Source organism: Chryseobacterium tagetis (assembly GCF_016735585.2).
In the GTDB taxonomy this organism is placed as follows: Bacteria; Bacteroidota; Bacteroidia; order Flavobacteriales; family Weeksellaceae; genus Chryseobacterium; species Chryseobacterium tagetis.
Map to the genome: position 1 here is coordinate 173015 of NZ_JAERSE020000005.1, position 57671 is coordinate 230685.

Sequence of the window (57671 nt, forward strand, 5' to 3'; positions counted from 1 at the left end):
CCAACGTAGGAAAATCCACACTTTTTAATCGTTTACTGGAAAGAAGAGAAGCTATCGTAGATTCTACTGCCGGTGTTACCAGAGACCGTCATTACGGGAAATCTGACTGGAATGGAGTAGACTTTACTGTAATTGATACGGGAGGATACGATGTAAATAATGATGATGTTTTCCAGGGAGAAATTTCTAAGCAGGTTCAGTTGGCGATTGATGAAGCTACATCTATCATTTTTATGTTAAATGTGGAGGAAGGTCTTACTGATACGGATTTCGAAATCCACGAGATGTTAAGAAGATCAAACAAACCAACTTACATTGTTATCAATAAAGTGGATTCTGCTAAAGAAGAAATTGATGCTACAGAATTTTACCAGTTAGGAATCGACAAGTATTATACTATTTCTTCTGCAACAGGTTCTGGAACAGGTGAGATTTTGGATGATATTGTAAGAGATTTCCCGACTACAGATTATAAAGATCCTTTTGAAGGATTGCCAAAAATTACAATTGCAGGTCGTCCCAATGTAGGAAAGTCTACACTTACAAACGCTTTGCTTGATACTGAGAGAAATATCGTTACAGATGTTGCGGGAACGACAAGAGACAGTATTCAGACGCTTTATAATAAATTCGGACACGAGTTTGTATTGGTAGATACTGCGGGAATGAGAAGAAAATCTAAAGTAAATGAAGATTTGGAATTCTATTCTGTAATGCGTTCTATCCGTTCTATCGAATATTCTGATGTGGTGATCATCATGGTAGATGCAACACAGGGATGGGAATCTCAGGATATGAACATCTTCGGATTGGCTCAGAAAAACAGAAAAGGAATCGTGATCTTGGTGAACAAGTGGGATTTGATCGAAGACAAGGAAACCAACACAATACGTGATTTCGAAAAATCAATTAAAGATAAAATAGGGCAATTCCAGGATATTCCAATTTTATTCGTTTCGGCATTGACAAAACAGAGAATTTTAAAAGCTGTTGATATGGCAATGCAGGTTTACGAAGACCGTAAAAAGAAGATCAAAACTTCAAAATTAAATGAAGTGATGCTTCCGATTTTCGAGGGAACTCCGCCACCGGCAAATAAAGGAAAATACATCAAGATCAAATATTGTGTACAGCTTCCAACGCCGTCGCCACAGTTCGTGTTCTTTTGTAATTTACCACAATATGTAAAAGAACCTTATAAGAGATTTACTGAAAACCAGCTGAGAAAAGAGTTCGGATTTACCGGAGTTCCGATCGAAGTGTATTTCAGACAAAAATAAAATCATTCATGGAAGTTTGGGTAGCATACAGTTTCCTGAATAAAAATAATTCTGAAAAAGTAGAAGAATTATTTTCAAAGCTTCCTGAAAACCTTGTGAAATCTGTCATTCAGTATCAGGATAACGACAGAAAATCAAGAATGATTTCAAAATTATTATTAGAAATTCTGGTTAGGAAAATGAATCCTGACCAGAATTTTTTTTGGAATTTATATCAGAAAGATTCTTTTTCCAGACCCTATTTTAAAGATGTGGAAATGAATTTCAGCACTTCCCATCATGAAGGTTTTTCCGTTGTTTGTGCAACAAGAAAAGCTAAATGTGGAATTGATTCTGAATTAATAAAACCTTTACATATTGAGGTATACAATGATTTTCTGCATCCGGAGGAAAAACAGTTTATTAATCAGCAAATCAATCCACAAACTTCTTTTTATGAAATCTGGACTAAAAAAGAGGCTGTTTTAAAAGCATCAGGTTTAGGAATTTCTCAGGAGCTACAATCATTTGATGTACATGGCGATATAATTCAGATTAACGGTGAAAAATATAGTACTGAAGAACTAAATCTGTCAGAAAATTCGATAACTTATATTGCTACGGATCAGAAAATAACGCAATTAAATTTAGAGGAGATTGTTTTTTAATTATATCCATTTTTCATAAACAATTCTCACCGGTCTGTATCCTTGCCTGTCAAGCCAGCTTTGCATCGTATGATTGTTGCAGAGTGTATAGCGGTAAATTTTTCTGATGTTGTAGTCTTTGTAAGTTTCCTCAAAAGCTTGATTAAGTGCTGTGTAAATCCCATGTTTCCTGAATTCTTTTTTTACATATCCTTCGGAAACGTACAGATCATCAGCATCGCCAAGTTCAAAATTACTGTCGTCTTTTTCATCAATATATCCGAAAATAAAGCCAATAGCTTTTCTGTCTACTTCAGCAATCAGGAAAGTTCCGTCGTTTTCCTCTTCACAATCAGATAGGAAACGCAGATAATTTTCGCGGATTAAACTCCAGTCAGCGGTTTTTTCATTCATTTCTTTTTCTGAAATATGAAGTTCTCCCACCAGTTCATCTGCAATGCTGAGGTTTTCTGAGATTTTTATTTTTCGAATCGTATAATTCATGATATATATTTTAAAACTGAATTAAAGCAATGATTATTTTCCTCTCACCGGACTTCCATACCATGAAGTTTCATCAGATAAAATTTCTCCTTTCATAATAAGTGAAAGAGCATCCACATTTACATGATCTCCAATTTCAGTATCATACAAAATAATGGTTCTTGAATTGATAGTTGTCTGTTTCCCGATTTTCACGCTTCCGATTTTCATAATCCGGTCTTCGAAAAGATGGGTTTGAGGTCCGCAGTCTTCATTGAGCATAGCTTCATCACCAATGGTTACCATATCATATTCTGTAATGTCTGTGGTATTTAACCAAACTTTCTTACCGATTTTCACGCCTAAAAATCTCATAAAGAAAGGAAGCCACATTGTTCCTCTCAAAAAATCAAGGAAAAACTGAACGGGAAGTGCTTCGTAAAGCGTGGTGATTCCTTCACTGAGCCATACTTTTACACTGTACATTGGCATTTCTGTTTTTTTATACTTTCCAACAAAAATCCATTTTAGTAAAACGGTAAAGAAAAAAGAGGGAAGTGCTACAATTACTAAGTAATAGAAGGGTGAAAATAATAAAAGATGATGAATTTTACCTTCCATATATTTGCTGGTGTACGCGATATAAAGGACGCTACAGATAATTACAACGGTTTGTGGAAGAATAATTCTAATTCCTTCTACCAAACCTCTTGCAATTTTTAGCCTTAAAGGAGGATTAAAAGTAAGGCTGTCTTTAAAAACATCAGATTTTTGTCTTGTCGGAAGACCAATTGGTGGAGAACCAAACCAGTCTTTCTCCGTTGAATTTTCAAGTTGCTCCTCAGTTGGAGCTTTACTCAAAACGCCAATCAGCATATTATCTCCAAGTTCATATCCTTGAGGAATCAAACCGCTGTTTCCTACGAAGCTGTTGTTTCCGATTTTGGTTTTAGCCAGAATCAATTTTTCGTTTCTTACATCGTGCTCTCCCAAAATTACAGCATCGGCAATAAATGAACCTTCGCCAATTTCTAATAAATGATGTGAAACATCACTCGCCGTGGAAATTTCTGAATTCTTACCTACCTTAGCGCCCATCATTCTGTAAAATTTACTGATATAAATTGAAGCAAAAAGCGGATGAACAACAATCAATGACAAATTGAAAATCTGATCTTTCATCCATTTTCGGTAGTAGGTGAAACTGTAAACAGGATAAATGCCGGGTTTCATTTTGTATTGTAAGATTCTGGAGATCATACTTACAATTAAAATAAACAGTAAAATATACACTGTAGAAAGTATCGGAGCCTGCCATAAATAAGAGAAACTGTAATCCGCAGCACGCTCATCCAGATAATATAAAGTATATAAAGTCGGAGCCAACGGCAAGACAATCAGTAACGGAAAAAAGAAAAGAGAACATAGGTAAATGAATGCAAATCTGTTTCTTTTTGAAGCAGAACTTAATGTTGGTGTTTCTAGTTCCTTGCCTTCCTTTATTCTGAGTTTTTCGGCAGGACTTCCGTTCCATATTTCTCCGTAGCCGATTCTTTCACCTTCATTAAGACAGCTTAGATCCTGTAATTCTCCGAATTCTTCAATAACTGTATTACCACATACAATTGCCGAAGAACCTAAATAAGCATGCGCTTTGATGTGAACTTTTCTGATTTTCAAAAATCCGTTTTCTACTGAAGCATTATCTATACTACAGCCTGAACTTGTGTTCACATTTTCATCAATGGTGACCAAATCTTCTGCGGCAATAGGTAACAAGCTCAGTTGTGCGCTCGGATGAACTTTTACACCCAATAATTTCAGATATTTCGGATATAAAGGTGTTTCTACGATAAATTCAGAAGGCATCAGTCTTTTAACGGTTTTCCATAGCCACCATCTGAAATAATACCAACCCCAAAGCGGATAATCTCCTTCTTTAATTTTTCCGATAACCAGCCATTTTGTTAATAAAATAATGATTGAATATACAGGTGGAATCAGAGTATATAAAAGAATGGCACTCAGCAATGCGAAAGAAGTTCCGTAACCGTTATCCTGAAAATAATAATAACTTAAATAAGGAAAGAAAATCTGTAAGCTTAATAAGGAAAAAACAACTAATAAACTCACGGTCTGAGCTGCATTACACAAATAATACTGTAAAGTGGAAACCCTTTGAAAAGGTTCCTGCTCTTTTGTTTGTTCCTGTTTATTCTTTAAACATTCTGCATAGGAGGCAATCGGGCGGTTTTCATAAATGTCTTTCAGGGAAGCATAAGGAATTCCTGCTTTTTGTCTTAAATGGGAAACTAAAGTTGCCGCTAACAAAGAATGTCCCCCAAGATCTGTGAAAAAATCCTGATTCAGATGAATCTCTTTACCCGGAAAAACCCACTGCAAAACTTGTAAAAGTTTGTCTTCTACAGAAGCATTCTTATCAATTGTAATCTCCTCACTGCTTTCATGAGCTGTAAAACTTTCAGGAATAGGAAGTCTTTTTCTATCGATCTTTCCGCTCGGCATTCTCGGCATTTCCTTCATTTTAACAATCGAAATCGGAACCATATAAGGCGCTAAAAATTTTGCCAGCTCTTTTCTCATTTCGTTTTCATCGAAAGCCTCTTCATCATTCATTACAGTATAGCCAACCAATTGTCCTTGCTCGTTAGAATCCTCCTTTACAGCGACTGCTGCAGAAGAAACGTGTGCAAGTTGATTCAGTCTGGATTCAATTTCGCCCAATTCAATTCTGTAACCGCGAAGTTTGATCTGATCATCAATTCTCCCTTGAAAATCAATAAAACCATTCTCCCGGATGACAACAGCATCGCCTGTTTTATAGATTGTATCTCCAGGAAGATCCTCAAAAGGATTGTGAAGGAATTTCTGTTCAGTAAGCTCCGGAAGATTGAAATATCCTTTGCTTACTCCCGGTCCGGAAATGATCATTTCGCCTCGTTCACCCCGCGGAACGATATTCATATTCTCATCAACTACAGCAAGATGATAATTAGGCAGAGGTCCGCCGATGGTCAGTTCTTCCTGACGGTTTAGAATCGCCATATTTGAAGAAACCGTGGTTTCAGTCGGCCCATAACTATTGATGAAAATTCTGTAAGGTTGTGCCCATTTTTCCTGAACCTGCTTTGTACAGGCTTCTCCGCCCGTATTGATCAGCCGAATAGAAGGAACTTCGTCAATAATCGCCAAAATACTTGGAACAGCATGCAGAATCGTGATTTTATTCTTAGTTAAAACATCACTCAGTTCATCAATAGCCTTCACAGTCAATGCATCAGAAATCCAAATAGTTGCTCCGGAAAAAAGACTGATCCAGACTTCTTCGCACCACATATCAAAAGAAACCGAAAACCCCTGATAAACAATATCGGTGTCTTGTATTTGAAGAAAATCTTCTTCGGATCTAATTAAATGACAGATATTTCGGTGGGAAATAGGAATTCCTTTAGGATTTCCAGTGCTTCCGGATGTAAATAAAACATAGGCCCAGTTGTCAGGCGAAATTTTTATTGATAGCGCATCGACTGTATTTTCAGGTTGAGGTGAAATTGATAAAGGCTCACAATGAATATGCGCATCGGTATCCGAAAAATAAGTCTTAACATTAATATCTGTAAAAACTTTTTTTATTCTGTCTTCAGGCATTTCTCTGTCAAGCGGGACATAGCTTGCTCCGGCTTTCAGGATTCCAAGAATAGCAACAGGAAGCTCAATGCTTCTGGGATACCATATTCCTACGCAATCCCCCGGTTTTACACCTTCATTTTGGAGTTGTGCAGCAATGGCATTGCTCCAGCTATCTAATTCCTGATAGGTAAGTTTTTTTTCTCCGAAAATGAATGCTGTTTTATCTTTGTGTCTGTTGAAAGTAGGTGTTAGAAGTTCGGGAAGCGTTTCATCTTTAATAAATTCAGGCGCTATTTTGCCCATAATAAGGCTTTTCATCTTTGCTTAAATATTTTGTTTTTGTGGTTGTAGAGTTTCTATAAATATAATTTATTTCTCATTATTTTCAATATCAAATTTGTAATTTTGCAGCGATTTAACGTAATTATTTCCCTTAAAATAAAATTAAATATTCATGCTTACTATTTTATCACACAACTTTTCTTTGGTGAATTCCTGGATCAATGAACTTAGAAATGTAGAAATCCAGCACGATCGAATGAGATTCCGTAGAAATATGGAGAGAATCGGGGAAATAGCAGCATTTGAGATCAGTAAAGGTTTAGAACAGAAAGAAGTTGAAATTCAGACTCCTTTAGATACGATTACAGTAAAAGAAATTGCAGTTCAGCCGGTTATTACAACGATTCTGAGAGCTGGAGTTCCTTTATTTGAGGGAATTTTAAATTATTTTGACAAAGCCGATTGCGGATTCGTGGCTGCCTATAGAAAACACGATGCCAATGACTATTTTTCTATTAAACAGGATTATTTAACTTGTCCAAACATTGAAGGAAGACCATTGATCGTTGGAGATCCCATGTTGGCAACCGGAGCTTCTTTAATTGAAGCAATCAAAGATTTGTTGACTAACGGAAATCCTAGTCAGCTTCATATTGTTGCAGCCATTGCTTCAAGACAAGGGGTTGAAACAATAGAAAAAGCATATCCTAATGCCAAAATATGGGTAGGAGCAATTGATGAGGAATTAACATCGAAAGGCTACATCACACCGGGATTGGGAGATGCAGGAGATTTAAGCTACGGAGAAAAACTTCAGAGATAATTTTTATTAAAGATTTAACACTCTGTGTTCTTATTTAAGTGAAACGCCTTTGCAAAATTAAAAATCAACATTTTATTAATAAAAAATCTTTGCTTTTTTGCGTTAAAAAAATTAAGAGAGATTCCAAAAATCTTTCATCAGATTCAATAATAATTTTGGTCGTACTTTATCCATAGGATGCTTTGTGTCGGGAAGTACGGCCAATTTTGCGTTCGGAAGACTTCTGTATACTTTCATACTTTCTTCAAGGGTTACCATATTATCTTTGTCTCCAACCATGATCTGGACAGGAATGTTGATAGTAGATAAATTATTTTTCAAAGGTGGGTTTTTACCTAAAGAAATCATCATATCTGCAATTGCAGGAAGTAAATGTTTCCATTTTGCACCATGTTGCTTTTCCAGTAATTCTGCATATTTTGGAACTTTTTCTGCAATCACATCAGGATTAAGCATTTTACTTTCTTTCAGAGCCTGTTCCTCTGTCCAGTCAAATTTTGTTCCCAGTGTCATAATGGAATCTAGACTTGAAGGGTTTTCTAAAGCATAACAAAGCGCAACATAACCTCCCATACTGTGTCCGAAAATTGAAACATTGTTCAGTTTCTCTTTTTCAATAAACTCTTTTAGTTCCTGAGAGTATTGTTCAGTAGTAATCCCGTTTTTCGGAATCTCTGTATTTCCATGTCCTGAAAACAAAGGCGTATGAATGGTAAAATATTTTGAAAGCTCTTCTTTAAAAGGATCAAAAACTTCGCTGTGACCTAAAGCTCCATGTAATAAAATAAGATTGGGCATTATCATTAGTTTGACGGAAAATTATGAAAAAGATTTCAATAAATATAATTGAAAAGTTTCCAGTCAAGAATATTAGAGTCGTCACTTCGAGTAGATTTTGAAAAAATCGTATCGAGAAGTTATTTCTAAATAAAAATCGTCTTAACTCCAATCGATAAAACAATTCAAAACCCGAATCCGGCATCTCGAAACCCGTATCCCGAAACTCAAAACATCAAACATCAATCGCCATCACTAAAACACTTACTTTGTTATCTCCTGCGTTTAAAATTTCCCAGGCAATAGTCGATAAAGTATTTCCGGTGGTAAAAACATCATCGATCAGTAAAATATGCTTTCCTGAAATATGTTGGCTAATAGAAAAAGTATTTTCTGTTGCCAAACGGTGTTGCTTGTCTTTCAAAGCCTGCGCTTTCGAATAATGATTTCTTTTAATTAGATCATGACTGAAAGGAATATTGTAAAACTTTGATAATGTTTCGGTAAATAAATGCAACTGATTGTAACCTCTTTCTTTCAATTTTTTTGGATGTAATGGAACGGAAACGAATAAATCGGGTTTTTCGTTTTTAAAATCTAATCGTTCACTTGTCCAGTTGGCAATAATTTTTCCAGCTTTTTCCCGGCTTTTATATTTCAGTTCATGAACAATTTTCCGGCTTAAATTTTCTTTTTCGAACTGCATTAAAGCAAAAGCGTTTTTAACAGGAAAAAGCAATTTGCATTTTTCTTTGATATAATTGTTTTCGAGATAATTAGAATGAGTAAACTTGATCTGTTCGAAACAGAGATTGCAAACAAGTAAATTGCCGTCGATAATCCGGTTGCAGTGTATGCAACGATTTGGAAATAAAATATCTAAAATCATTTGTGTGTTTTGAAAGACTAAAATATAAATTTTAAACAAAACACAGAAACGAAAAAACTACAAAATATCTTTCCTTACTCTTTCAATAGAATTTTTCATACTGGAATTGAAGTGTTCCTTTTCCAAACGGGTTGGAGGAGCCTGTCTTACTTCACAATCGGCAATGCTGCATGATTCACAGGTAACTCCTACATTGATTGTTTTTAAAGCGGAAGACTTAATGAAATTGATTTTCTTAATCGTTTGAGAATTCAGTAAAATCCCTAAACAGTAACTTCTGTTGCTTCCGTCAGAAAACGGGTTTTTTTGGGAAGTAGAAATTACAAGATAGCTGAAACCCTGATCTTTGTAATGCGAAATCTGAGCATCGGTCAATGTTTCATTTTCCTTTAAAAGATGCAGATTTTTTACTGCGATCCACCTTCTGCAATAATGTTCGTTGGTTGCGTTAGCATGTGGTGCTTGTTGATGATTCAAATGCAGTTCCTTTAAAATCTGAATTTTATCAGAATCTTTCTTTTTAACCAAGCATAAATAAAACAGATCCTTAATTCCCAATTCAGAAGAAAGAATGTTTGTTAATCGATAATAAAAAGTTTCAGGAGAGTTGGTGAAACTTTCAATTAGATTTTCAAAACTTTTAGGTTTCCAGTTATTTTCTAAGAAAAATTCAGAAGTCTTCTCAATGGTTTTTTCTTTTGAGATCAGTAAAGCTCCTGCGAAATAAGAAGCATAAAAATTATTCAGAATTTCTTCAAAACTTCCAAAATCCAGCCATGAATACGTATTCGGACGATTTTTCAGTTCCAAAACATTAAAACCGATTTCCTTAGCAAGAATAAAGGTTTTCTGATCCGGTTCTAATTTTCTGTTCAAAAGCAATAATTTTTTCTCAGGAACAAACAAAGAACGAAGTTTATCTAAAGTTTCATATTGCTCAAAATCTTCTGATTGAATTCTGTAATTGAATTTCTCAGTCAAAATATCTTCTAAAATATCTGACTGTAAATTCTTACTGATCTCCAATTGATTTTCTTCTGCAAACAGCACAACTTTTTCCTCAATTTCCGGAAAATAATTGTCATATAATTCCTGGAAAGATCGCATGACGGCAAAATAAAAACGTTCCTTTCCTAAATTATAATTCTGTGAAATCTCAATTAAAGCATTGATAAAAGCAGTTACCTTCTTAGGAGCATCGCTAATGATGCTGATAAGATTATTTTTATTGATCCCAAAAAGGTCAAGCGGAATTTCTTTAAAAAAATCTGACTGTAGAATTTCATTAAACGGAGCTAAACTTTTGTCCAGTTTTGTAGAAACCAGATCATCAAAAGTACAGTTCAGCGCTTCCGAAAGTTGAATAATCTTATCATGTTTCGGATATTTTTTTCCGTTCTCGATTTCATTAAGATACGACTTGGACAATCCGGTTTTCACGGCAAGGTCTTGCAAAGACCAGTTTTTCTTTTGTCTCTGCTGTTTTAGTTTCAGTCCGAAAACCGTTTTAATAAAGTCGCTGTCAGAATTCATAATTCAAATATAAGAGTTAGAAGCGATTTTTCGCATAATAATTTTTTAAATAAAATTAGCGAACGTTCGCTAATTGTGAAAATTTTTATTTATGTTTGTACTATCAAATCACAAAATCAACAAGTTATGGAAACCAAAACTCAATTAAAAATAAAGCCACAGCAGCGGTTTGAAGAAATTTTCACCAATGATTTAATCGATTTTTTGGTAGAGCTTCATCAAAACTTTAATCCCAAAAGACTAGAACTTTTAGAAGAAAGAAAAAAAACTCAGCAGGAATTTGATCAGGGAATTCTTCCGAAATTTTTATCGGAAACTGAAGAAATCAGAAATGGAAGCTGGATTTGTGCTCCGCTTCCTGAAGATTTACTGGACAGGAGAGTGGAAATTACTGGACCTGTTGATAGAAAAATGATTATTAATGCGCTCAATTCAGAGGCTTCAACCTTTATGGCGGATTTTGAAGACAGTAATTCTCCAACCTGGAAAAATTGTATGGAAGGACAGATGAATCTTTCAGATGCCATCAACAGAAAAATTGATTTTACAAATGAGCAGGGAAAATCGTATGAGCTGAATAAAAAAACGGCGGTTTTACTGGTTCGTCCGCGAGGATTGCATTTAAATGAAAAACATATCGAGATCAATGAAGAACAAACTTCAGCTTCGTTGATTGATTTTGGAATCTACTTTTTTAGAAACGCAAAGAACTTGTTGGAAAATGGAAGTGGCCCTTATTTCTATCTTCCAAAATTAGAACACTATAAAGAAGCCCGTTGGTGGAATGAGGTCTTTGTTTTTTCTCAAAATTACTTGGGAATTCCACAGGGGACCATTAAAGCAACAGTATTAATTGAAACCATCACAGCTTCATTTCAGATCGATGAAATTTTATTTGAATTAAAAGAACATAGTTCAGGTTTGAATTGCGGACGTTGGGATTACATTTTTTCATACATTAAAAAATTCAGAAACCTTCCCGGGTTTATTGTTCCGGACAGAGATCAGGTAACGATGACTTCTCCTTTTATGAGCGCCTATTCAAAAAGAGTGATTGAAGTCTGTCATAAAAGAAATGTTCATGCAATCGGCGGAATGGCGGCTCAAATTCCGATTAAAAATGACTACGAAGCCAACAGCATTGCTTTCGGAAAAGTAAGAAGTGATAAAGAAAGGGAAGCAAAAAATGGTCACGACGGAACCTGGGTGGCACATCCTGCTTTGGTTTCTGTCGCCAAGAGTATTTTCGATCAGGTGATGCCTTCTCAGAATCAGATTGATAAAAAGTTTGATTATCAGATTACAGAAAATGAATTGCTTGAAGTTCCAAAAGGAGAAATTACAGAAAAAGGAGTTCGTAAAAATATCAATGTCGGAATCCTTTATATCGAATCCTGGTTGATGGGAATTGGTGCTGCAGCAATTTATAATTTAATGGAAGATGCGGCAACAGCGGAAATATCAAGAACTCAGGTTTGGCAATGGCTGAAAAATGAGGCAGTGCTAAGCGATGACAGAACTTTAACAAGAGAAATGATTCTTCAATGGGAATTTGAAGAACTGGAACGTATTGAGAAATATGTCGGTTCAGAACGATTTAAAAATGGGAAATTCAGTTTGGCAAAAGAACTTTTTAATGAGCTGATCTTCTGTGAAAACTTTACAGAATTTCTGACTCTGAAAGCATATCCTTTTATATAGGTTGATAAGACGAGATATTTTCCCACCGTCAGTTCGAGTAAAAATTATTTATAAGAATAATTTTTACTCGAACTGACGAAGCGAAGTAAAACTCGAATCTCATATCTCGAAACAGGAACCCCGAACCCCGAACCTCAAAATCATAAACTTTAAATCCAAAATAAAATGAAAACAAAACAAGAACAAATCCAGGAAATAGAAAAAGACTGGCTTGAAAACCAACGTTGGAAAGGTGTAAAAAGACCTTATACAGCAGAAGAAGTGCTGAAACTTCGTGGCTCTTATAAATTAGATTATACGATTGCGACGGAAATGTCAAAGAAATTCTGGAACAAATTGAATACTCAGGATTTTGTTGCAGGATTAGGTGCTTTAACTGGAAATCAGGCGGTGCAGGAAGTAGATGCAGGATTGGAGGCTATTTATCTTTCAGGATGGCAGGTTGCCGCAGATGCCAATCTTTCAGGAGAAATGTATCCTGATCAGTCGTTATATCCTGCGAACTCCGTGCCTTCTGTGGTGAAAAAAATAAATAATGCTTTGATAAGGGCAGATCAGGTTCAATCCGTAAATGGTGGTAGTGAAAAAGAATATCTGGTTCCGATCATTGCGGATGCAGAAGCAGGATTTGGAGGGAATTTGAATGCTTATGAACTGATGAAACAAATGATTGAAGCCGGAGCGGCTGCGGTACATTTTGAAGATCAATTATCATCGGCGAAAAAATGCGGTCATTTGGGAGGAAAAGTGTTGGTTCCGACTCAGGAAGCAATCAATAAATTAATTTCAGCCCGTTTGGCAGCAGATGTTTTAGGGGTTCCGACTTTAATTATTGCAAGAACGGATGCGGATGCAGCAGATCTGTTAACCTCAGATATTGATGACAGAGATAAAAAATTTGTAACAGGTGAGAGAACTTCCGAAGGATTTTATGTAGTAAAAAATGGAGTAGAGCAGGGAATCGACAGAGGGTTGTCTTACGCTCCGTATGCAGATTTGATCTGGATGGAAACTTCAAACCCCGATTTAGAACAGGCGAAAAGATTTGCAGAAGGAATTCATGCAAAATTCCCGGATAAAATGTTGGCATATAATTGTTCTCCATCATTTAACTGGGCAGCAAGACTAAGTGTTGATGAAATGCTTAATTTCAGAGAGGAGCTGGCAAAAATGGGCTATAAGTTCCAGTTTATCACATTGGCAGGTTTCCATGCGTTGAATACAGCCATGTTTGAATTGGCTTTAGCATACAAAGAAAAAGGAATGGCTGGATATTCCGAATTGCAGGAGCGTGAATTTGCATTGCAAAAACGAGGGTTCAGAGCCGTGAAACATCAGTCTTTTGTAGGGACAGGATATTTCGATGAGGTTCAGAATATTGTAACCAATGGCGCTTCGGCGACAGTGGCGATGAAAGATTCTACAGAGACGGCGCAATTTCATTAAAAAGTCCCGATTTAAATCCATTTTATGGTCAAGACCTTCTCTGTTTTGGGAAGGTTTTGCTTTTTAAGTCCTATTTTTGAATAAATATTTGAAGAAGATGAGTTTGATTTTTGAAAAACAAATACAGGTTACTGAGCAGCATATTGATGGGAATAACCACGTAAACAATGTTCAGTATGTACATTGGGTGGAAGAAATTGCCGGAGAACATTGGGATTTTGTGAAGCATAAAACCGAGTTTTCAGAATTTGTGTGGATGCTTCTTGATCATCATATTCAGTATAAAAAACAGGTGTATCTCAATGATATTATTACGATAAAAACCTATCCGAAAGCGCCTGAAGGAATCCGACAGCCGAGAAAAGTTGAATTTTACTGTAACAATCAGTTAGTGGTGGATTCAAGTACACTTTGGGTGTTGGTGGATGTGGAAACACAGAGAATTAAAAGATTGGAAAGCGATTGGCTGGATAAACTTTAAGAACTATTCTTTCGTAGATGATAAGGTAAATTCAAAACCCAAATTCCTTATCTTTGCAACATGATACGTATTACAAAAATTTTTACATTCGAAACAGCGCATGTGCTGTACAATTACGACGGAAAATGTAAAAATATGCACGGACATTCTTACAAGCTGTTTGTAACAGTGAAAGGAAAGCCGATTAATGATATTGAAAACCCGAAAAACGGGATGGTGGTAGACTTTGGCGATATTAAAACCATTGTAAAATCTGAAATTGTGGATGTTTGGGATCATGCAGTGATGATCAATGCACTTTCACCTCATAAAGAACTGGGAGAAGGTCTGGAAAATCAGGGACATAAAGTGATTTATTGTACGTTTCAGCCGACCTGCGAAAATATGTTATACGCTATTGCAGCAAAAATAAAGTCAAGACTTCCCGAAGGAATTTCTTTGGCCTATCTTAAACTTCACGAAACGGAAAACTCTTACGGAGAGTGGTTTGCAGAAGATAATCAATAATCTAAAACTAAAACGGTGTTAAAAACGACCATCAATTTAGAACCTGGAAAAAAAGTATATTTCGCTTCAGATCAGCATTTTGGTGCGCCCAATCCTAAGGACAGCAAAGTGCGTGAAGAGCGATTTATTCGTTGGATGGATGAGATTAAACATGATGCTCAGGTGTTGTTTTTAATGGGAGATCTTTTCGATTTCTGGCACGAATGGAAGCATGTAATTCCAAAAGGTTACGTGCGTGTTTTAGGAAAAATAGCAGAACTCAAAGATCGTGGAATTCACATTTATTTCTTTGTAGGTAATCACGATCTGTGGATGAAAGATTATCTGGAAGAAGAAATAGGATGCACGGTTTTTTATAAAAAACAATACTTTGAAATGGGCGGAAAGCAGTTTCTTTTAGCCCACGGAGATGGTTTGGGACCGGGAGATAAAGGATATAAAAGAATGAAAAAAGTCTTTACAAATCCAGTGGCTCAGTGGTTTTTTAAATGGCTTCATCCCGATATTGCAATGAAAATCGCATTGTATATGTCACAGAAAAATAAAATGATCTCAGGAGATGAAGACAAAGAATTTTTAGGAGAAGACAAAGAGTTTTTGATTATCTATTCTAAAAAGAAACTCGAAACCGAAAATATAGATTACTTCATTTACGGTCACCGTCACCTTCCTATGGTTTTGGATCTGCAGGGGAAAGCGAAGTATATTAATCTCGGAGACTGGATTTCGTATTTCACTTATGGTGTTTTTGAAAAAGACTTTGAACTAAAAACATTTGAGAAGTAAACAAAAAAAATTACCCCATATTGAGGTAATCTTCGGATCGAAAATTAATTCTATCCTGTTTTTAATCCATATTCCGGTGAATTAATTGCAAGAATTTTACCAAAACTTGCTTTTAATATTAAGAAATAATTAAAATTGGTTATTTATTAGATAAGTGTCTCGTTTTGAGTTAATAATAAATTGAAAAAAATTGAGTACAATATTTGACATACAGACAGAACAAGACTTTTTGGCTGAATCATTGAAGGTTTTCCGCTACCAATATGAAAATATAGAGGTGTACAGAAATTTTGTCAGCTATCTCAAGATAATACCTGATGAGGTGACAACGCTGGAGAAAATTCCGTTTCTTCCCATAGAAATGTTTAAAAATCATAAAGTTATTGATAGAAATGTAACGGCTGATCTTTTTTTTCAGAGCTCCGGAACCACTCAGATGAATTTATCAAAACATTTCATTGCCGACGAAAATATATATCAGGAAAGTATTTATAAAAGCTTCGAACAGTTTATCGGAAAACCCGAAGATTTCATATTTTTAGGATTGCTGCCAAGTTACCTTGAAAGACAAAACTCATCATTGATTTATATGGTAGATTATCTGATGAAAAAATCTGCCAAACCCGAAAACGGCTATTTCCTTTACAACCATTCAGATTTATTTGAATTATTAAATACTATACAAGATAAAAAAGTGATTCTTTTCGGGGTTTCCTTTGCTTTATTGGATTTCCTTGATTATTGTCATTCCGAACGAAGTGAAGAATCTCTGAATTTTCTTGAAAATCTCATTGTCATTGAAACCGGCGGAATGAAAGGACGAAAAGAAGAAATGACAAAAGATGAACTGCTTGAAATTTTAAAAAATGGTTTCAAAACAGATAAGATCTACTCGGAATATTCTATGACTGAACTTCTTTCTCAGGCATATTCATTAGGTAATAACGAATATGATTGCCCCAATTGGATGAAAGTGATGATTAGAAATGCTGAAGATCCCTTCGCTTATGAAAAAGAAGGAAGAACAGGAGCTATTAATATCATTGATCTGGCAAATATTCATTCGTGTTCATTCATAGCCACTCAGGATTTAGGAAAAATAGTTGGGAGTAAATTTCAGGTCTTAGGAAGAATCGATCATTCAGATATTCGGGGATGCAGCCTTCTTGTTTCTTAAATAGTAAAGTATAAAAAATAAAAATCCTGTTAGTTAATAACAGGATTTTTTATGTGTTGAGAAGTTGTTGTTTAATGGGCAAGTTCCTCTTCCTGATTTCTCTGAAGCAAGAATTTGTAGATCAATCCGCCAACAATACCACCTAAAATAGGAGCAACCCAGAATAACCACAACTGGGATAATGCATGACCTCCTACGAAAACAGCCTGAGAAAGGGATCTTGCAGGATTTACTGAAGTGTTGGTAATAGGAATTGAAATCAAATGAATTAAAGTAAGAGCCAGACCAATTGCAATACCTGCAAATTTTCCGTTGGCATACTTATCCGTTGCTCCCATAATGATGATAAGGAAAAACGCCGTTAAGATAAACTCTGCAAGAAAAGCAGCTCCCATAGAATAACCTTTCCCAAAATAGACGGCATCCCCGTAAAAATTGGTGGCAAAAGCTCCGGGACCGGAAAAATCGGGTTCACCTGAGCCGCTTAAAATAGTGTATAATGCTCCTGCTGCAACGATAGCGCCTAAACACTGTGCAACAACGTAAGAAATAAGATCTTTGGCAGGAAATCTTCCGCCGGCTAAAAGACCAAATGAAACAGCAGGATTAAAATGTCCTCCCGAAATATGACCGACAGCATAAGCCATCGTAAGTACAGTAAGCCCGAATGCTAAAGCCACCCCTACGAGAAGGATGCCCATTTGACCGGTAGAAGCCGGAGCAATCTGAGAAGCGAAAATTGCACTTCCACAACCTCCGAAAACAAGCCAGAACGTGCCGAAAAATTCAGCGAAAAGTTTTTTTATCATATGATTATTTTGTAAGTTATCTCAAATTTATAATTAAAATATTGAATTTTAAGATAATTTTTAAAAATATTTATAGGTAATTTCATGTAATGTTTTTAATTTAATAAAATTATTAGAAAGAGTAACAAAACAACGATAGCACGGTATTTGAAGGGTATGGAATAAGGTAATTTTCGATTATAAATTCAAAAATCATTTTAATGAAAAAGTATATAGGTCTGTTCTTTTTATCTTTTAGTTTTTGTATTTATTCTGCTCAGGTTGCAAGAAAAGCTTTCCCATGCTACGATCTGAGTCAGGTGATGAGAGTAGAACCTACACCTCTATATAAACCTCATCTGGATGCTTCCAAAAGTTTCGGGATAAAGCTTCTTGAAGATTCTAAAGCTGTTCAGAAGTATATCAATAACGGGAAATTTCATAAAATAAAAAAATCAGGAAAAGGCTATCACGTACAAAAATTAGATTACAGCAGGGCCTGGATGGTTTCAAAAGGAAAATCAATGCTGGAAAAAATAGGAGCGCGCTTTAGCAAAGAAACAAAAGGACACACATTTACAGTTTCATCAATTACCAGAACGCTGGAAGATCAATGCCGTCTAAGAAGGGTGAATTCTAATGCCGCATTGGGCATCAGTTCTCATAACTACGGAAACTCTTTTGATATTTCTTACGTAAGGTTTAATAATGTACTCAGATACAATCCTAAAATGGAGCTGGCTTTAGAGAAAATATTAAAATATTACTATGATTTAGGAAAAATCTATTACATTAAAGAAAGGCAACAAAGCTGTTTTCATGTTACCGTAAAAAACTATTGATATTTAAAGGAATTATCAAGAAATTTTTCTTTTCATTAAATTCATTTCTTTTTCCGTATTTTTGCACCCTGAAAATTCATTATTCACTATTAATCATTATTTAACATGCTTTCGGTTCAAGGTCTAGGATTACATCATTCAGGAACATATTTGTTTCAAAACGTGAATTTCACGATTAAAAAGGATGATAAAATTGGTTTGGTTGGTAAAAATGGAGCGGGGAAATCCACTTTATTGAAAATGCTTTCCGGGGAAATTACTTTCTACGAAGGAAACGTGGTTCCGGAAGGAAACATCACGATCGGTTTCCTGAAACAGGATCTTGATTTCGTAAAAGGGAGAACGGTTTGGGACGAAACCATGCAGGCTTTTGAGCAGATCAATGCCTGGAAAAATGAGCTTGAAGATGTAAATCATCAGATGACAACAAGAACCGACTATGAAAGCGATTCTTATACGGATCTGATTAATAAAATGACCGAACTGAATGATCTTTTAATGAACCACGATGCCTACAATCTTGAAGGTGACATGGAAAAAGTATTGTTTGGTCTTGGTTTTAAAGCCGATGATTTCCAGAAAATCACCGATGAATTTTCAGGAGGCTGGAGAATGAGAATCGAATTGGCCAAACTGCTTCTTCAGAAGAATGACATCATGCTTCTCGATGAGCCTACCAACCACTTGGATATGGAATCAATTATGTGGCTGGAAAACTTCCTGAAAGACTATCCTGGAGCGATTGTTTTGGTAAGTCACGATAAGCAGTTCATGACTGCTGTTTGCAACAGAACATTTGATGTGAACAACAGAAAAGTTGATGATTATAAAGCAGATTATTCCAAATATCTGATCATGCGTGAAGACCGCCGTGAAAAACTGATTCAGGCTAAAAAGAATCAGGATGCGGAGATCAAGCAAATGGAAGACAATATTAATAAGTTCCGTGCAAGTGCTACCAAAGCATCTTTTGCGCAGTCGCTTATTAAAAAATTAGATAAAATAGAACGTATTGAAGTGGATAACGAAGACGTTTCAAAATTCAATATTCGTTTCGTTCAGTCACAGGTTCCCGGAAAAATTATTTTCGAAGCGGAAAACTTAGGAAAAGCTTACGGCGAAAAACAAATCTTTGATGATGTAGACTTTATCGTTCAGAGAGGAGACAGAATTGCGCTTCTGGGACAGAACGGTCAGGGAAAAACAACGTTGGCAAAAATTCTTGCTGGAGATATCAAAGATCACTCAGGTTCCTGGAATCTTGGGCATAATGTGAATATCGGTTACTTCGCCCAAAATCAGGAAGAAGTTCTTACTCCGAATAAAACAGTTCAGGAAGAAGCGGAAGACGCAGCAACAGAAGAAACAAGACCTAGAGTTCGTGATTTGTTAGGATCTTTCCTTTTCCAGGGAGAAGCGGTGAACAAAAAAACAAAAGTACTTTCCGGAGGGGAGAGAAACCGTTTGGCGCTTTGTAAACTGCTTTTACGTCCGTTCAATACGTTGATCATGGATGAGCCTACGAACCACTTGGATATTCAGTCTAAGGAGATTATCAAATTAGCACTTCAGAAGTTTGAAGGAACATTGATCGTAATTTCGCACGACAGGGAATTCTTACAGGGGCTTTGTGATAAGATCTATGAATTCCGTGACGGAAAAATGAAAGAATTCTTAGGAGATATCAATGAATATCTTGAATTCAGACAAAAAGAATCGATCAGAGAAATTTCTGCAGAAAAAGCAAAACTTCACAGTGAAGCACCGAAAGTTGAGGAGAAAAAGGTGGAAGAAAAACCGGTAGTCAACACTCAGTCGAATGTGATCCTAAGCAAAGAGCAGAAGAACATTCAGAATAAAATTAAGAAAGTAGAAGAAAAAATTAGCGAACTGGAAACCAAAGTAGAAGAATTCGAAACTTCTTTTACCAACGAGAACCCATCTGACGAGACTTTAGAAAAATACAATAAAACTAAAGAAGAATTGGAACTTGCTCTGCAGGAATGGGAATATTTGGGAACTCAGCTGGATTAATTTTATAGTAAAAAATAACCGTCCAATATGTCATTCCGTAGGAATCTAGGTTCAGTCAAAGACTTGTTTACTTTGCTGAGATTCCTCCGGAATGACAAACGGATGTAAAATATAAGCTGTTTATTGTTCCTGTTTTATTTTTTTAATCATAAAACTGTAACAAAACCGCAATCATTTCTACCTATCTGTTATAGTGATTAAAATATTTTAATAAAACTTTAATCCCAAAGCTTAAATTATTTTTATAATTTTGACGAATGATTTTTAAAGAAAGCAGAAATCTGAAGAATTTTATTTCCAAACTCTTGTTTGGGATCTATTTTCTTGCGCTGTTTTCTCAAAACTTTCACAGTCACAGTTCTGAAGAGGTTTTTAAAAATTTCAGCTTTAAAAAATCAGAAAATACCGTTACCAAAAACATAGCAAAAGAAAAAGCAGCCGACTGTTTGGCCTGTCATTTCCTGGCTACAGGACATACCTTAGTGCCGGAAGAATTCAGTTTTTCTTTTGAAAACTATACACACGAAGTAGAGCAGATTCTTACTGTTCAGGAAAAAATATGGTCCCAGACTAAATTTACCTTTCAGCTTCGCGGTCCCCCCGCAATTTCATAATTCATAGATTCTTTTATTGGCTTTAATTAGGTTTAAGGTTCAATCGTATGGGCGTAATGTATAAAATCTGATATTCGGATTTTAACGGGAAAATTCCTGCACATTATTACTTTTTACATTGTTCGTTAAATACAAACTAATCAGTCAGTATTTTAAATTTTTTTTCGAAAAATGTACTTTATAACAAGTACGCAATCAATCTATTTAACAATGAAATTGATATATAGCTTTATGCTGATCCTTTGTGGATTTGCATTGACAAACGCACAGCAGACTTACGCAGTACAGGGGACTGTTCAGGATTTTCATGATAAAACAATGCTGGAAAATGCAGTCGTGAAAATAGGAGACTTTTCTGCAAAAACCGATAAAACCGGTAAGTTTTCATTTAATAAAATTCCTGCAGGAAAATATATACTCATTGCTAAACATCCTGATTGTAATGATTATACTGAAAATGTAGGAGTTACTCAGGATTTGCATTTAACAATTACTCTTGAACACCATATTCAGGATATTGAAACGGTGACCATTCATGGAAGCCATAAAAGTAATGGTTCTTTGGTGGTGAAGACGCTCGATAAATCTGAAATAGACAGAAATTCTACAGATAACCTGGGAAATCTGTTGACCAAAATTTCGGGAGTAAGTGCACTCAAAACAGGAAATAATATTTCAAAACCAATCATTCACGGGCTGTATGGAAGCCGTATTTCTATTCTGAACAACGGGGTAAAACTTGCAGAGCAGGAATGGGGAGTGGAGCATGCACCGAATGTTGATATTAATAACTTTCAGCATATTGATGTTATAAAAGGTGCTTCTGCATTGAAGTACGGAAGTGATGCCATTGGTGGGGTTGTTGTATTGGAGCCCGAAATTTTCCCTAAAAAAGATACCATTAAAGGTTCGGTAAATCTTTCAGGAATTTCCAACGGAAGAGGTCTTGGATTGGATGCAGATATTGCTAAAGTCTGGAAAAACGGATGGGCTGTGAAAACCGGAGGAAGCATCAAGAAATTAGGAGATCAGAGTGCTCCTGATTATAATCTGATGAATACGGGAATGGATTTTTCTTCCTTCAACTTTACAGTTCAGAATAATACCTATGAAAGAGGAATTTCATTTGACTATTATTTAACCAACCAGAATATTGGAATTTACAGAGGTTCTCACGTAGGAAACAACGAAGATTTCTACAATGCAACTACATCGAAAATTCCGGTATATACAGGAAATTTCAGTTATGATATTGATAATCCTAGACAGGTCATAGAGCATCATATTGCAAAAGTTTCCGCTTTCAAAAGATTTGAAAATTTAGGGAAAGTTTCTGCAACCTATAGCTATCAGTTCAACCACAGACAGGAATATGACATTAGAAGAGGTGAGTTGAAAGATACCCCTTCTCTTGATCTGGAATTAATGACCCATCAGTTCAACCTTAATGATTTGCTGGAAAGAGGGAAATTCTCTCTGGAAACGGGAATTGATGCGAGCTTCCAGAATAATTATTCAGATCCTGCTACCAAAGCAAGACGTCTGATCCCGAACTATGATAAATATGCTGCAGGATTATATTCGATTTTTAAATATAAAATCTCTCATGATTTTAATGTGGAAGTCGGGGCAAGATATGATTTTACACGATATGACGTGACGAAATGGTATGATAAAAGCGATTGGGAAAGCCGATATGCAGATTCTTATCCTCAGTTTTATGTGAAAACAGATCAGAACAGAATCCTTACGCGCCCTCAATTGAATTACCAGAACATTTCGTTCAATGCAGGATTGGAATATCGCCCCAATTCAAATTTTGATCTGAAATTTAACTATGCAAAAGTGGGAAGAACTCCGAATATCGCTGAATTATTTTCAGACGGGCTGCATCATTCGGCTTCTGTGATCGAAATTGGGGATATGGGATTGAAGAATGAACAGGGACATCAGTTTAACTTAACGGTTGATTCAAAATTCAATGTATTGAAAGGGTTGAATGTTTCTGTAAACCCTTACTTCTTTATCACCAAAAATTTCATCAACGAAGTTCCTACCGGAGTACAGAATACGATCAGAGGAGTATTTCCTGTGTGGTCTTATCAGCAGATCGATGCGAAAATGTATGGGATAGATCTGGATGTTAATTTTAAACTTACGGATAATCTTACCTATGTCGGAAAAGGAAGCTACGTGCATGGGCAGGACGATACACACGGTGTTCCTTTGATCCTGATGATGCCGCCGAATTTTTCAAATGCATTACAATTCAATAAAGAAAACTGGAATCATTTTTATTTTACCTTAGAAAACCAGACGTTTCTAAAACAAACCAGATTTCCGGTTTATAACGCAACCATTCCTATTTATATCAATGGAGATGAAGTGCAAAAAGAAGTTGATTTGAGCACTCCGCCAAACGGCTATTCTCTTTGGAATATCCAGACGGGGATCAACATCAGCAAAAATCTTTCTGCGGGTCTTATCGTGAACAATCTTTTCAATGTTTCGTACAGAGATTATCTGAACCGTATGAGGTTCTTCGCAGATGAGGCAGGAAGAAACTTTATTTTAAACTTTAGATACAGATTCTAAAGGACTCAAATTATTTTAAACAAAATTTACAACCTTAAAATTTTAAAAAATGAAAGTATTCAATACTAAAAATATATTCAAATTATTAGCTGTTTTATTCATCGCAGGTACAGTCGTTTCTTGTCAGAGAGACGGGTCTGCAGCTGAAGACGATCTTCCGCAGGAGGATCTTACCAATATTCTTTTATTGGTGACTGAAGATGTGCCCAATGCAGTAACTAAAACCTATAATTATAGTATGGGAGCGGGAGGAAATCCTACTATCCAGGTACAAGACGGAAAGACTTACAATGTAGAGGTGCAATTTAAAAACGGAAATGAAGATGCTACTCAGGAAATAAAAGATGCAAAAGAAGAGCATTTCCTTGTATATAATTTTCCGAACTCTGATATTACATTAACCCGTACAGATGATTCTTCTTCTACATATAACGGGATACATGTAGGTTTAAAAACTAAATGGGTTGTTAACAAAGCAATAAATAATGCTTCATCAGCCAGTCAATTAATTCTTACCCTATTCCATGAGCCTGCAAGTGTAACCGAAGCTGCTACTGTAAGCGGAAACGGAGTGACTTACGGAACTCATGTAGGAGGAGAGACAGATGCTCAGGCAAGCTATAATATTACTAATTAATATATCCTTTAATCTTGTTAACAAAACCACCGGAAAATCCGGTGGTTTTGTATTTAACACTATTTGGCTTTTTAAGTTGATTTTAAATGAGTGATTTTCATAAAATTTTCATATTTTTGCAACCTAAAATTTTAATCAATAATGAAGGTTACTGCAAAAAACCATGATGATGTAAGTGCATTGCTTACAGTGACATTGGAAAAATCTGACTATAAGGAAAAAGTTGAGAAACAATTGATTAATTATGCTAAAAATGCACAAGTTCCTGGATTCAGAAAAGGAAAAGTGCCTTTGAGTATGGTTAGAAAACAATATGAAGCAGGGATTGCTTTTGAAGAGATCAACAAGCAGGTTTCTGATGCTTTGAACGGGTACGTGAACGAAAACAAACTAAGATTAGTAGGTCAGCCTGTTCCTCAGCCAGTAAACGAATTCGATTACAATGCTGATCAGCTTGAAGTTGCTTTTGAAGTAGGGTACGAGCCTGAATTCACAATCGACTTGGCTAAATATGAAGCTCCTCACTACAAAGTAGAGGCTTCTGAAAAAGAAATCAACAAGAGTATTGAGAACATGCAGAAGCGTTTCGCTGAGCAGGCTCCTCAAGACAAAATCAATAAAGATTCTTACATCGCTTTAGAAGTTTCTCAGGTTGTTGAAGAAGATGCAGAAGGAGAGCACCACCACCATCCAAAGAACGTTACCATTACAGCTGAAAACAAAGAAGCTTTCAAATTGGTAAAATCTTTGAAAATGGACGGATCTGTAAAAGTTTCTAAAGAAACATTGGCAGGTAGCGAAGAATTGGCTAAAGAATTAGGATTCTCTAAAGAAGAAGTTGAGCACTTGCACCACGCTGAAGTAGAAGTGAAAGTAAAAGATTTCTATGGTCTTAACTTAGCTGAGCTTAATCAGGAACTTTTCGATAAAGTATACGGAGAAGGAACAATCAGTTCTGAAGAAGAATTGAAAGAAAAAGTAAAATCTGAATTGGATGAGTACTTCCAGCAAAATGCTGATGTTCACTTTGTGAATAAAGTATTGGAGCAGGTTTCTGAAAAAGAAGAAGTAACACTTCCTGAAACATTCTTGGTAAAATGGTTACAGTTCTCTAACCAAAACATTCAGTCTGAAGAGCAGGCTAAGGAAATCCTTGAAGCAGAGAAAAACCAGTTGAAATACCAGATCATCGAAGGAAAATTGATGACTGACAACGAAATCCAGTTAGACTATGCTGATGTTTTGGCACAGGCTGAGCAATTGGTAAGAAACCAATTGGCAATCTACGGAATCCACCACCTAGGTGATGAGGAGATCCAGAAATATGCTGTTGAAATGCTGAAAGATCAGGAACAAGTAAGACAAATCTCTTCTGAAGTAGCGATGGCGAAACTGAAAGATGTAATTCTTGAAAAAGCAACTAAGAAAGAAACTGCTATTTCTCACGACGAGTTCTTGGAAGAACTTAAGAAGTAATTCTTTAAGTCTTAAATAATATATAAAAAGCCACCAATATTTTGGTGGCTTTTGTATTGATATCTGTTTTTTATAGCTAGTGAAAATTTATAAATGAGTCACCGTTATTGTTTTACTGTTTTGTAAAAAAACATTTCTAAAGGAAAAGTATTTTACGGATAAATCATAGTTGATGTTTTCCCAATATGGTAATTTTCTTTTCCTAACCTCTTACAAAAATGCAATTTCAGAAAACAAATGCCTTAGTTATTACTGCATATTTTTTCTTTTTTTTAAGTTATAAAGGGCAGTTTTCTTTTTTCACTGTGCCGTCAGTATCTAATATTAGTTTTCCCCATGTTGTACCATCTCTACGGTACAAGCTTTTTCCATTACCGAAGCTCTGAGCAACTTTATCTTTCATCCTATATAATATTATTCCTTTTCAAATTCATTTTTCATATATTTTAAAATCCTTCCAAAAATTGAAAGGATTTTATTTTTATTGTTTGGTTAGGTTTATTGTTTTCTTATATGGTATTGTGGGCTGAAAGTTTGACGGGCAATCTCCCTCTTCTGTAGTATCATTATCTGGAATCATAATAATACTCATTTGATTTGGTGTTGCAGGCTGTATTATTAAGTAAACATCCCCAGCTTCTGCGCATCCTATACTGTTTCCAACAAAATACATAACATAGGCTTTTAAATCAGGCTGGAAATTTTTCCCCCAGAATTTAGTTTTATCATCATCCAATTCAGTAGTACTGTCATAAAATATAACACCAAAAGAATTTGTAATCCTAAATCTTCCAACTATAAAGTCCCAATTGACATCATAGCCTCCCACATTTTCTTTTTTTATAAAACTAAATTCATAAATTTTGCCATTTAGACTACCTTTCCAATTTCCGGTATATTTATTAAGAGAATTATTTATGTCCTTCACGTAAATTGTATTTAAAGGTAACATTCTCCCATCTGGTTGTTCAGGATAAACGGCAGCTTCTTCAAGACTTATGGTGCTTTGAGCATTGCACGATATAGCTGTAAGTATAAAAATGTTCAATATTAAGAATATATTTTTCATATAAGAAGTTTTTATTGTGGACAGTTAGTTTCGCTTGTATCTGTTTTGTCTGCATTTAATTTGATTTCTGTGACAGTGTCATCAGAATTCATTCTAAATAATGAGATCCCCTTTAAATTCATTTTGTCATCATATATTTTAAAATCCTTCCAAAAATTGAAAGGATTTTATTTTTATTGTTTGGTTAGGTTTATTGTTTTCTTATATGGTATTGTGGGTTGAAAATTTGACGGGCAATCTCCCTCTTCTGTAGTATCATTATCTGGAATCATAATAACACTCATTTGATTTGGTGTTGCAGGCTGTATTATTAAGTAAACATCCCCAGCTTCTGCGCATCCTATACTGTTTCCAACAAAATACATAACATAGGCTTTTAAATCAGGCTGAAAATTATCTCCTTTAAATTTGGTTTTTAAATCATCTAATTCAGTAGTACTATCATAAAATATCACACCAAAAGAATTTGTAACTCTAAGTCTGCCTATAAGCCTATCTCGTTTTATATTTCCATCTAAACTACTATAATTAATTTGTTTTATAAAGTTGAATTCATAAAATTTATTATTATATGTTCCCTTCCAATTTCCGGTATATTTATTAAGAGAATTATTAATATCTTTTATATAGGTAGTGTTTTGTGGGATATTTCCTGTTTGTTCATAGATTACAGCTTGTTCTAAAGAAATAATCTGAGATTTGCATGAAATACTTGAGAATAAAAATATTATAAGAATCAAAATTATATTTTTCATAAGATTTATTTATTAGTTATGGGCAAGTAATTTCAACTAAATCTGTTTTGTCTGCATTTAGTTTTATTTCTGCTGTAGTTCCATCAGAATTCAATCTATATAAAGAAACTCCTTTTGTATTCATTGACTCATCTATAAATTTTAGGAATTTTAGTTCTAAGCTCATTTTTTTGTTTTTAGACATATACTTGATGAAGGTTTCTCTAAAAGTCTCTTTTTGATCGGCAGTAAAAGTTTTAATTTGATATTGATTTCCGGTAAACCTGATCTGGTAATTCTTTAATGAAGATACTAAAACTGCATATACATCTCCTAAAGGTCGTCCTGCATCCTGTGCATTTTTTATCATCGTCATAAAATAAGATATATCTGCCGGAGAAAAAATTTTAAAACCTTTCTTGGTTATCGTTATCACAGGGTTTTCAGGATCATAATATTCATAGTCATCCACATGGGTATGAAGGTACGCAATAATATCTTGATTTGCGGGTTCTTCAGCTGTAGGCAGAGATAGTTCATTTGCCTGGTTAGTCGCAGAAGCATTGTCCTTATAAGTATATTCACCATTGGCTCGTTGAATGTACCCTGTTTCTTTTTTTAATCTGGTTTTTCCTTGCAGATCGGCTATTTTGTTTTGAAAGTTTATATCTGCTCTTTGTGCTTTTATTTTCTCACAAGGATTATTATTACCTTTACTCGGTGGCAGGTTCGGTTTTGTTGGGATCTCCGGTTCTTCATTTCCTCCACCCAGTCCTCCACCAGATCCAGGAGTTCCGCCACCACCCCCTGTTCCGTCATCTCCTAAAGCTGTCGAGGCAATAAGCTTACATCGGTGTACTACATTGATAACAAGCTGTGACTGTACATTTGCCTTACATGGGCCTCCCTGTGAGATAGAAGCTTCCCCGTTGAAGTGCTCGTTACTGCTACAGGCTGTAAAGTATGATTCTTCTACCCATTCACAGGATATTTCAGACTCAGTCATCATTCCATCGTTATTATAAGTACCCTGTTGAAGTTCGGATATATATACTTTCCCTTTGACATCTACAGTAATGCCATTTTTTAGCTTCTGCTTTTCGGCAGGGGAAAAAGATAATAAGAAACAAGAAACTCCCTGTAGGTGCCATCAGGAAGAGGGCTTAGTAGCAGATTCTCTACCGGAGCATCTTCAGAAGCGTTTTCCCTATTAATGTGGAAAGTATATGAATGAATATCCGGCCCTTTCTCAATATAAATGACATCATCCGTATCTATAGAAACGCCGTTTCCGTAGCTTATCACTTTACCATTTATGTTGCTTATCACTTTAGCCTTGATCTTGGCCTCAGCCTTATTCAGCTCAGGAATAAGTTTTGCCTTGTGTTTAGCCTCATTCAGAGAGATCCTCCTTGAGGTAAGCTGAAATTTTGAAGCGTTGCTATAGCTTTCAGCCTGATCTTGTAAATAATCGTTCCTGCAGGAATGCAGAAAAAGAAGCATGGCTGCCAGGAGCAACAGCCCCAGTGCATAGTTTTTTTTCATAATGTGTTTTTTTTAAGTTCGTTAAAAATATAAAATCATTTTGCAATCACAATATTGTGAATAACATTTTTCAAAAATAAATATTTAAAAACTTTTCATTTTAAGTTACATTATGTGATTTAATTGCATAATGTTAGCGGAACATTTTAAAATTAGCCACCTCATTAATAAGGCGGCTAATTTTTATTATCTATAAACAATTATATCTTTTATTATTTTACTTCCATAAAAAATTCTTTCTTCATTGGTAAAATAAAAATCATTTTTCTGTTCATAATATTTTGTCTGATCCCTAGGAATTGGATCTTGCCATTCGATAAGTAAAGTAATGCTATTATGAAAGCTTAATTCCATATTACAAAACTTAAAACTTGTACCAGGAGTTATTGTTTTTTTTCTATGTGTTGTTGGCCAAGCGGTTTTAGGTTGTATCTGCGTCATATCATTTAACAATACAGACAACGGTTTATTAATATAATTCGCTTTATTGGCTTCAAATTGTTTGAGGTATGCCAAAGTATCGAACTTTGGTTTTTTCATATGACAATTTAAAATAATATAAGTTTCACCGTTTTTACTTTTCACAACTTCCTGCGCATATGAAAAAGCAAAAGATATAATTAAAATTATTGAAAGTTGATAGCTCCTTATCATCGGTAAACAACAATATTTTTTATTATTTTACTTCCATAAAAAATTCTTTCTTCATTGGTAAAATAAAAATCATTTTTCTGTTCATAATATTTTGTCTGATCCCTAGGAATTGGATCTTGCCATTCGATAAGTAATGTAATGACATTATGAAAACTTAATTCCATATCACAAAACTTAAATCTTGTACCAGGAGTTATCGTTTTTTTACGGTGTGTTGCTGACCAAGCGGTTTTAGGTTGTATCTGCGTCATATCATTTAGCAATACAGACAACGGTTTATTGATATAATTAGCTTTATTAGCTTCAAATTGTTTAAGATAGTTTAAGGTATCAAGTTGTGCTTTTGCTGATGATACTCCTAATATCAATAGCACAAAAGCAAATAAAAATTTAAAATTTTTCATCTTCTTTATTTTAAATTACACTTTGTGGTTTGGGTATAGATTGTTAATGGAACATTTATTCCTGATATGCTTATATTGATTATATTTTCTTCTATAAAGATAGAATTAAAATTCCCTGTAGCATCTTGTTGACTTAATGTCGCTCCCATATCATATTTATTTAGTACAAATGCTACTGCATTGGCATAAGCATCATCATCTGATAAACCTTGCTTCACAAATCTATCTTTTAAATTCTCTGAATCAGAATATATAGGTGAAGTTGATTTCCAATATGATGTCGACATATCTAGATGATTCCCAGCAGGATAATTAGCTACAAAATTAGCATATTTTACGGGATCTGTAATCGTCAACGCATAAACTACCCCGCCATTGGCAAAAACAAAAAATGTTTTAAAATTTGAATTTAAGGAATTAGCTCCCTGAAGTGAATAAATATCTCCGGAAGAAAAAGAATTATATAAATCAATTGTGTGGGTATGTGCTCCTCCTTCTATAGTAAGACCTGGGTAAGTAACCAGTAAACCTACTTGATTTCCGGCAGTTGTAGTTTTAATAGGCGTTGTATCATAATCACCAATAGCATCTTTGCCAAATGAAAAAGATTTTTCGTTTGTATCAGTAGCTAGAGTAGCAGTAAGCTGAGTTTGTGCCTTTGCAATTTTTATTTTTGTTAAGAGTTCTTTTGAATTTAAATTATTATTAATAGCTTTCTGGCAAGGAGTTGTTTTAGGTGGTAATGGTAAAGTAGGCTGGGTAGGTATACTATTTCCACATCCACCATCACTGATGTCATAGCTTGGTGTTTGAGGTGCGGTAAGTCCACCATTACAGTCTCCCGGTTCATTTGCTGGAGATCCTGTATTTCCACTTCCGTCATCTTTGTTTCCTAAGCCGCCACCACCAGCACCGGGAGAGGCAGATCCGGAACCGCCGGATGATCCTCCTCCCTCACCATCATCTCCCAGGCTGGTATCTGCACCGCAAACCAGCGCTACCATTGTAAGAGTTCTGGGGCCATCATCCCCGGAATATATGCATTGTTGCCCCGGCATATGCAGTCCTTCCACACATGAAAGATTGAGTGTAACGGTTTGATAAGAGCAGGAGAGTTTCCCTGTCTGTGAAAAACTTCCGCTATAAGTTCCGGGGGTAAGCTCCGTCACGGTTGTTTTCCCGGTAGTATTGATATAGCCCCCATTCATCAGAATTTGTTTTTCCTGAATACTGAGATCGTAGGTCACCAGAAGTTCTCTGTAGGTACCATCCGTAAGAGGGCTCAGTACCAGATTCTCTACCGGAGCATCTTCAGAAGCATTTTCGTGTCTTATATTGAAGGTATACGTATGGTAGTTGGGGCCGTTCTCAATATAGATCACTTCATCCGTATCTATAGAAACGCCGTTTCCGTAGCTTATCACTTTACCATTTATGTTGCTTATCACTTTAGCCTTGATCTTGGCCTCAGCCTTATTAAGCTCAGGAATAAGTTTTGCCTTGTGTTTAGCCTCATTCAGAGAGATCCTTTTCGAGGTAAGCTGAAATCCTGAGGTGTTGCTGTGTGATTCCTGTTCAGCGAACTGGTCTGTTCGGCAGGCGTGTAGTACGGTGAGAAAGACTGCCAGTAACGACAGCCTGAGAAATAAATTTTTCTTCATAGTTATTTGGTGTTTTTGTTGGGTTAAATATATAATTTTTTTATAACCCTGCAAATATTCAAATAAAAAATAAAAAAACATTACGGGTTTCCCCAAATGAAAAATTTATGTATTTTTGAAAAAGATACTTCGGGTATAGTACTGGGGCACAGTGCCTCCGGAAACTGAAATGCCGGGTATTGAAAAAATAAAGCAGAAGGCACTCACCAGCTTTCTGTCTTTCCGGACGGTCTGTTTCTCCCTCGCTACAGGTTTTCCGGTCACCGGGAAAGTAGGCTGCACCCCTGCGACAGACTTTCCGGAAACAGGGAAAACTCCTTGCTCCCCTCATTTGGATGCTCCCTGAAAAGAAAACACAATTTTTTTTAAAATATGAACACAATCGAATTAAAATTACTTCGTAATGCAGAATACCTGCAGTACGTGAAAGACTTTGAGGGAATCATCAATCTGAACAATCCCGCAACACTGCAGATCGACACCAAGCTTGCCGCTTTTTCTGCAAAGATTACTGAATTGGAATCTTTATACAAAAAGGCCATGGCGAGTGAAATTACCCAGGAACTTATTGCGCTGGATGAGAGAAGAGACAATGCCGTCAACGGGATGTACTACTTCCTGATGGCCCAGACCTATCATTATGAAGAAAGCAGATGCACCAGAGCACAGTTGCTTCTCGATAATATGGCGCTCTACGGCAGCGGTATTGCCCGCCTCAACTACCAGGCAGAGACAGCCGTTCTCAGCAACCTGATCCGCGACTGGGAAAACAAACCCGAGCTGGGTACCGTGATCACAGATTTTGACCTTTCGGGCTGGCTTGCCGAGCTGAAGGAAGCCAATGACCTGTTCAACGGGAAATACCTTTCGCGTACCCAGGAATACGGAGATGCCAATCCGGAGACCATCAAGCTGAAAAGAGAAGAGGCCAATGCAGCCTATTATGCTTTAAGAGACCGGATCGATGCGCTTCATCTGCTGGTAGAAGTGCCGCCTTCGCCTTATGCAACGGTGATCAACCAGCTCAATGCCCTTACGGCACAGTATAATGTACTGCTGGTGAACAGGCAGAATACTCCGCCGGCTCCCGAAAAGGGAACTGATCCTGCTGTTTAATACCTTCCGAGGCTTCATAGGACTCATAATGTAAAAGGTTTGAAGATTGTATTGCGTTTTATGAATTGAGAATGACATTTTTGATAATTGTTGCCTTTATAAAAACGTATTCATTCAATTATTCCTATATTTACGTCTTTAAAATAAATATATGAAAAAGATTATAATTCCGTTTTTCTGCGCAGTACTTTTTTCTACTTCAGTAGCTGCTCAGCAAAAAGCAGCTCCCGTAAAGGCAGCGGCTGCAAAGTCTTCACTTACTTCTAAGCAGGTGATCGATAACTATCTTCAGGCTTTAGGAGGAAAAGCAAAATTAGAAGCTGTAAAAAGTTCGGTGATAGACAATACCCTTTCTGTACAGGGAATGGAGGTTGCGATGACGACTAAGAAAATGGGAAACAAATTCAGATCTGAGCAATCGGTGATGGGACAGAAAATGGTTCAGGTTTTTGACGGTGAAAAAGGATATATGGATCAGATGGGACAAAAAATGGATATTCCTGCTGATAAAATTGCTGAGCTTAAAAAGAGCAAGGTGATGGATGCATTAGGATATGATGCAGCTACCTTCACTACAGTAAATGTAGAAAAAATTGACGGTAAAGATTACAATGTATTGAGCTCAGATAAAGGTAAGTTTTACTTTGATGCTGCTACAGGTTTATTATATAAGTCTGAAACAAAAGAAGGAAACGCATTTGTAAAAAGCTATATGACAGTTGACGGAATTCAGTTCCCGGCTGACATTGAAGCTGAAGGAGGAGGTCAGAAAGTGGCCATCAAAACCACAAAGGTAGTTCTTAATTCAGGAGTTACTGACGCTGATTTTAAATAATACAATTGTATTTAACATAATAAACCGGGGTTTGTCCGGTTTTTTTTATGCATTGAAAAATTAACGCTATTTAACTGAACTTTAACGTTAAATAAGACTTTTAAATTTCCTTCCGTAGTGAATAATTGATATTTTTACCCCGAAAAAAATTAATAATTAATACAATGAAGAAAATGTTATTTTCATTTGCAGTGATCTTTTTTGCCTCTGCAAATGGTTTTGCTCAGAATATTCCGGCAGATCCTTCTGTGAGAATGGGAACCCTTTCCAACGGAATGAAGTACTACATCAAAAAAAACAATTTACCGGAAAAGAAGGTAGATTTCAGACTGGCAATTAACGCAGGATCTATTCTGGAAGACGAAAACCAAAGAGGTCTTGCTCACTTTATGGAGCACATGAACTTCAACGGGACCAAGAATTTTCCGGATAATAAACTGGTAGATTTCTTACAGTCGATAGGAGTGAAATTCGGGCAGCACCTTAATGCTTATACTAGCTTTGATGAGACAGTATATATGCTTCCTGTGCCTTTGGACAAGCCGGGCAATCTTGATTCAGGCCTTAAAGTAATGGAAGACTGGGCGTTCAATGCTACACTTTCTGACGAACAGATCAATAAGGAAAGAGGTGTAGTGCTGGAAGAGCTACGATTAGGATTGGGAGCAGATAAAAGAATGTCTGATAAATATTTACCAAAACTCTTATACAATTCCCAATACGCCAACCGACTTCCGATAGGTAAAAAAGAGGTACTGGAAAACTTTAAACCGGATGTGATCAGAAAATTTCATCAGGACTGGTACAGACCGGATCTTATGGCGATTGTGGTAGTAGGAGATATCAATGTGGATGAAGTGGAGAAAAAGATAAAAGACAATTTCAGCAAGTATAAAAATCCGTCTAAGCCAAGAGAAAGAAAGACTTTTGACCTGCCAAATCATAAGGAAACGTTGGTGGCTGTTGAAACCGATCCCGATGCGACGAGTTCCAGAGTTCAGTTCATTATGAAAGATTCAGAAGCCTATACACCGGATGTTACGGTTGAACAGTACAATCAAAGTCTGGTTAAAAATCTTGCAACGACGATGCTGAACAACAGATTGAGAGAATTAATTAATTCAAATAACCCGCCTTTTACCTACGGATCTGTTTACCATGGCGGAACGTATGCCAGAACCAAAGAAGCTTTCCAGGGGTTTGCCATGACGAAAGAAGGAGATCAGCTGAATGCGCTTACGGTGCTTTTAACGGAAGTGGAAAGAGCAAAGAAATTCGGATTTACACAATCTGAGCTTGACAGGGCTAAATCTCAGGTATTATCCAATCTTGAAAGCTCTTATAATAACAGAGATAAGACCGAAAGTTATATGCTTGTAGATGAATATGTAAGAAACTTCCTTGAGCAGGAACCTATGCCGGGAATTGCTTGGGAATACGAGGATACCAAAACATTCTTACCAAGTGTAACACTGGCACAGACCAATGATATCATCAAGAAATTTGTGAAAGATGACAGCAGGGTTATTGTGATCACAGGGCCGAAAAAGGATAATGTTAAAATGCCTACAGAAGCCATGGTGCTTAATGCCTTTGAATCTGTAAAAATGGCGGACATTAAGCCTTATGAAGAAAAAGCAACCATCAAAAATCTGGTAAAGCCATTTAAATCCGAAGGGAAAATTGCTAAAACCGAAACCGACGAAAAACTGGGAACAACCACTTGGACGCTGAGCAACGGAGCAAAAGTTACCTTTAAGAAAACCGATTTTAAAGATGATGAAATTGTATTTTCAGCAAGAAGCTTAGGGGGGAATTCTTTAATTCCTGATGCAGATTTCAACAAAACGCAGTTTGCTTATCAGGCTTTAACTGAAGCGGGAGTAAACGGTGCTTCTAAAGCGGACCTTACGAATTACCTTGCCGGAAAACAGGTGAATGTCACTCCATATATCAGCAGTACACTGGAAGGTGTATATGGAAGAACCAATCAAAAGGATCTGAGTACGGCAATGGAGTTGGTATATGCTTATTTTACAGGGTTAAATTACAGTCCTGAAGCATTTAATGCCTACAAAACGAAGCAGTCTGCCATGCTGAATAATCTTTTGTCTAATCCGCAGACGTATTTTGCAAACGAACATGCTAAGTTTACCAATCAGAAAAATCCTAGATTTATCGGTATTCTTCCATTGGAAAAAGACTGGGCGGCTACAGATTACAAAAAGGCGTATGACATTTATAAGGAGAAATTTGCCAATGCAGGAAACTTCCATTTCTATTTCGTAGGGAATATTGATGAAGCTAAATTTAAAAATGAAGTTTTACAATATATAGCTAGTTTACCGACTACAGGAAAAACAACGAACTTCAAAGATACAGGATACAGATCCATTACCGGAGATCATACGAAAGTGTATAAGAAAGGGAAGGATCCGAAGAGTATGGTTCAGATCGTGTACTCCGGAGAAACTCCTTACAGTGAGAAGGAAGCTTTAGCGCTTTCAGCTTTAGGTGAGGTAGCTACAATCAAGGTGATTGAAAAACTGAGAGAAGACGAAAGCGGAATCTACGGAGGTGGAGCAAGAGGCGGAATGTATAAAGTTCCTTTCAGTAATTACTCTTTCAGCGTAAGCTTCCCTTGCGGGCCGGAAAATGCTGAGAAGCTGACGAAGAGCGCCATCGCAGAAATTCAGAAACTGATTGATAAAGGCCCGGAACAAAAAGACTTGGATAAGTATAAAGAAGGGGAGATGAACGATTATAAAACAGATCTTAAAGACAATAATTACTGGATGAATGCTCTATCTAAAAACCAATTGGATGGAAGTGACAAATATGAAATCCTTAATTATCAGGAAAAAGTAAAAGCACTTACGGTAAAAGATCTGCAGGATGTGGCTAAAAAATATCTGACTAAAAACAGGGTGGTGGCTACATTAATGCCTGAAGACGGTTGGGAAAATGCCAAAAAAGAAGAGGTGAAAGCAACGGCTACTAAAGCGGGTGCTTCCAACTAAAATAATAGAATATATTCAACAGAAAACCGCAGAGATTTCTCTGCGGTTTTTTATTATTCTGAACGTTTGCTTTCGGGATCAGTTAAGAACCATATTCGTTCTTCCATTCTTCTGCAACTTCACTTAAAGTTGTATAAAAATCTTCACCATACTTTCTCGTAAGCGGAGTTTTAAGGAATTTATATACAGGTACTTGTAATTCTTTTCCTAATGTACAGGCATCGCTGCAAACATTCCATTCGTGGTAATTCAACGCTGAAAAAGTAGAATATTCTGTGATCCTGATCGGGTAAAGGTGGCATGAGATCGGCTTTTGCCAGTCTACAGCACCGTCTTCATAAGCCTTCTCAATACCGCATTTGGTAATTCCTTTTTCATCAAATGTTACATAAGCACATTCACGGTCTTCAACCATAGGTGTTACATACATTCCGTCTGACGGATCTGTAGTCCATGTTCCTTGCTCTTCAAGTGCTTTTATCCCTTCCTGCGTAAGGTAAGGTTTTATTTTATCAAAAATATTGTCTAATATCTCGAGCTCGTCTTTATCTAAAGGGGCTCCTACATCTCCTTCTACACAGCATGCTCCCTTACATTTGGTAAGGTTACATACAAACTCTTCGGAAAATATATCCTCAGAAATTAATTTATCGTCTATCTGAATCATAATCTTTAAAATATATCAAAATATGTTTCTGTTTTAAACATAATCAGGCTTAAAATAATAAGCCACAAACTCACTTCCCGCATCCAGTATTTTGGGAGGAATCGTAACATTCTACTTAAAATGATACTGGCCGGGAATGCCAATAATAATAAGTATTCGTAATTTTTATTCATATAAAGAATAATGGTCACCAGCTGAGCCAATGAAAAAACCAACAGGAAAGTATACTTGTACTTGCTTATAGGACTTTTTTTATTGTAATTGCTGAAGTGGTCATATATCGCATATATTAGAAGCAGGGCAATAGGAATTAAAGGAAAAACCTCATGATAATCTGTAATGATCTTCATTTTTCCAAACGGAAAATAATCAAGATTCCATGTAGTGAAATCTAAGAAGTACATGATCGAAAAATAACTGGTCACAATAAGAAGAATTCCCAGTAAAAATCGGATAATATTTAAACTCACCCTTTCCGATGTTGCAATCACGTGGATCAGAACAAAAATAGCCATAGGCCATGTGGTGGGAAGAAATATGAAAGTAAGAGCCACAATAGCACCTACCAATACATAAGATTTTTTTCTTAGATCCTCATTGGTACTTGTAAGAAGAAGCAAAAGAAATGAATTGGTAAGCAGAGCAACGGCAATACCTATATCCAGCCCGCCCGGATATAACCCGAAAACAAAAAATGTATATAAAAATAAAGGAAGGTGAGTCTGGTAATTAAGAGCAATCGAGTGAAAACAAAAATAACCTAAAGCAATTCCCAAAAATGTAATCCCGGCAATAATTGCTTCATAAGTATTGAAATTCAGTATGTTAAATAAGATTACTATAAAAAGAAGAAAAACAATATAGACTGGTATCGAAAAAATATTGCTTTCTTTTGAAAGTAATTTAAACATTTTTTATAAATTTGTGCAAAGTTAATTTAAAAAAGGAAAATAATGACGTCTTTCTTTCTATTCTTAAGTAAAGTTTTCAAATGGTCTTTCGGTTTTTATGATGCATTTGGAAATGTTTTAAACTGGATTTTGTTTATTGTTTGCTGTGTAATGTTTACATACTGGTGCTATGTATTAGTATCAACATTGGGTAATAATAAAGACAAAGATTATTATTCTCCTACAGAAGGAAAAAATCCTTACTACGATCCAAAGATCTACAAAAAAGAAGGTTAATTAATTGGTTATATAGTAAAAAACCGATCAAATACTATATTTGATCGGTTTTTTTATCTTTAATCCTTAAAATGCTTAATCATGTATCGGGAGAACCAATACCGGAACCGGCGAACTTTTGGTAAGTCCTTTCGTTAAGCTTCCTACAAAAACATCGTAGATACCACTTCTTCCGTGTGATCCCATTACGATAAAATCAGCATGTTTGGTTTTTGCATATTCCAGAATAATATCTTTTGCGATTCCCTGTTTTAAAAGGTGTTCGCAATCAATATCATGGGCAAGAACCCTTTGCTGAAGTTTGTTGAGCTGTACCAATTCCTCTCTGATCTCGTTTTCTTCTACCTCAGGGAAATATTGATATCCCATATCGCCAATAGCAAAACCTATATCAGTAGGAGCAACGTGAATCAGATTTATTTTTCCATTGACCTGTTTTGCAAACTTTACGGCTCCCTCTATCAGCTGATCTGTTTTTTCCCCAAAATCTACGGGTAATACTATGTTTATCATATTTTCATATTTTGTCTCTTAAAGGTAAGAAAAAAATGGATATATGAAAAATTTTAAAATTACAATATTCTTAAATCTAACACTTTCTCCTCTTCCAGATAAGCTTCAAGAATATCATTCTCATTTACTTTTCCAACTCCTTTTGGAGTTCCTGTGAAGATAAGGTCTCCCACTCTTAAAGTGAAATATTGCGAAACGAAAGTAATGATATCATCAATGCTGAACATCATATCCTGTGTGTTTCCGTCCTGTACTTTTTCTTTGTTCTTTAATAATGAAAAATTAAGTGATGAAAGATTGAATTTTTCTTTTTTGAAGAAACTGCTTATTACAGCCGAACCGTCAAAGCCTTTTGCCAGTTCCCAAGGTAAACCTTTCGATTTAAGATCACTTTGAAGATCTCTTGCGGTAAAATCTATTCCTAAACCGATTTCTTCGTAATGCTTGTGGGCAGATTCTTTCTGAATGTACTTTCCACCCTTCGAAATTTTAACAACAACTTCTAGTTCATAATGAACATCGTCGGAAAATTCAGGGATGTAAAAATCATTTCCTTTTAAAACGGCTGTATCCGGTTTCATGAAAATTACGGGTCTCTCAGGAATTTCGTTTCCCAGTTCTTTTGCGTGCTCGCTGTAATTTCTTCCTATGCAGATTATTTTCATATTATTTTAATTTAATTTACCACTCCTTTGAAATATCCCTTTCCTTCTACAAAATACTTTTCAGGGCCATATCTTTTCTGAACTTTAAGCTCAGTATATCCAAAAATACTGTCTCCTTTCTTATAAGAATCTTTATTAAGAATTACCTTGCTGTTAATGATCTTATAATAATCTTCATTGATGAAATCAAAAAACCGCGGACTGTCGGTATAGTGATAAGGAGAAACCTGATACCGATTTCCGATAATTTTTATGCTGTAGCCTCCGCCGCTGTATCCGTCTCCCGTTACGATTCGTATTTCTAAAGAAAGAGGATTGTCTTGAATATAATATCCGTAAGATTCTGTGGAAAGGCTGTCTATTTTTACCCGGAAATTATTTGTTTTTATTTCGTCAGAATCTCCTCCGTCAATGTATTCCTGTTTCTGATGATTAAAATCTTTAAATAAAGTCTTTCTACTCAGATTATGATCAATCTCAACAGAACTCCAGAAAAAGAGATACTTCCCTGAAATAAACAGGAGAAATCCTATGATAGCAATCAATACATATTTTCCAAACTTCTTTATTTTACTCATTAGGAAAAGTTTTTAGTGAATAAACTCGTTTCCGCAATAGTAACATATAAACTTATGACTCTTTACAATGGAAATACCAAAGAAACTCGTAGCGCTATCATCTCTGTAAATATGATTGGAACCACATTTGGGACAGACGAAATCGAATTCGGGATCTTCAATGGTATGTTCAACTTCCAAAGAAAACTCTTCATTCTCTTTATAATCCTGTAAAACCTGTTTTGCTTTTTCCAGATCTTCTTCAAAAACCTGCAGCTGGATACCTCCAACCGCCTGAGAAAGCAGCCAATCTGACTGAATCAGCTGTTCATTCGCAATAAAGCTGTTGATCCCGTTTTCAGCCAGGATTTGTTTGTCTCTATTCGCTTGAAGGGCAGTTTCATAAAATTTAAATTTAACCAGCTCGTTCATGTTTTAAAACTTACTTGACAATTGAATTTTTGTAAAGACTTTCTTTGTGTACAAAGGGAAATCCGCATTCTGAAGCCATCCGAAATATCCAAGATCTTTCTGGAAAACGGCTTTCACGCCTTGTCCTTTATACTTTCCGAAGTTGAAAACCGCTTCATTTTTATCATTATATCCGATAAATCCTGCCAAATCTGCATTTTTGTTGTGAAATGTAAATTCGCTCAGCTCTGCAACTTCATTCGGAACATCTTCATATTTTCCAACCTGTGCGTCAAGTACTTCAAAAGTTGCCATTACATCAGCTTCTGCAGAGTGGGCATTTTCCAATGTTTTTCCACAGTAAAACTGATACGCAGCTCCTAAGTTTCTGGGTTCTTTTTTATGGAAAATAGTCTGTGCATCTACCAATTTGAATTTACTAAGATCAAAATCGATCTCAGCTCTCAATAATTCTTCAGCCAATAATGGTACATCAAATCTGTTGGAATTAAAACCTCCTAAATCGGCTCCTGAAATCATTTCCATGATTTTTGAAGCGATTTGTTTAAAGGTAGGAGCATCTTTTACGTCTTCATCATATATTCCGTGAATCTGGCTCGATTCCACAGGAATAGGCATTTCAGGATTTACTTTCCACGTTTTGCTTTCCCTTGAAGCATCCGGATTTACTTTTAAAATACAGATTTCCACAATCCGGTCTTTTCCGATATTGGTTCCTGTAGTTTCAAGATCGAAGATGCAAAGAGGTTTATATAGTTTTAAGTTCATTTTTTATAATTTGAAAATTTGAGAATGGGTTAATTTGAAAATGAAATTTCACCTTCCTATTTTAATTGCTTTTGAAAGATAATTGAAATAAAAATATAATAGATAATCACCAAAGGAATTCCTGCGATTCTGAAAACCGCCAGAATAAGGATTGAGCCTATTAATAAAGCGACTTTAGGATAATTGTCCTGTAATTTCATCGATTTGAATTTCATCGCAATCATTTTTATCGGTGAAATCAGAAGCCACGAAGACAAAACGGTCAATATAATAAGACCTAAGCTAAAGGTTTCGTTTTCGAAAATCTTCGGTGACGCTTTTTCTACTAAATAATAATAAATTCCAAATACCAGAATGGTATTGGAAGGAGTATTCAGGCCTTTGAAATAGTATTTCTGATCTTCATCTAAATTGAAAATAGCCAGTCTCAGACATGAGAACAGCGTGATAAACAATCCAAGATATTTGATTTCAAAAGGTAAAGAGAATCCTAAAAGATGAGTACCAAAAGGTTCAAGCATTTTAAACATTGCCAATCCCGGAATCAGTCCGAAACTCACCATATCGGCTAAGGAATCCAGCTGAACTCCTAAGTTTGAATTCGATTTTAAAGCTCTGGCTACGAAGCCGTCGAAAAAATCCAGAATCAAAGAAAGAATAATGCAAACCGCTGTCGTCTGATAATCGCCAAGAATAAGGTGAATGGCTCCCACACTGCCCGAGAACAGGTTTCCCAGAGTGATGGCATTCGCAAGATTATTTTTAATAAAATTCATAGCCACAAAATTAAAATAATATATCAAATAAATGAATGTAAGGCTGTATCAATTTAAGGACGTACCGATTATTATCACATTTCTATATTGGTGCATTGTTCCATTCATCGTATCTGAATTTGATGTAAATTTGCGTCATGAGATTTTTTAAAGAATTTAGGAAACAGGAAGTTCTGGTATTGTTGTACCGGATTTTTTTAGCTTATTTTTTCTATCAGATTGCCAGGTTTTTATTTTGGTATTTTAATAAAGGGTTGATTAAAGTAGACTCGGTTTCAGATTATTTCAGCCTGTCTTATCACGGGATTGCGTTTGATACCACTGCGATCTTATACGTAAATGCCCTTTTTATTCTGTTGAGTCTGATTCCTATTGTGATCAACACGAAGAAAGTATATCAGAAAATCCTTTTCTGGCTGTACTTTATCACCAACGGAATTACCTATGCCATGAACTTCGGGGATTTTGAATATTTTAAATTTTCCCAGACGAGGCTTACCTCAGCTGCGTTTCAGGTAGCACAGCACGAAAACAATATTTTTAAAGTGTTCACTGCTTCTATGATGCAGAATCCTTTTATTTTAATATGGTTTGTCGTTTTGATGTGGCTTTGGGTTTTCCTTTATAAAAAAGTGAAAATTACAGAACAAAAACCTGTGAAGCTGGTTCCTTACTTTATTTTATCCATTGTAACACTTTGTATCACTGCTGTTTTAACTGTTGGAGGAATACGAGGAGATTTTAAACACAGTACAAGACCGATTAATTTGGTAGATGCGAACCGTTTTGTAAAGCTTCCGGCTCAGGGAAATATGGTGCTGAACAGTACGTTTTCGTTCTTCAGAACATTGAATACCAATAATTTCAAAGAGGTACATTTTGTAGATCAGAAATTTATAGATGAAAATATTCAGCCTTATAAACAGTATGACAGGAAAGTCGCAAACAAACCGAATATTGTTATTTTCATTGTAGAATCTTTTAGCAGAGAATATTCCGGAGCATTTAATAAAGACAAAAATATCAAGGATTATGTTTCTTATACACCGTTCATCGATAGTTTGGCGGGACAGAGTTTAATATTTCCGAATACTTTTGCGAACGGAAGACAGTCTATTCACGGGATGAGTTCTGTTTTGGCAGGAATTCCGAGTTTGACGGATGCTTTTACAAGCTCGCCTTACTCCAATCAGAAGATACAGTCTATTGTTTCTATCTGTAATGATTTAGGTTATGATACTTCCTTTTATCACGGAGCTCCGAATGGTTCTATGGGATTTTTAGGATTTGGAAATATTCTTGGGTTTAAACATTACTATGGGAAAACGGAATATAATAATGATAGTGATTTCGACGGAATGTGGGCGATCTGGGATGAACCTTTTTTGCAATATTTTGCTAAAAATGTAGGAAAAACGCAACCTTTTATGGCAACGGTTTTCACGGCTTCTTCTCACCACCCTTTCAAAATTCCTGAAAAGTATAATGGGAAGTTCAAAAAAGGAAAAAATCAGATGCATGAGCCTATACAATATACAGATTATTCAATTAAAAAGTATTTTGAAACGGCTAAAAAGCAACCTTGGTACAACAATACCATATTCGTATTTACAGGAGACCATACCAATGAAGTATATTATCCGGAATATGAAAAAATCATGAACCGTTTTGCTGTTCCTTTAATTTTGTACTCTCCAAATCCTGAATATAATCTGAAAGGCGTGAATCAGGAGCTTGCACAGCAAATTGATATTTATCCTACACTGGCTGATTTAATAGGGTATGATAAAAAAATAAGAAGCTGGGGAAGAAGTCTGGTAAGTGATAAAAAATATACTCCGATTATTGCCAATTCCGATGGTGCTGTAGAGCAGTTTATTATTGGTAATTATGTTTATCGTTTTGACGGAAAAGAAATTGTTGGAGTATTTGATAAAACAGATCTGGGATTAGAAAAAAATCTGATGGGGCAGTTGAAGAACAATCCTGAAGTAGAAAAAGGAAAACTGATCGCAAAAGCGTGGTATCAGGATTATATGAACAGGGTGATCAATAGAAAAATGGATTAACGTTTAATAAATGTTTAATTCTTAAAGTTGGTATGCCTCTTGTTATATATGCCTAGGATAATAAAAGTTTTTGTTTGTTTAAAATTAATTTATATTTTTAACAGTAAATAGACAACTAAATTATCGTATCAGAATTAAAACTATAAAAAATATGAGAAAATTATTATTAACATCTGCTTTCTCTTTATTGGGAGTACTGTCTTTCGCACAGATTGAAGGGAAATGGAAAACAATAGATGATGAAACGAAACAGGCTAAATCTATCGTAGAGATCTATAAAAAATCTGACGGGAAATATTACGGAAAAGTTTCTCAGTTGTTGATTAAGCCTGCTGATCCAAACTGTACAGCTTGTAAAGACGACAGAAAAGGGAAGCCAATTTTAGGAATGGAAATCATCAGAGGACTGAAAAAAGAAGATAATGAGTTTACAGGAGGAACCATTACAGACCCTAAAACTGGAAAAACATATAAGTGTACCATCACAAAAGACGGTGATCAGTTAAATGTAAGAGGATATATTGGTTTGTCTTTAATCGGAAGAACGCAGACTTGGCAGAAAGCAAACTAAAATAAGTGTAAATAGAATTGTAAGACGGTATTTCTTTAGAGATACCGTCTTTTATTTTTAGAGGATTTATAAAGAATTAAATAAACCGGAAGAAAATGTAATTTAAATTAAAATTAATACAAAAATCTTAGCGAATGTGATCTCTTTTTTATGATGTGTATAATAAAAAAACACTACTTTTGTAGTCTAAATTTTTCAAATAAATATGGCAGAATATACTTTTCGTGAGGTAATTGCACAGGCAATGAGCGAGGAAATGCGTAAAGACGAATCCATCTTTTTAATGGGGGAGGAAGTTGCAGAATACAATGGTGCATATAAGGCTTCAAAAGGAATGCTGGATGAATTTGGTGCTAAGAGAGTAATCGATACACCAATTGCTGAGCTTGGTTTTACAGGGATCGCTGTAGGGGCAGCAATGAATGGTAACAGACCAATTGTAGAGTATATGACGTTCAATTTCTCATTGGTAGGTATTGATCAGATTATTAATAACGCGGCAAAGATCCGTCAGATGAGTGGTGGTCAGTGGAACTGTCCTATCGTTTTCAGAGGGCCTACTGCATCTGCAGGACAATTGGGGGCTACACACTCTCAGGCTTTTGAAAACTGGTTTGCAAACGTTCCGGGTCTTAAAGTAGTGGTTCCTTCAAACCCTTATGATGCGAAAGGATTATTGAAAACAGCTATTCAGGATAACGATCCTGTAATTTTCATGGAATCTGAGCAGATGTATGGAGATAAAATGGAAATTCCTGAAGAAGAATACTATTTACCAATCGGGAAAGCAGATATTAAGAAAACAGGTACAGACGTTACATTAGTTTCTTTCGGAAAAATCATGAAGTTAGCGATTCAGGCTGCTGAAGATATGGAGAAAGAAGGGATTTCTGTAGAAGTTATCGACCTTAGAACAATTCGTCCTTTAGATTTTGATACGGTTTTAGAATCTGTAAAGAAAACAAATAGATTAGTGATCTTAGAAGAAGCTTGGCCGTTTGGGTCAATCTCTTCTGAAATTACGTATATGGTACAGCAGAAAGCATTCGATTATTTAGATGCGCCTATCAAGAGAATTACGACTCCTGATGCTCCTGCACCATATTCAGCTGCATTATTTGCAGAATGGTTCCCTAAACTTGAAAAAGTAAAAGAGGAGATTAAAAAAGCAATGTACGTTAAGTAATAGAAAAAAACTTCCGAAAGGAAGTTTTTTCATTTATTATATTCATGAAGAAAAGTTCTTGGGGATATAATTTTGGTTTAAATTTGCGCGTTTAAAATTAAATTAGCTGTTATGGCAGAAGTTGCAGAAGGCGGTCATCATTTTGACATTAAAAAGCTTTCCTTTATTGGAGTTTTGGTTTCTCTAGGAATCGTTTTTGGAGATATTGGTACCTCACCGCTTTACGTAATGAAAGCAATTGTAAACGCACAACAAAGCGGAAGCAATATGCCTTTTAATGAATATATCGAAGGGGCGCTTTCGTGTATCATCTGGACTTTAACGCTACAAACAACCATTAAGTATGTTATTATTGCTCTTCGTGCAGATAACAAAGGAGAAGGTGGTATTCTGGCTTTATTTTCTTTAGTTAAGAACCTTAAAAAAGGCTGGCTGTATCTCATCGCTATTGTTGGGGCGGCAGCATTGATTGCAGACGGGGTAATCACACCTTCACTGACAGTAATGTCTGCGATTGAAGGACTTGAAATTTATAACCCTCATACTCCTGTAGTACCTATTACTATCGGAATTCTGATCGTCATATTTGTAGTACAGCAATTCGGGACCAGCTTTATTGGTAAGTTTTTTGGACCGGTTATGGTGGTTTGGTTTTTGGTTCTTGGAGGATTGGGAGTTTCCCATTTAAGCGAGAACTTTGAAATTCTAAGATCATTCAATCCTTATTACGCCTATAAACTTATTGTAAACTCACCGAGTGCGATTGTAATTTTAGGAGCAGTTTTCCTGTGTACAACCGGAGCGGAAGCTTTATATTCAGACCTTGGACATTGTGGTGCAAAAAACATCAGAGTGAGCTGGGCATTTGTTAAGATCATGTTGATTTTAAATTACCTTGGACAGGGAGCTTGGTTACTGTCTAATTACCAAAATCCGGGATTCTCTGTAGTCAATCCTTTCTTCGGAATTATGCCACCTTGGGCAGTTTTACCAGGAGTAATTCTGGCAACAGCTGCTGCAATTATCGCCAGTCAGGCTTTGATTACAGGATCGTTTACTATTTTCTCTGAGGCAATGTCTCTTAACTTATGGCCTAATCAAAAAATTGATTATCCTTCAGGTGTAAAAGGACAGATGTATATTCCAAGAATCAACTGGGGATTATTATTATTCTGTATTATTGTGGTACTTCACTTTAGAGAATCAGGCAAAATGGAAGCTGCTTATGGTCTTTCTATCACAGTAACCATGTTGATGACAACAGTACTTCTTGTATTCTGGTTACTGAAGCATAGAATCAATAAGCTTTTGATTCTTCTTTTTGCTTTCGTGTATTTGGCGATAGAATTAGGTTTCTTCAGTGCGAATATTATCAAATTCATGGAAGGAGGTTGGATTACCGTAGTATTAGCAGGTTCAATAGGAATTTGTATGTATGCTTGGTATAACGGAAGATCTATAAAGACACAATTTATTCAGTTTGTAAAACTGGAGAATTATACTCCGATCATTAAAGATATGAAGCTGGATGAGACGATTCCTAAATACGCTACCAATCTTGCTTATCTGAGTAGAGCAAAAAGAAATGATGAAGTAGAATCAAAAATTATCTATTCTATCATTAAAAAGCAGCCGAAAAGAGCAGATCATTATTTCATCTTGACTATTACTAACCAGGAAGATCCGTTTACGTTTAAATATACAGTAGATGAAATTTTACCGGGAACTATTTATAAGATTAATTTCCTTTTAGGATTTAAAGTGGATCGTAGAATCAATGATTATTTTAGTATGGTTTTAAAAGATTTGATGGCAGACGGAACGATCCCTTCAAGAAGCAGTCATCCGTCTTTAAGATCTTACAATATTCCGCCGGATCTGAAATATGTGATTATAGATAACTCCTATATCAACGATATTCTTTTGACTGTTAAACAGAAGATTACACTGAATATTTACAACTTTGTGAAGTACATCGGAAGTGATGACTTTAAAGCTTGGGGAGTGACTTCACACAACGTTGTGGTTGAGTCTGCACCTATTACAGAACTTACGGTTTATGACCATAAAATTGAACAGGCCGGGTTCTTGAGACACAATAGTTAGACCGCTTTAACAATTCCTTCTGATATTAATTAAATAAAAATCAATAAATTTGTAGATAATTTTTTTGATGGATACTTTACAAAAAGAAAAAAATATAGCTTTAATTAAGGATGTTTTAAGAAACTATTTACTAGAGAAAGGTTTCAGAAATACACCCGAAAGATATACCATATTAGAAGAAATCTATAATATGGATCACCATTTCAATGTGGATGATCTGTATTTGTTGATGCTTCAGAAAAAATATCACGTATCAAAAGCTACAATTTACAATACAATTGAGATTTTCCTTGATGCAGGATTGATTCGTAAGCATCAGTTTGGTGAAAAAACCTTGACTTCTTCTTCTTATGAAAAGTCTTATTTTGATAAACAGCACGATCATTTGGTGATTTATAAAAAAGATTCGGATAAGGAAATAGAAGAAATTATCGAATTTTGTGATCCTAGAATTCAGGGGATTAAAGAGGCAATTGAAGAAGCTTTTGGCGTAAAAATTGATTCTCATTCGCTATATTTTTATGGCACTAAGAATGATTAATCAATGAGATATATTCTTTTTCTGTTCCTTTTCGTTTCTACGTTCATTTTTGCGCAGGATAATAAAACTACGCAGATGGATCCTTATATACAACCCAAAGGTAATGTCGCCCAGCAACCGGTTCGTCCTGAAGATAAGGTAAGAATTGTGCATGCCGATGAATTCAAAAAAGCACTTGATAAATATGACGGAAACCAGTATATGGTAGGTCATGTGCAGATTGAACATCAGGGTTCGGTATTAACTGCGGATGAAGTGGTTCTTTATAATGAAAAAAGTCTTGTAAAAGCTTTTGGAAATGTAAAGCTTGTTAATTCAGACGGTTCTGTAATTTCAGCAAAAGAAATGGAGTACAACGGAATAACTCAAAAAGGAGTTGCCAAACAAAATGTTGTACTTACAGATCCTAAAGGGACGATTATTAAAACAGAAACTATGTATTATGACAGACTGACTAATCAGGCTTATTATAATACGGGAGGAACTATTAATGACGGGAAAAGCACTACGTATTCCAAGTCGGCCACTTATTTTTTGACGACCCGAACTATTGATCTTACAGGAAGAGTAAAAATTATAGATCGTGATTATACGCTGGAAGGTGATAATGTTGTTCAGAATCAAAATACGAATATTGTTACCATTAACGGATATACTACAATCACTAATAATAAAAATCCTAAAAACAGAATCATTACCGAGAAAGGAACTCATAATATGAATACCAAAGAATCTTTTCTGACGAAAAATTCCAGGATTTATTATAATGATAAGATTCTTACCGGAGATGATATGTATTACAATCAGCTTATTGGTTTTGGAAAAGCAACGGGAAATGTAACGTTGGATGATCCGAATGAAAGAAGATGGATAAAAGGGGGATATGGAGAAATCTATGAGAAAAAGGATTCTGCAATGATGACCAAAAATCCATACGCTGTAAAAGCAATGGAAAAGGATTCTTTATACTTTGCTGCAGAAAAAATAATTTCTTATCAGAAGCCGGATTCGATAGATCCGAAAGTAAAGAAAAGCTTTATAAGAGCATTTAAAAAAGGAAGATTTTATAAGTCAAATGCACAGGGAAGGGCAGATTCCATTGCGTTTAACGAAACGGATGGGATTATGCACATGTACACAGCTCCTATTCTTTGGAGTGGTGAAAAGCAGGTGACAGGAAATAAAGTAGAAGCTTATTTTAATACCCAGAATGAAAATATTGATTCATTAAAGGTAATAGGAAATGCTTTGGCAATCAGTAAAGTTGATTCTCTGACTCTGAAAGATGAGTTCAATCAGGTGAAAGGAAAGTTTATGACGGTTCACTATGAGAATAATCAGATCAAAGAAGCAACGGTAATTGGTAATGCTCAGGCAATCGCATATGTGGATGATACCAATAAAGAAACAAATAAAAATGAAAGAATAGGAATCACCCTTTCTTCTTGTGGAATCATCAGTGCTTTATTTACAGAAAGAGTTTTACATATTATTTCATGTAGTGTAGGTGCCGATTCGCAACTGTATCCTATGAGTAAAATTGAGCCTTCCAAACGGAAATTCCCGGATTTTAACTGGAATACGAAAGACCGGATAAGGAAATGGCAGGATATTCTCGTCGATACTCCGAATTACGAAGAAACAGTATACTCTTCCAATAGCGATCTTTATGATAAAGCCCAGGAAGCCATAGAGGCAGAAAGAGCAAAAGAAGAAGCTAAAAAGCCTAAGAGAGTCAGAAAATAATACAAAGACCAGTTTGCAGAAGCTGGTCTTTTTTATGAGTATTAATTTCAGGGTTTACCGAATGTTTTATAGCTTTGCTGAAAATTTTTCTTACAATGGAAATGCAAAAGGATTTTTTTTCATACCAGGCTCAGACAACACAGTTTGCTGCTGGTTTTGAAGTTGAAAAGGCAGTGGGAAGCTATATTTATGGTACCGACGGAAAAAAATATTTAGACTTTGTAGCAGGAGTTTCTGCCAATACTTTAGGTCATTCGCATCCTAAAGTGGTGGGTGCTATCAAAGAACAGGCAGAAAAATATCTTCATGTCATGGTATATGGAGAATATGCTCAGGAAAAACCGGTCGCTTTATGCAAATTATTGGCAGAAGCAACACCGGATCCATTGGAAATTACCTATCTAGTAAACAGTGGAGCTGAAGCTATAGATGGAAGTCTGAAACTTGCCAAAAGATATACCGGAAGAGAAGAAATTGTTTCCTTTAAGGATTCTTATCATGGAAATACTCACGGAGCACTAAGTGTTTCGGGGAACGAAACCCATAAAAGAGAATTCCGTCCTTTGTTGCCAATGATTTCCTTTATTGAATTTAATAATGAAAAAGATTTTGATAAGATCACGGAAAAAACAGCTTGTGTTATTTTGGAAACTGTTCAGGGAGCTGCAGGCTTTCTGGTTCCAAATGATGATTACTTAGTAAAGTTGAAAAGAAGATGTGAAGAAGTCGGAGCTTTATTGATTCTTGATGAAATCCAGCCGGGATTTGGAAGAACAGGGAAATTATTCTCTTTTGAACATTTCGGAATTGTTCCCGATATTTTAGTAATGGGGAAAGGAATGGGAGGTGGAGTTCCTGTCGGAGCTTTCATGAGTTCTAAAGAAATTATGGGAACATTGGCTCATTCTCCAAAATTGGGACATATCACAACTTTCGGAGGAAATCCTCTAATTGCAGCATCCAGCTATGCAACGCTAAAGGAAGTCTTGGAAAGTGGATTGATGGATGAAGTAGAAGAAAAAGAAAAACTATACAGAGAGCTCTTGGTTCATCCTAAAATTCAAAATATCAATGGAAAAGGCTTGATGCTTGCTGTAAATCTTGGTTTTCCGGAATATACTTTAGATGTTGCTAAGAAATGTATGGAAAAAGGCTTGATTGTTTTCTGGCAATTATACAGAAATGAATATTTAAGAATTTCCCCACCGTTAACGATTTCTCTGGATGAAATAAGGGAAGGATGTCAGATTATCTTAGATGTCTTGAATGAAAATTAATAGAGTCTTACTATCTTTAGGCTTTTTACATTTATGAATTTTAGATCTTAGTTTAAAAGTATGGGATATCTTTAGAATTGACTTGTGAAAACTGTTGCCTAGATTGTATCTGTAAACTTTAATTATGAAAAATTTTATTGTTTTTTTTGTGTTATTAGTATTCAGCTGTACTTCAAGTCCTCATATTAAATATCCAGACTTACAAGTAGGTTTACAGGGTATGCTTAAAAATAATAGTGACATTTATATTATTTTTAATAATAAAAATAATTTTTCTGTTGAAATACCGAAGCCTTGTATGTTTAATACATATATCGGCATCCGGAAAGATGGAAAGGAGCTAACAACTAAAATCAGAGTTAAAGCAGATCCTGATTGTGCTAATCCCGCTTCTGTTCTGAATATAAATGGTACTTTAGAATTTAAATTTCCACTTAATATAAAAGAATTATATGATTTTAAAAATGGGGAAAAATATGTTATGAATATTGAATATTATATTTCCTCAAATCACGAGTTTACCCAAAAGATAATAAGTAATGATTATACTTTTATCTGGCAGGATTAAATATTTATTTGCAACTCGTTTTTACAGAACAAATATATTTATATACTAGGCAAGAGTTTTAATAACTTTTAAATATTTTAATAAAAACAATACAGAAAACGCTTCATTTTTTGAAGCGTTTTTTTATTAATTACGTCAATGGTTTTGCGTTATTTAATTGTGCAATAAGTGGAGAGGTAGATTCTGTTCTTGGAGGAGAAAACTTTTGGAGATAAGCTATAACAGGTGTGATTGTTACTAAGTTTAATTATGTGATGCATAAAATAGCATAGAGAGAAAAAATAAAAGGCGAGATAAAAGTTGGTATAAAAAAGCTGATGTCAATTGGGAGGTGATTCCTAATATGACTCCTGAGGTAGCTGCTTCTTTAATAGCAGCGGTTCCTTAACTTGCTCAATTATACGCTGAAGGAGGCAAATATAAAATAGATGTAAATCCAAACACGGATAAAGATAGAACAAAAGCACCAAGAGGAGTAAAAAAAGGAACGATAAATTTTGGAAAAAGGCATTTGAGAATAATCTAAGACTGGGGATTTCTATTATTCATGAAACGGGACATGCTTGGGAAATTTATACTGGAAATATTTATAAATTTGATATCATTAAAAATGACGATCTTAGAGATGTAGTGATTGAATAAGGATGTATGATTATGAATTACAATATGCTCCATCCTTTTATAACAGATCGGGAGTAGATTTTTCAAATGTAAATGGGATTATTATTGATCGTGCTGTTTATAACCCAAATGATTTTTTAACATGGTAAATATGAAATTATTTTTTTTGCTTATAATAAATATAAATTTTACTTATTCTTTTGCTCAAATAGTAAAAAATGATGAGTATAAAATTTATGCAACGTTTTTAAGTGAGCAAGATTATAAAAATTATTCAGTTAATTTAGGGATTCCGATTAAATATCAAAGTACATTTAATTTTGAGGAAGATTTTATAGCACAAGAGATTCACAAACTTCCGAACAAAATTATTGATAAAAAGAAACTCTCTGAGATGGTTTTACAATTTGCAACTTCATCGGGTGAAAATAAATTCATTAAAAACGGGAAAGTTTATTTTAGTCCTATTTTTTTTAAAACTAAAAATGAAGCATACTTTTTTTCTGTTATGGATTATTCAAATAGACCTAAAGAAATTTATTTATTTTTAAAAGCACATAAATTTAAAGATAAATGGATTATTGAACATTATTATGATATTTTTTAAAAATATTTTGTTACAAACTTCAATACAAAAAAGTAACAGTGTTATGCAGTGTTTTTTTATAGATATAAAGATTTTGTAAGGTTTCCAACCGGACGACTTATCCTCTAAAGTTATGTAATGAAAACGCTTCAATTTTTGAAGCGTTTTTTCATGAAAATTGATTTAAACAATTATTTAAAAATCTCTGATAAATATCATGAAGATTGTGTAAAAAAGTAAATACAATTTTGTGTAATCAAAAAATTAATTTATATATTGCGTGACGATAAAAACAAAGATTATATGGCGAAACATAAAGTCCATTACGAATTTCCAATGCATTGTCTATCAGAGATTTTATATGAATATCTGGCGACTGCAGAGGGGTTGTCTGAATGGTTTGCGGATGAGGTAACAGAGAAGGGCGATGATTTCTTTTTCAGCTGGGGTGGAGGTCCTGCTGAGAAAGCCACTTTAATCAGATATAAGCCTGAAGGTTTCGTTCGTTTCAGATGGGAAGAAGATGAAGGAACCAAAAATTTCTTTGAAATGACTATCGTAATCGATGATATTACTGAAGATTTAGCTTTAAATATTACCGATTTCTGCGAAGATGGAGATGAAGAAGAAAACGCAATGTACTGGGAAAATCTGATAGAGAATCTAAGAATAAAATTAGGTGCTGCATAATGCAGTATGAACCAAATAACAAAACTGATGAACGATTTATCGTTCATTATTTTTTTATAACATAATCACTATAAAAATTGGAAAATCAATATTTTACTTCAGGAGAAGTACCTGTGAAAAATAGAGCGTTTCTTGCAGGAGATGCAGTGAAGGTTTCTTTCTTTGTGAGAGAGGCTAAACTTATAATGGATGAAGAATGTTATTTTTTCTTAATGGCATCCATGAGAAAGATGAGAATGAATATTCCTTTAACCTATACTTTGGAGTTTTTCCAGTCTCTTTTTCAAAAAGAAATTATTGATCAGAAAGGAATACAGAACGGGATCATCAACTTTCAGGTGTTTAGGAATAATGACGGACTTACCCTGTCTAAATCTACTATATCGTACTTCTATGATGTTACAGAAACAGACGATGTTTTAGCCGTTCATAAAAGACCTCTGGAATTGGATTTAATTAAAGAAATTAATGTTAATAACAATCTTTTAAGCAATATCAGAGTTCATTCTCCCGAAAATATCTATGGCGAAATTTACGCTCAGGAAAACGATTTGGATGATGTTATTTTGCTGAATCCTAATAAAAGAATTGCACGTACCACATCGGGGAATCTCTTGTTTTTGGAAGGGGAGGTGATTAAAGTTCCGAAGCAGACAGAAGGTGCTTACATTTCTCCTTTAATGGAAAATTTCGTTACTTTTTTACATAAAAATAAACTTGCGGATATACAGGAACACGAGATTATCGCATTTGAATCTCAGAAGTCCGAAGAAATTTTAATGATTTCCGAAGAAAAGGGCATATTTTCTGTAGGTAAAATAAGAAATAAGACTTTTGAAGTTTCCCGTTTTTTAGAATGGGTAGAAAGCTGGAAAAAAAGTTTTTAAAATTGGCAAACCCGGTAAACAACAAGTCCCAAAGTCCTTTACCGGGTTTTATTCTGAATAAATCAGAAAGTGTTTTTTATTTAGTTTTCGTTGATGATTTCAACAAACTTTTGTACTATGTCTCTTTGGCCTTCTGTACTGGTCATATAAGCTCTGTCTTTTGAGTTATTCATAAACCCAAGCTCTACCAATACTGTCGGAGATTTGCTCTCTCTTAAAATATGAAGATTACGGTCCTCCATTACTTTGCTGGAATTGAATTTTTGTGATATTCTTTCAGCCAGTATTCTTGAAGGATCAGAATTTTGAATAAAAATTTCCTGTCCCTGTTTTGTAGATTCTTTTTCAGGACTGCTGTTCACATGTAATGAGATTACCATTTCAGGATGAAGCTTATTGATTAAGTCGGTTCTTTCTCTCAGCTGACTATCTTTGTCGGAATCTCTGGTTAAAACCACTTCATATTTATCCTGAGAATCAACAATTGTTTTGATTTCTTGGGCAATAGTAAGGGTGATGTCTTTTTCAGAATGGCCGTTGGAATTTGATCCAAAATCATTTCCGCCATGTCCCGGATCGATGACAATGTATTTTTTATTGATAGGAGTAAAAGATAAAAATACTGTAGAAAAAAGAGATACGATAAGTAGTTTAGTTCCTTTCATACTGTTATTTTTTGACTTATCAAATAACGGCAATTCTTTCCTAAAAATTGGTTAAGGTATTCTTAAAGTTTGTTAAATTTTAAATCACAATTAATGGAAAAATGAAATTAGTTCAAAGAAATGTCTTCAGGTGAGTTGGCCCAAAGTAAATATTCGCCTCCTAGATTTTGCATGATGGATTTCCAAAGAGTTTGATCATTGGGTAACGTATAATCGAGATTATAAATTTCTACGACAGTCCACAATTTCTTTTGAATTTCATCATCCAACTGCATAGCTGTCCAGCCAGAATATCCGGAAAATATCTTTATATCCTCGATCTTTAGTTCGTTGCTGAGAATAGCGCTCATGATGTTTTCAATATCTTCTGTAAGATAAAATTCATCTGTGATTTCAGAATATACCTCTGTTACCTTTTTTCCTTTTACAATGAAGAAAACTTTGTCGTTTTCCACGGGTCCGCCATCGTAAACTTCAATAGGAAAATCGAAAAGATTTTTAAATTTACCACTCATCTGGCTGTTCTTTTTGTTCAGAATCAGACCAAATGAACCATTTTCGTTATGCTCAATAATAAGGACTACTGATCTTGAAAAAATGTCCCCGGAAATATCGGGTGTGGAAATTAATATTTTACCTTTGTAAGAGTAATTCATACTCAAATTTAATAAAAAAAACTATGGAAAACCTGCACCATAAGAGAAAAGTGTACGAGAAATCCCAACTTATTGAAAGTGAGATTAAACAAAATCCTATCGAACAATTCAGGGATTGGTATCTGGAAGCAAGCGAAACTCCAAGTATCTCTGAAGCCAATGCTATGGCGATTTCTACAGTAGAAGAAGATGGTTGTCCGCGAACAAGAATGGTTTTGCTGAAGTCATATACACATGAAGGATTTATTTTTTATACAAACTATGACAGCAAAAAAGGTAAATCCATAGAAAAGACCCATAAAGCTTGTCTTCATTTTTTTTGGCCGGGTTTAGAAAGGCAAATCATTATTAAAGCAGAGCTGGAAAAAATTGCAGAAAACCTAAGTGACGGATATTTTCATTCAAGACCGAAAGGAAGTCAGCTTGGAGCAGCAGTTTCACCTCAGAGTCAGGAAATTCCGAACAGGGCGTTTTTAGAGGAAAAATTAAAAGATTTAGAAACAAAATACGAGAACACTGAAGTTCCAAGACCTGAAAATTGGGGAGGTTATCTTGCAAGGCCTTATGAAATAGAATTTTGGCAAGGCAGACCCAACAGGCTTCACGACAGAATTGTTTATACTTTAGAAGATCTGGATTGGAAAATCTCAAGATTGGCTCCTTAAGTAATTATCATAAAAAAGCCTCATCAATTGATGAGGCTCAATTTTTTTTCTAATCTGAATGATTATTTTTTCTTAGCACCAGAAACTGCAGTAGCTAAATCAGCACCAGCTTTGAACTTAGCAACTTTTTTAGCAGCAATTTTGATTGGTTTTTTAGTTGCAGGGTTGATACCTTGTCTAGCAGCTCTCTCAGCTACTGAGAATGTCCCGAAACCTACTAAAGAAACTTTTCCGTCTTTTTTCTTTAGAGTAGAAGTTACATTACCGATGAATGATTCTAAGGCAGCTTTAGCTGCAACTTTAGTAATTCCTGCATCTTTAGCGATTGCGTCGATTAATTCAGACTTGTTCATAATTTTTAATATTAAAGTTAGTTCGTTGTTATAGCAAATATAATACTATTTTCTAATTGTGCAATTTTTTTATTAAATATTGTGTAATTTTTTCAAATTTTCCTAAAAATGATTAAAATATCATAATTTAACATTTCACGAAAAATCTACGTTATCCGTTACTAAAATCATGCCAATTGCTTATGTATATTGACTTTAGCAAAAAAGCTATTTTATTTTTTGTATTTATTAAATCCTGAATTTAAGATAAACTCTCAATGTTTTTAAGAATATGTTTGAATATTTGCTAATTAAATTTCAAAAAAAATATTTTTTTTGAAATTAAACGGCTGTGTATCTGCTAGTTTTAAAATCATTTTAAAAGGCTGTTTTCTGAATTTTTATTAATAAATTTGCACCATGTTAATAGAAGTTTTCAAGTCTAAGATTCACAGAGTAAGAGTTACTGCTTCA

Annotated in this window: 56 protein-coding genes (2 of these 56 running past the window's edge); 32 read left to right on the forward strand and 24 right to left on the reverse strand. The window is 35.2% G+C overall.

Going from position 1 to position 57671, the window contains the following annotated elements:
* Both der and JI747_RS17590 read left to right on the forward strand, forming a co-directional pair.
* A protein-coding gene (gene der, locus JI747_RS17585; RefSeq protein WP_225690178.1) for a ribosome biogenesis GTPase Der crosses the window boundary here: on the forward strand, positions 1–1280 show its 3' portion. The gene continues 31 nt to the left of window position 1, outside the view; only the last 1280 of its 1311 coding nucleotides appear in the window; its start codon lies off the left edge, out of view; its stop codon occupies positions 1278–1280.
* A gap of 8 nt (positions 1281–1288) precedes the next feature.
* Complete coding sequence (locus JI747_RS17590) at positions 1289–1927, forward strand: 4'-phosphopantetheinyl transferase family protein (RefSeq protein ID WP_225690179.1); 639 nt, start codon at positions 1289–1291, stop codon at positions 1925–1927.
* Here the strand turns inward: JI747_RS17590 and JI747_RS17595 are convergent, their stop codons facing one another.
* Both JI747_RS17595 and JI747_RS17600 read right to left on the reverse strand, forming a co-directional pair.
* Entirely contained in the window at positions 1928–2410 is a 483-nt protein-coding gene (locus JI747_RS17595) for a GNAT family N-acetyltransferase (RefSeq protein ID WP_225690180.1), read from the reverse strand.
* A 33-nt stretch (positions 2411–2443) separates the two neighbouring features.
* Entirely contained in the window at positions 2444–6343 is a 3900-nt protein-coding gene (locus tag JI747_RS17600; RefSeq protein ID WP_225690181.1) for a Pls/PosA family non-ribosomal peptide synthetase, read from the reverse strand.
* A gap of 151 nt (positions 6344–6494) precedes the next feature.
* On the opposite strand from JI747_RS17600, the gene upp reads away from it, so the two are divergent.
* Positions 6495–7145, forward strand: a complete 651-nt coding sequence (gene upp, locus JI747_RS17605; RefSeq protein ID WP_225690182.1) for a uracil phosphoribosyltransferase — start codon at positions 6495–6497, stop codon at positions 7143–7145.
* A 111-nt stretch (positions 7146–7256) separates the two neighbouring features.
* Here upp and JI747_RS17610 read toward each other — a convergent pair whose 3' ends face one another.
* The 3 genes from JI747_RS17610 to JI747_RS17620 form a co-directional block, all read right to left on the reverse strand.
* Complete coding sequence (locus JI747_RS17610) at positions 7257–7943, reverse strand: alpha/beta fold hydrolase (protein ID WP_225690183.1); 687 nt, start codon at positions 7941–7943, stop codon at positions 7257–7259.
* A 214-nt stretch (positions 7944–8157) separates the two neighbouring features.
* Complete coding sequence (locus JI747_RS17615) at positions 8158–8811, reverse strand: ComF family protein (RefSeq protein ID WP_225690184.1); 654 nt, start codon at positions 8809–8811, stop codon at positions 8158–8160.
* A gap of 57 nt (positions 8812–8868) precedes the next feature.
* Entirely contained in the window at positions 8869–10344 is a 1476-nt protein-coding gene (locus JI747_RS17620) for a helix-turn-helix domain-containing protein (protein ID WP_225690185.1), read from the reverse strand.
* 126 nt (positions 10345–10470) lie between these two features.
* On the opposite strand from JI747_RS17620, the gene aceB reads away from it, so the two are divergent.
* The 6 genes from aceB (at position 10471) to JI747_RS17650 (ending at position 16442) form a co-directional block, all read left to right on the forward strand.
* Positions 10471–12045: a malate synthase A gene (gene aceB, locus JI747_RS17625; RefSeq protein WP_225690186.1), complete on the forward strand. Its 1575-nt coding sequence runs from the start codon at positions 10471–10473 to the stop codon at positions 12043–12045.
* A gap of 165 nt (positions 12046–12210) precedes the next feature.
* Entirely contained in the window at positions 12211–13491 is a 1281-nt protein-coding gene (aceA, locus tag JI747_RS17630; RefSeq protein ID WP_225690187.1) for an isocitrate lyase, read from the forward strand.
* Between the two features lie 97 nt (positions 13492–13588).
* Positions 13589–13972 (forward strand): acyl-CoA thioesterase, encoded by a 384-nt coding sequence (locus JI747_RS17635; RefSeq protein WP_225690188.1) that lies wholly within the window; start codon positions 13589–13591, stop codon positions 13970–13972.
* A 60-nt stretch (positions 13973–14032) separates the two neighbouring features.
* Entirely contained in the window at positions 14033–14479 is a 447-nt protein-coding gene (locus JI747_RS17640) for a 6-pyruvoyl trahydropterin synthase family protein (protein ID WP_225690189.1), read from the forward strand.
* A gap of 15 nt (positions 14480–14494) precedes the next feature.
* Positions 14495–15265, forward strand: coding sequence for a UDP-2,3-diacylglucosamine diphosphatase (locus tag JI747_RS17645; protein ID WP_225690190.1), 771 nt, complete (start codon positions 14495–14497; stop codon positions 15263–15265).
* 190 nt (positions 15266–15455) lie between these two features.
* On the forward strand, positions 15456–16442 hold the full coding sequence (locus JI747_RS17650) for a long-chain-fatty-acid--protein ligase (protein WP_225690191.1): 987 nt from the start codon (positions 15456–15458) through the stop codon (positions 16440–16442).
* Between the two features lie 71 nt (positions 16443–16513).
* Here JI747_RS17650 and aqpZ read toward each other — a convergent pair whose 3' ends face one another.
* On the reverse strand, positions 16514–17251 hold the full coding sequence (gene aqpZ, locus JI747_RS17655) for an aquaporin Z (RefSeq protein ID WP_262904175.1): 738 nt from the start codon (positions 17249–17251) through the stop codon (positions 16514–16516).
* A gap of 200 nt (positions 17252–17451) precedes the next feature.
* On the opposite strand from aqpZ, the gene JI747_RS17660 reads away from it, so the two are divergent.
* The 6 genes from JI747_RS17660 (at position 17452) to JI747_RS17685 (ending at position 25428) form a co-directional block, all read left to right on the forward strand.
* A complete protein-coding gene (locus tag JI747_RS17660) occupies positions 17452–18072 on the forward strand; it encodes a DUF5715 family protein (protein WP_225690192.1) in 621 nt (206 codons plus the stop codon).
* 105 nt (positions 18073–18177) lie between these two features.
* The gene (locus JI747_RS17665) at positions 18178–20106 is read left to right on the forward strand and encodes an ABC-F family ATP-binding cassette domain-containing protein (protein ID WP_225690193.1); all 1929 of its coding nucleotides are present in this window, start codon (positions 18178–18180) and stop codon (positions 20104–20106) included.
* 257 nt (positions 20107–20363) lie between these two features.
* A complete protein-coding gene (locus JI747_RS17670) occupies positions 20364–20720 on the forward strand; it encodes a hypothetical protein (RefSeq protein WP_225690194.1) in 357 nt (118 codons plus the stop codon).
* A gap of 210 nt (positions 20721–20930) precedes the next feature.
* Positions 20931–23315, forward strand: a complete 2385-nt coding sequence (locus tag JI747_RS17675; protein ID WP_225690195.1) for a TonB-dependent receptor — start codon at positions 20931–20933, stop codon at positions 23313–23315.
* A 49-nt stretch (positions 23316–23364) separates the two neighbouring features.
* Positions 23365–23952 carry a hypothetical protein gene (locus JI747_RS17680; RefSeq protein WP_225690196.1) on the forward strand — a complete coding sequence of 196 codons (588 nt, stop codon included), beginning with the start codon at positions 23365–23367 and terminating at the stop codon, positions 23950–23952.
* 141 nt (positions 23953–24093) lie between these two features.
* Positions 24094–25428: a trigger factor gene (locus JI747_RS17685; RefSeq protein WP_225690197.1), complete on the forward strand. Its 1335-nt coding sequence runs from the start codon at positions 24094–24096 to the stop codon at positions 25426–25428.
* Between the two features lie 481 nt (positions 25429–25909).
* Here JI747_RS17685 and JI747_RS17690 read toward each other — a convergent pair whose 3' ends face one another.
* The 7 genes from JI747_RS17690 to JI747_RS17720 all read right to left on the reverse strand — a co-directional run bounded on the left by JI747_RS17690 (position 25910) and on the right by JI747_RS17720 (position 31495).
* The gene (locus JI747_RS17690) at positions 25910–26497 is read right to left on the reverse strand and encodes a DUF6705 family protein (RefSeq protein ID WP_225690198.1); all 588 of its coding nucleotides are present in this window, start codon (positions 26495–26497) and stop codon (positions 25910–25912) included.
* A 173-nt stretch (positions 26498–26670) separates the two neighbouring features.
* Positions 26671–27252, reverse strand: a complete 582-nt coding sequence (locus JI747_RS17695; RefSeq protein WP_225690199.1) for a DUF6705 family protein — start codon at positions 27250–27252, stop codon at positions 26671–26673.
* Positions 27253–27268: 16 nt separating this feature from the next.
* Positions 27269–28240, reverse strand: a complete 972-nt coding sequence (locus JI747_RS17700) for a hypothetical protein (protein ID WP_225690200.1) — start codon at positions 28238–28240, stop codon at positions 27269–27271.
* Positions 28241–28317: 77 nt separating this feature from the next.
* Complete coding sequence (locus tag JI747_RS17705) at positions 28318–28776, reverse strand: hypothetical protein (protein WP_225690201.1); 459 nt, start codon at positions 28774–28776, stop codon at positions 28318–28320.
* Positions 28777–28962: 186 nt separating this feature from the next.
* Positions 28963–29316, reverse strand: coding sequence for a hypothetical protein (locus JI747_RS17710; protein ID WP_225690202.1), 354 nt, complete (start codon positions 29314–29316; stop codon positions 28963–28965).
* A 110-nt stretch (positions 29317–29426) separates the two neighbouring features.
* Positions 29427–29834 (reverse strand): hypothetical protein, encoded by a 408-nt coding sequence (locus JI747_RS17715; protein ID WP_225690203.1) that lies wholly within the window; start codon positions 29832–29834, stop codon positions 29427–29429.
* A gap of 5 nt (positions 29835–29839) precedes the next feature.
* The gene (locus tag JI747_RS17720) at positions 29840–31495 is read right to left on the reverse strand and encodes a hypothetical protein (protein WP_225690204.1); all 1656 of its coding nucleotides are present in this window, start codon (positions 31493–31495) and stop codon (positions 29840–29842) included.
* Positions 31496–31867: 372 nt separating this feature from the next.
* On the opposite strand from JI747_RS17720, the gene JI747_RS17725 reads away from it, so the two are divergent.
* The 3 genes from JI747_RS17725 (at position 31868) to JI747_RS17735 (ending at position 36466) form a co-directional block, all read left to right on the forward strand.
* Positions 31868–32611 (forward strand): DUF6261 family protein, encoded by a 744-nt coding sequence (locus JI747_RS17725; protein WP_225690205.1) that lies wholly within the window; start codon positions 31868–31870, stop codon positions 32609–32611.
* A 151-nt stretch (positions 32612–32762) separates the two neighbouring features.
* Positions 32763–33446, forward strand: coding sequence for a hypothetical protein (locus JI747_RS17730; RefSeq protein WP_225690206.1), 684 nt, complete (start codon positions 32763–32765; stop codon positions 33444–33446).
* 164 nt (positions 33447–33610) lie between these two features.
* Entirely contained in the window at positions 33611–36466 is a 2856-nt protein-coding gene (locus JI747_RS17735; protein WP_225690207.1) for a M16 family metallopeptidase, read from the forward strand.
* 82 nt (positions 36467–36548) lie between these two features.
* Here JI747_RS17735 and JI747_RS17740 read toward each other — a convergent pair whose 3' ends face one another.
* Complete coding sequence (locus JI747_RS17740) at positions 36549–37133, reverse strand: DUF3109 family protein (RefSeq protein ID WP_225690208.1); 585 nt, start codon at positions 37131–37133, stop codon at positions 36549–36551.
* A 5-nt stretch (positions 37134–37138) separates the two neighbouring features.
* Complete coding sequence (locus JI747_RS17745) at positions 37139–38044, reverse strand: DUF6427 family protein (protein WP_225690209.1); 906 nt, start codon at positions 38042–38044, stop codon at positions 37139–37141.
* Between the two features lie 42 nt (positions 38045–38086).
* Between JI747_RS17745 and JI747_RS17750 the strand changes: the two genes are divergently transcribed.
* Positions 38087–38320 carry a DUF6341 family protein gene (locus JI747_RS17750; protein ID WP_225690210.1) on the forward strand — a complete coding sequence of 78 codons (234 nt, stop codon included), beginning with the start codon at positions 38087–38089 and terminating at the stop codon, positions 38318–38320.
* Positions 38321–38395: 75 nt separating this feature from the next.
* On the opposite strand, the gene JI747_RS17755 is transcribed toward JI747_RS17750, so the two are convergent.
* The 6 genes from JI747_RS17755 to JI747_RS17780 are packed head-to-tail and all read right to left on the reverse strand — an operon-like array spanning position 38396 to position 42031.
* On the reverse strand, positions 38396–38833 hold the full coding sequence (locus JI747_RS17755) for a universal stress protein (protein ID WP_225690211.1): 438 nt from the start codon (positions 38831–38833) through the stop codon (positions 38396–38398).
* 59 nt (positions 38834–38892) lie between these two features.
* The gene (locus tag JI747_RS17760) at positions 38893–39498 is read right to left on the reverse strand and encodes a fumarylacetoacetate hydrolase family protein (protein ID WP_225690212.1); all 606 of its coding nucleotides are present in this window, start codon (positions 39496–39498) and stop codon (positions 38893–38895) included.
* Between the two features lie 11 nt (positions 39499–39509).
* Entirely contained in the window at positions 39510–40076 is a 567-nt protein-coding gene (locus JI747_RS17765) for a hypothetical protein (RefSeq protein ID WP_225690213.1), read from the reverse strand.
* A 12-nt stretch (positions 40077–40088) separates the two neighbouring features.
* On the reverse strand, positions 40089–40487 hold the full coding sequence (locus tag JI747_RS17770) for a putative signal transducing protein (protein ID WP_225690214.1): 399 nt from the start codon (positions 40485–40487) through the stop codon (positions 40089–40091).
* A 3-nt stretch (positions 40488–40490) separates the two neighbouring features.
* Positions 40491–41255 carry a 3'-5' exonuclease gene (locus JI747_RS17775; protein WP_225690215.1) on the reverse strand — a complete coding sequence of 255 codons (765 nt, stop codon included), beginning with the start codon at positions 41253–41255 and terminating at the stop codon, positions 40491–40493.
* A 56-nt stretch (positions 41256–41311) separates the two neighbouring features.
* Positions 41312–42031 (reverse strand): CDP-alcohol phosphatidyltransferase family protein, encoded by a 720-nt coding sequence (locus tag JI747_RS17780; protein ID WP_225690216.1) that lies wholly within the window; start codon positions 42029–42031, stop codon positions 41312–41314.
* Between the two features lie 137 nt (positions 42032–42168).
* Here JI747_RS17780 and JI747_RS17785 point away from each other — a divergent pair, with 137 nt between their 5' ends.
* The 11 genes from JI747_RS17785 (at position 42169) to JI747_RS17835 (ending at position 54879) form a co-directional block, all read left to right on the forward strand.
* A complete protein-coding gene (locus JI747_RS17785; RefSeq protein WP_225690217.1) occupies positions 42169–44100 on the forward strand; it encodes an LTA synthase family protein in 1932 nt (643 codons plus the stop codon).
* A 151-nt stretch (positions 44101–44251) separates the two neighbouring features.
* The gene (locus JI747_RS17790) at positions 44252–44671 is read left to right on the forward strand and encodes a DUF2147 domain-containing protein (RefSeq protein WP_225690218.1); all 420 of its coding nucleotides are present in this window, start codon (positions 44252–44254) and stop codon (positions 44669–44671) included.
* A 205-nt stretch (positions 44672–44876) separates the two neighbouring features.
* Entirely contained in the window at positions 44877–45857 is a 981-nt protein-coding gene (locus JI747_RS17795; RefSeq protein WP_225690219.1) for a pyruvate dehydrogenase complex E1 component subunit beta, read from the forward strand.
* Positions 45858–45968: 111 nt separating this feature from the next.
* Complete coding sequence (locus JI747_RS17800; protein ID WP_225690220.1) at positions 45969–47963, forward strand: KUP/HAK/KT family potassium transporter; 1995 nt, start codon at positions 45969–45971, stop codon at positions 47961–47963.
* Between the two features lie 67 nt (positions 47964–48030).
* Positions 48031–48504, forward strand: coding sequence for a Fur family transcriptional regulator (locus JI747_RS17805; RefSeq protein ID WP_039366604.1), 474 nt, complete (start codon positions 48031–48033; stop codon positions 48502–48504).
* Between the two features lie 3 nt (positions 48505–48507).
* A complete protein-coding gene (locus JI747_RS17810) occupies positions 48508–50250 on the forward strand; it encodes an OstA-like protein (protein WP_225690221.1) in 1743 nt (580 codons plus the stop codon).
* A 101-nt stretch (positions 50251–50351) separates the two neighbouring features.
* Positions 50352–51527 (forward strand): aspartate aminotransferase family protein, encoded by a 1176-nt coding sequence (locus JI747_RS17815; protein ID WP_225690412.1) that lies wholly within the window; start codon positions 50352–50354, stop codon positions 51525–51527.
* 124 nt (positions 51528–51651) lie between these two features.
* On the forward strand, positions 51652–52095 hold the full coding sequence (locus JI747_RS17820; protein WP_225690222.1) for a hypothetical protein: 444 nt from the start codon (positions 51652–51654) through the stop codon (positions 52093–52095).
* 772 nt (positions 52096–52867) lie between these two features.
* Positions 52868–53323: a hypothetical protein gene (locus JI747_RS17825; RefSeq protein ID WP_225690223.1), complete on the forward strand. Its 456-nt coding sequence runs from the start codon at positions 52868–52870 to the stop codon at positions 53321–53323.
* 282 nt (positions 53324–53605) lie between these two features.
* Positions 53606–53992: an START-like domain-containing protein gene (locus JI747_RS17830; RefSeq protein ID WP_100376577.1), complete on the forward strand. Its 387-nt coding sequence runs from the start codon at positions 53606–53608 to the stop codon at positions 53990–53992.
* A gap of 77 nt (positions 53993–54069) precedes the next feature.
* Positions 54070–54879, forward strand: coding sequence for an aminotransferase class IV (locus JI747_RS17835; protein ID WP_225690224.1), 810 nt, complete (start codon positions 54070–54072; stop codon positions 54877–54879).
* Positions 54880–54959: 80 nt separating this feature from the next.
* Here the strand turns inward: JI747_RS17835 and JI747_RS17840 are convergent, their stop codons facing one another.
* Both JI747_RS17840 and JI747_RS17845 read right to left on the reverse strand, forming a co-directional pair.
* On the reverse strand, positions 54960–55544 hold the full coding sequence (locus JI747_RS17840) for an N-acetylmuramoyl-L-alanine amidase family protein (RefSeq protein WP_225690225.1): 585 nt from the start codon (positions 55542–55544) through the stop codon (positions 54960–54962).
* A 107-nt stretch (positions 55545–55651) separates the two neighbouring features.
* Positions 55652–56200, reverse strand: a complete 549-nt coding sequence (locus JI747_RS17845) for a YqgE/AlgH family protein (RefSeq protein ID WP_225690226.1) — start codon at positions 56198–56200, stop codon at positions 55652–55654.
* A 23-nt stretch (positions 56201–56223) separates the two neighbouring features.
* Between JI747_RS17845 and pdxH the strand changes: the two genes are divergently transcribed.
* Positions 56224–56865 (forward strand): pyridoxamine 5'-phosphate oxidase, encoded by a 642-nt coding sequence (gene pdxH, locus JI747_RS17850; RefSeq protein ID WP_225690227.1) that lies wholly within the window; start codon positions 56224–56226, stop codon positions 56863–56865.
* Between the two features lie 62 nt (positions 56866–56927).
* On the opposite strand, the gene JI747_RS17855 is transcribed toward pdxH, so the two are convergent.
* Positions 56928–57218, reverse strand: coding sequence for an HU family DNA-binding protein (locus tag JI747_RS17855; RefSeq protein ID WP_039366625.1), 291 nt, complete (start codon positions 57216–57218; stop codon positions 56928–56930).
* 399 nt (positions 57219–57617) lie between these two features.
* Here JI747_RS17855 and panD point away from each other — a divergent pair, with 399 nt between their 5' ends.
* A protein-coding gene (gene panD / locus JI747_RS17860; protein ID WP_039366628.1) for an aspartate 1-decarboxylase crosses the window boundary here: on the forward strand, positions 57618–57671 show its beginning. Its footprint extends 297 nt past the window's final position; the window shows 54 of its 351 coding nt (coding positions 1–54); the start codon lies at positions 57618–57620; its stop codon lies off the right edge, out of view.

Excerpts from the sequence above, each read along its gene's own strand:
- JI747_RS17590 (WP_225690179.1), top strand. The coding sequence starts at position 1,289 with ATGGAAGTTTGGGTAGCATACAGTTTCCTGAATAAAAATAATTCTGAA.
- JI747_RS17595 (WP_225690180.1), bottom strand. The coding sequence starts at position 2,410 with ATGAATTATACGATTCGAAAAATAAAAATCTCAGAAAACCTCAGCATT.
- JI747_RS17600 (WP_225690181.1), bottom strand. The coding sequence starts at position 6,343 with ATGGGCAAAATAGCGCCTGAATTTATTAAAGATGAAACGCTTCCCGAA.
- upp (WP_225690182.1), top strand. The coding sequence starts at position 6,495 with ATGCTTACTATTTTATCACACAACTTTTCTTTGGTGAATTCCTGGATC.
- JI747_RS17610 (WP_225690183.1), bottom strand. The coding sequence starts at position 7,943 with ATGCCCAATCTTATTTTATTACATGGAGCTTTAGGTCACAGCGAAGTT.
- JI747_RS17615 (WP_225690184.1), bottom strand. The coding sequence starts at position 8,811 with ATGATTTTAGATATTTTATTTCCAAATCGTTGCATACACTGCAACCGG.
- JI747_RS17620 (WP_225690185.1), bottom strand. The coding sequence starts at position 10,344 with ATGAATTCTGACAGCGACTTTATTAAAACGGTTTTCGGACTGAAACTA.
- aceB (WP_225690186.1), top strand. The coding sequence starts at position 10,471 with ATGGAAACCAAAACTCAATTAAAAATAAAGCCACAGCAGCGGTTTGAA.
- aceA (WP_225690187.1), top strand. The coding sequence starts at position 12,211 with ATGAAAACAAAACAAGAACAAATCCAGGAAATAGAAAAAGACTGGCTT.
- JI747_RS17635 (WP_225690188.1), top strand. The coding sequence starts at position 13,589 with ATGAGTTTGATTTTTGAAAAACAAATACAGGTTACTGAGCAGCATATT.
- JI747_RS17640 (WP_225690189.1), top strand. The coding sequence starts at position 14,033 with ATGATACGTATTACAAAAATTTTTACATTCGAAACAGCGCATGTGCTG.
- aqpZ (WP_262904175.1), bottom strand. The coding sequence starts at position 17,251 with ATGATAAAAAAACTTTTCGCTGAATTTTTCGGCACGTTCTGGCTTGTT.
- JI747_RS17660 (WP_225690192.1), top strand. The coding sequence starts at position 17,452 with ATGAAAAAGTATATAGGTCTGTTCTTTTTATCTTTTAGTTTTTGTATT.
- JI747_RS17665 (WP_225690193.1), top strand. The coding sequence starts at position 18,178 with ATGCTTTCGGTTCAAGGTCTAGGATTACATCATTCAGGAACATATTTG.
- JI747_RS17670 (WP_225690194.1), top strand. The coding sequence starts at position 20,364 with ATGATTTTTAAAGAAAGCAGAAATCTGAAGAATTTTATTTCCAAACTC.
- JI747_RS17675 (WP_225690195.1), top strand. The coding sequence starts at position 20,931 with ATGAAATTGATATATAGCTTTATGCTGATCCTTTGTGGATTTGCATTG.
- JI747_RS17680 (WP_225690196.1), top strand. The coding sequence starts at position 23,365 with ATGAAAGTATTCAATACTAAAAATATATTCAAATTATTAGCTGTTTTA.
- JI747_RS17685 (WP_225690197.1), top strand. The coding sequence starts at position 24,094 with ATGAAGGTTACTGCAAAAAACCATGATGATGTAAGTGCATTGCTTACA.
- JI747_RS17690 (WP_225690198.1), bottom strand. The coding sequence starts at position 26,497 with ATGAAAAATATATTCTTAATATTGAACATTTTTATACTTACAGCTATA.
- JI747_RS17695 (WP_225690199.1), bottom strand. The coding sequence starts at position 27,252 with ATGAAAAATATAATTTTGATTCTTATAATATTTTTATTCTCAAGTATT.
- JI747_RS17700 (WP_225690200.1), bottom strand. The coding sequence starts at position 28,240 with ATGATGACTGAGTCTGAAATATCCTGTGAATGGGTAGAAGAATCATAC.
- JI747_RS17705 (WP_225690201.1), bottom strand. The coding sequence starts at position 28,776 with ATGAAAAAAAACTATGCACTGGGGCTGTTGCTCCTGGCAGCCATGCTT.
- JI747_RS17710 (WP_225690202.1), bottom strand. The coding sequence starts at position 29,316 with ATGAAAAAACCAAAGTTCGATACTTTGGCATACCTCAAACAATTTGAA.
- JI747_RS17715 (WP_225690203.1), bottom strand. The coding sequence starts at position 29,834 with ATGAAAAATTTTAAATTTTTATTTGCTTTTGTGCTATTGATATTAGGA.
- JI747_RS17720 (WP_225690204.1), bottom strand. The coding sequence starts at position 31,495 with ATGAAGAAAAATTTATTTCTCAGGCTGTCGTTACTGGCAGTCTTTCTC.
- JI747_RS17725 (WP_225690205.1), top strand. The coding sequence starts at position 31,868 with ATGAACACAATCGAATTAAAATTACTTCGTAATGCAGAATACCTGCAG.
- JI747_RS17730 (WP_225690206.1), top strand. The coding sequence starts at position 32,763 with ATGAAAAAGATTATAATTCCGTTTTTCTGCGCAGTACTTTTTTCTACT.
- JI747_RS17735 (WP_225690207.1), top strand. The coding sequence starts at position 33,611 with ATGAAGAAAATGTTATTTTCATTTGCAGTGATCTTTTTTGCCTCTGCA.
- JI747_RS17740 (WP_225690208.1), bottom strand. The coding sequence starts at position 37,133 with ATGATTCAGATAGACGATAAATTAATTTCTGAGGATATATTTTCCGAA.
- JI747_RS17745 (WP_225690209.1), bottom strand. The coding sequence starts at position 38,044 with ATGTTTAAATTACTTTCAAAAGAAAGCAATATTTTTTCGATACCAGTC.
- JI747_RS17750 (WP_225690210.1), top strand. The coding sequence starts at position 38,087 with ATGACGTCTTTCTTTCTATTCTTAAGTAAAGTTTTCAAATGGTCTTTC.
- JI747_RS17755 (WP_225690211.1), bottom strand. The coding sequence starts at position 38,833 with ATGATAAACATAGTATTACCCGTAGATTTTGGGGAAAAAACAGATCAG.
- JI747_RS17760 (WP_225690212.1), bottom strand. The coding sequence starts at position 39,498 with ATGAAAATAATCTGCATAGGAAGAAATTACAGCGAGCACGCAAAAGAA.
- JI747_RS17765 (WP_225690213.1), bottom strand. The coding sequence starts at position 40,076 with ATGAGTAAAATAAAGAAGTTTGGAAAATATGTATTGATTGCTATCATA.
- JI747_RS17770 (WP_225690214.1), bottom strand. The coding sequence starts at position 40,487 with ATGAACGAGCTGGTTAAATTTAAATTTTATGAAACTGCCCTTCAAGCG.
- JI747_RS17775 (WP_225690215.1), bottom strand. The coding sequence starts at position 41,255 with ATGAACTTAAAACTATATAAACCTCTTTGCATCTTCGATCTTGAAACT.
- JI747_RS17780 (WP_225690216.1), bottom strand. The coding sequence starts at position 42,031 with ATGAATTTTATTAAAAATAATCTTGCGAATGCCATCACTCTGGGAAAC.
- JI747_RS17785 (WP_225690217.1), top strand. The coding sequence starts at position 42,169 with ATGAGATTTTTTAAAGAATTTAGGAAACAGGAAGTTCTGGTATTGTTG.
- JI747_RS17790 (WP_225690218.1), top strand. The coding sequence starts at position 44,252 with ATGAGAAAATTATTATTAACATCTGCTTTCTCTTTATTGGGAGTACTG.
- JI747_RS17795 (WP_225690219.1), top strand. The coding sequence starts at position 44,877 with ATGGCAGAATATACTTTTCGTGAGGTAATTGCACAGGCAATGAGCGAG.
- JI747_RS17800 (WP_225690220.1), top strand. The coding sequence starts at position 45,969 with ATGGCAGAAGTTGCAGAAGGCGGTCATCATTTTGACATTAAAAAGCTT.
- JI747_RS17805 (WP_039366604.1), top strand. The coding sequence starts at position 48,031 with ATGGATACTTTACAAAAAGAAAAAAATATAGCTTTAATTAAGGATGTT.
- JI747_RS17810 (WP_225690221.1), top strand. The coding sequence starts at position 48,508 with ATGAGATATATTCTTTTTCTGTTCCTTTTCGTTTCTACGTTCATTTTT.
- JI747_RS17815 (WP_225690412.1), top strand. The coding sequence starts at position 50,352 with ATGCAAAAGGATTTTTTTTCATACCAGGCTCAGACAACACAGTTTGCT.
- JI747_RS17820 (WP_225690222.1), top strand. The coding sequence starts at position 51,652 with ATGAAAAATTTTATTGTTTTTTTTGTGTTATTAGTATTCAGCTGTACT.
- JI747_RS17825 (WP_225690223.1), top strand. The coding sequence starts at position 52,868 with ATGAAATTATTTTTTTTGCTTATAATAAATATAAATTTTACTTATTCT.
- JI747_RS17830 (WP_100376577.1), top strand. The coding sequence starts at position 53,606 with ATGGCGAAACATAAAGTCCATTACGAATTTCCAATGCATTGTCTATCA.
- JI747_RS17840 (WP_225690225.1), bottom strand. The coding sequence starts at position 55,544 with ATGAAAGGAACTAAACTACTTATCGTATCTCTTTTTTCTACAGTATTT.
- JI747_RS17845 (WP_225690226.1), bottom strand. The coding sequence starts at position 56,200 with ATGAATTACTCTTACAAAGGTAAAATATTAATTTCCACACCCGATATT.
- pdxH (WP_225690227.1), top strand. The coding sequence starts at position 56,224 with ATGGAAAACCTGCACCATAAGAGAAAAGTGTACGAGAAATCCCAACTT.
- JI747_RS17855 (WP_039366625.1), bottom strand. The coding sequence starts at position 57,218 with ATGAACAAGTCTGAATTAATCGACGCAATCGCTAAAGATGCAGGAATT.